This window comes from Streptomyces sp. NPDC051555, assembly GCF_044454405.1.
In the GTDB taxonomy this organism is placed as follows: Bacteria; Actinomycetota; Actinomycetes; order Streptomycetales; family Streptomycetaceae; genus Streptomyces.
The window spans coordinates 365663-421521 of sequence record NZ_JBITDP010000002.1 but is presented as its reverse complement, the minus strand read 5'-3'; the positions used below and the strand labels follow the sequence as shown (position 1 = coordinate 421521).

Genomic DNA, 55859 nt, shown 5'->3' with positions numbered 1-55859 from the left:
GCTACGACCCGCACGGCCACTACGTCCACCGCTGGGTGCCGGAACTGGCGGGCCTGCCCGCACCCGAGGTCTTCGAGCCCTGGCGGCTGACCGGGCTGGAGCGCGCCCGGTACGACTATCCGGACCCGGTGGTGGACCTCGCCGACGCGCTGGGCCGCTTCAAGCAGGCCCGCGCCGCATCGTGACGGACCGCGGGGCGATGAAGCACAGCGTGACGGACCGCGGGGCGGATGGTCGTATCGTGACGGGAGTGGACCGTGCGCACCCCACCCCGGAGCCGCCGCCCGTGCCGTGGCCGCTGAGCACCGGCGCCGTCGCCCGGCGCCTGGGCGTCTCGCCCACCACCCTGCGCTCCTGGGAACGGCGATACTCCATCGGCCCCGCCCGCCGGGAGGACGGCAGGCACCGCCGCTGGACCCCGGACGACATCGCCCGCCTGGAACTGATGTGCCACCTGACCTCCCAGGGGGTGCCGCCCGCCGAAGCCGCCCGCGCCGCCCTCGCCGGTCCCGCCGGAGCGGCTCCGGAGGTCGCCCCGGCCGCCGCCCCGCCGCCACCCGCGCCTTCCGCGCCGCCCGCGCGGCCCGGTGCCAAGGCGCCGGGCGGTCGCAACGCGCTGCCGCTGGGGGAGGTCCGCCCCGAGTGCCGGGGGCTCGCAAGGGCCGCCGTACGACTGGACGCGCCCGCGGTGGCGGAGCTGCTGGAGGCGGCCCTGGCCGTGCACGGGCCCGTCACCGCCTGGGAGGAGATCATCGCCCCCACCCTGCACGCGGTCGGCCGCAAGTGGGCCTCCTCGGGGGAGCGTTACGTGGAGGTGGAGCACCTGCTGTCCTGGCACGTCTCCGGTGCGCTGGGCCGGGTGCGGCCCGCCGCCGAGGGCCCGGGTCGGGCTCCGGTGCTCCTCGCCTGCGCGCCGGGGGAGTTGCACAGCCTGCCGATGGAGGCGCTCTGCGCGGCGCTCGGCGAACGGGGCCTGCCGGTGCGGATGTTCGGCCCCGCCCTGCCCGCCGACGCGCTGCTCGAAGCGGTTCGCCGGATCGGGCCCTGCGCCGTCGTGCTCTGGTCCCAGGTCCGCACGACGGCGGACCGCTCGCTGGTGCGGTCGGTCTCGGCCGTCGAATGGGGTCTGCGCGGCGCGCGCGCCCACCCGTGGCTGCTGCTCGCGGGCCCGGGCTGGGGCGCGGGCGGCCCGCCGCTACCGGGCGCGGACCGGCTCCACGCGCTGCGCTCGGCCGTCGATGTCATCGAGGCGCTGGCAGCGGCTGCGCCTGCAGGGCGCTCCGCAGGCACCGCAGCGCGCGCCGCATGTGACTCTTGACCGTCCCCAGCGGCATACCGGTGCGGGCCGCGATCTGGGTCTGGGTCAGGTCCCCGTAGTACGCCATCCGCAGGATCCGCTGCTGGGCGGACGGCAGCCGGGCCAGCTCGCCCAGGACGAACACCCGGTCCAGGGCCTGCTCCGGCCCCGCCGCGCCCGCGGACGTCGGTGCGCCCGCGCACAGGGTCCCGGCGGCGGCCACCGCCCGGGCCCGCCGGGTGCGCGCGGCCAGTGCGTCCGCCACCTTGTGGCGGGTGATGCCGACCAGCCAGCCGCCCAGGTCGCCGCTGGCGGGCCGATAGCCGCCGCGGCCGCGCCAGGCGGCGAGGAACACCTGCTGGGTCACGTCCTCGGCCTCGCGGTCGTCCCCCAGCCAGCGGCGGGCGAGGGAGTGCACGAGCGGCCGCCAGCGGAGGTAGACGGCCGTCATGCCGTCCTCGTCGCCGGCGAGGAAGAGCGCCGCGAGCCGGGCGTCCTCGGCGTTGTCGCCCGTGCGGTCGGCGCCGGTGCGGTGGGCTCGTCCGAGGTCCGGGTGGTCCTTGAGGTCCATGGCCCCAGCCTCGTGAGCACCACCGGCCCCTTCAACTCGCATCGTTTCTGCATCGGATTCCTCCGGGGGCGCCGCCCCCTCCGTACGACCGTGCCCACCCCCGAACGGGCACGGCCGCACGGCGTCCCCGGGGGCAGGGTCCGCTGCGGGCGGGGCGCCCGCGGAACCGGTGCGGTCGTGGTCGACGTGTCGTTGCAGAGAACGTACGTGCGCCGAGGGGTCGTGCTCGCCCATCCGCGGGTTGAAATGCGCCTACCCCCCTGGGTGTAGACCCTGTACAACCATGAGTGGTCCTGAGGGGGGTGACGTGCGAGGTTCTTCGCGCTGGAGGTCGTCGGCGCCGGTGTCGGCACATCCGTCGGTCGTCCGGATCCGGGCGGCGCTGCCGATCGCGGGGGACGTCGCCTACGCGCTCGGGGGGCTCTGGATCTCCGCGACCATGCTCGGCAACTGGCCCGATCCCCACGGCTACTGGCGCGACAGCGACGTCCTCGCCTACCTGCTGCTGGGCGCGATCCTCCTGCCGCAGGTGCTGCGGCGCCGCTTCCCGGCGGCCGTGCTCGTCAGTACGGCGCTGTGGACGGCCTGCTACTTCACCCGCGGCTACTACCACGTACCCGCCGTCGGCTGCCTGTTGCTCCCCCTGTACACGGTGGCCGCGCGCCGGGAGCGGCGGGTTTCGGCCAGCTGCGCCGTCCTGGTGCTCCTCGTCGAGCTGTGGGGCTCGCGGCTGGCCGAACCGGGGATCGGCGCACTCAGCGCCGGCTTCGTCGCGGCCGCCACGATCGTCGGCTGGAAGGCGGGCGACGGGGCCCGGCGCCTGCGCGACCTGACCCTGCGGCTGCGCCGGGAGCAGGAGGAGAAGGCGCGCCGGGCCGTGATGGAGGAACGCGTCCAGATCGCCCGCGAACTGCACGACGTGATCGCGCACCACGTCTCGGTGATCGCCGTCCAGACCGGTGTGGCGGGGTACGTGGTCACCACCGACCCCTCGACGGCGCGCTCCGCCCTCGACGTCATCGCGGCCAGTGCCCGCGAGGCACTGGGCGAGATGCGCCGGATGCTCGTGGTCCTGCGCGCGGCCGACCGGGTTCCGGCCGCTCCGGGCGCGGCGGCCGAACCGGCGCCCGAGGTGCCGGGGCTGGGGCGGCTCGGTGAGCTCGCGGCGCGCGTCTCGGCGGCCGGGGTCCCGGTGCGGGTACGGGTCACCGGGAGCGCGTACGCGCTCCCGCCCGGGATCGACCTCTGCGCGTACCGCGTGGTCCAGGAGGCGCTGACCAACGTCATGAAGCACGCCCCGGCCGCCCGCACCACCGTCCACGTCCACTACGCGAGGGACTCCGTGTCGGTCCTGGTCAGGGACGAGGGCGCGGCCCAGCGGGTTTCGGCCACCCGGTCCCCGTCCTCCGGCCAGGGCTTGATCGGCATGCGCGAGCGGGCGACGATCTACCACGGCACGGTGGAGACCCGGTCCGTCCCGGAAGGCGGGTTCGAGGTCAGCCTGACCGTCCCGGTGCCCCGTCCGGTCGCCGCTGGGTGAGGAGCGCCGGGCGACGGAACGGGCTCGTCCGGACCCATCGATCAGCACGGGAAGCACGGGAAGCACGGGAAGCGGGGGGAGCGCGGATGCCGTCTGTACTCGTCGTCGACGATCAGTTCTTGATCCGGTCGGGGCTGACCGCGCTGCTCCGGGCCGCACCCGGCTTCGAGCCCGTCGGCGAGGCGGCGGACGGCGAGGAGGCGGTGCGCCTCGCGGCCGAGACCCGCCCCGACGTCGTCCTCATGGACATCCGGATGCCGGGCGCCGACGGGATCGCCACCACCGAGCGCATCCTGGCGGCCGCCGCCGCGGACCCGGCCGCCGGTCCGGGCCCGCGGGTGCTCGTGCTGACCACCTTCGGCACCGACGAGTACGTCTACCGGGCGCTACGCGCCGGTGCGGGTGGGTTCCTGGTCAAGGACACCCCGCCGGAGCGGCTGCTCGCCGCCATCGAGACCGTCCACGCCGGCGAGATGCTCTTCAGCCCCGGCGCGCTGACCGGTCTGATCGAGAGCTGCGCCCCGGTGCTCCGCACCCCGTGGGCCGGGCTGGACGTGCTCACGCCGCGGGAGCGGGAAGTGCTCGGCCTGGTCGGGGCCGGACTGTCCAACGCCGACATCGCGCGCCGGCTGGTCCTGAGCCCGGCCACCGTCAAGACCCACGTGCACCACTGCATGAGCAAGCTCGCGCTGTCCAGCCGCGCGCAGGCGGTCGTCCTCGCCCACGAGCACGGCCTCGTCGCCCGGAGCACCTGAACCGCGCTCCGGCACCCGCCGCGTCACGGGCCGGGGGATCACCAGCAGGGCGATGCCGAGCAGCGCGGTCGCCACGGCGGCGTCCAGCCAGTAGTGGTTGGCCGTGCCGACTATCACGGTCAGGGTCAACAGCGGGTGCAGCAGCCACAGGTACCGCCACCGCCCGCGGGTGACCGCGATCATGCCGATCGCCAGCATCAGCGCCCAGCCGAAGTGCAGCGAGGGCATCGCCGCGAACTGGTTGGCCATGGTGTCCTGGGCGGGCGCAGCGCCGTAGACCGTCGGCCCGTAGACCTGGCCGGTGTCGATCAGGTGCGCCGAGTCGAGCAGCCGCGGCGGGGCCAGCGGGAAGCCGAGGTGCACGACCAGCCCGACGGCGGTGAGCGCCGCGAGCACGCGGCGGGCCCACAGGTAGTGGCCGGGCCGGCGCAGGTAAAGCCAGATCAAGAAGGCCGCGGTGGCCGGGAAGTGGACGGCCGCGTAGTAGGTGTTCGCGAGGTGGACGACGCCGTCGCTGTGCAGGAGCAGGTCCTGGACCCGGCCCTCGCCCGGCAGTCCCAGGGCGCGCTCGGCGTCCCAGACGCGGCCCGCGTTGCGGAAGGCGTCGTCGGTGTGGCCCGACGTCAGCATCCGGCCGCCCTTGTACACGGCGAAGAGGACCGCGACGAGCAACAGCTCGGGTATCGCGCGGGGCCGCCCGACGGCCGTGGTGCGCTGGGTCATGCCCCGGTCTCTTTCCTCTGCGACTATCGATACGACAATGTATCGATACGAGAGTGTACCGATACGCCTGCGTTCCGGTACGCTGCCGTATCGAAGGGCACCGCACCCGCCACCCGCACCCGCCGTCCGCCGAAGGAGAGCCGCTGATGACGTCGTCGTCGCCGTTGCCGACGGCCGCCGTGCGCCGCTCCAAGATCACCCCGGAGCGGGAGCAGGAGTTCTTCGACGCGGTCCTCGAACAGCTCCGCGAGCACGGCTACGAGGCCCTGACCATGGAGGGCGTCGCGGCCCGCGCCAATTGTGGCAAGTCCACGCTCTACCGACAGTGGAGGACCAAGCCACGCCTGGTCGCCGCGGCCCTGCGCTCGGCCCGGAGCGACCGCAGCCTCGCCGCGGTGGACACCGGAACCCTCGCCGGGGATCTCCGCGCGGTCGCCCGCATCGCGGCCGGCACCTCGGGCAGTGACACCCGCCTCACCCAGGCCCTCGGCCATGCCGTCATGAATGACGAGGAGCTCCAGGGGGCCCTGCGCGAGGCGCTGGTCGAACCCGAACTCGCCGCCTTCGACGTGATGGTGGCCCGCGGCGTCGCCCGCGGCGAGATCGCCGCGGGGCACCCCGCCGTGGAGTTCCTCCCGGCACAGTTGATGGGCGTCCTGCGGATCCGCCCCGTCCTGGAGGGCCGCTACGCCGACGCCGACTACCTGGTCCGCTTCGTCGACGCCGCACTGCTCCCCGCACTGGGCCTGGCTCCGGGCCCCTGAAGACCGGCGGGCGGCCGTCTCCGATGACCGGACGGCCCGCCTGCCCGCGCTGCCTCGTGGGGACGGTGGCAGCGCACCCCCGCGGGGGCGGGGGGGGGGGGGCGCCCCCGGGCGGCCCCCCCCCCCCGGCGCGGGGGGGGCGGGCCCCCCCCCCCGGGGGGGGCGGCGGGCGCCCCCCCCCCCCCGGCCGGCCCGCCCCCCGGGCGGGGGGGGGCCGGGGCCCCCCCACCCCCGCGGACCGGGTGGCGGACGCTCCCACAGGAGCGGCCGCCACCCGGTCCGCGTTCGTTTCAGCCGCCGGCCCCGGGGGTGTCGCCCATGGTCCGGAGGTACTCGTCCGGACCGGCCGTCGAGCCGTGCACGGCCGCGTCCAGGGACCACGCGCCCCCGGCGTCCCGCGTGAACACCGCGACCGTGGCCGCCGTGGCGCCGGTCACGCCCGCGACCGGACCCTCGGTGACGAGGTCGACGTACCCCTCGCGGATCCGCAGGGCCAGGCCGCCGATGTCGCCGAAGGTCTTCGAGCCGTCGTCGCCCTGGATGACCACGCCCACGACCACGCGGCGCAGCCGCTCCGACATCCGGTCGAGTTCGAGGGTCATCACCTCGTCGAAGCCGAACCCCTGGCCCGTGCGGCTGTCCCGGTTCAGGGTGACGGTGCCGTCGGGGGCCCGATGGTCGAAATGGACGACGTACTCGGGCGTGCCCCGCAGGTCACCCTCCGCGTACACCGCCGCGATGATGTCGAGGTCGTTCGCGGGCTCACCGGACGCGCTGGGGTCCCATTTCAGCGCCACCTCCACCCGGGCCAGACTCTTGCGTACTCCACTCACCGAACTCCCCCTCCAGGTCATGTGCGTTGCCCCCGTACCCCGTCATGCTGTCACGGGGATCTTCGCGCCCGACCGGATCGTTATCCTCAAGTTTCGCTCAGATGTAGTGACGCTGCGCTCATGGGCTTTCTAGCTTCTCCAAGCAAGCCGTTACCATCGGAGAGAGTCCAGCATGAAGGTTTCCCAGGCCGGTGCGGTCGCCGCAACGATCGCCCTAGCCCTGACCACCTCCGGGTGCGGCGGGAACGACGACGCCAAACACACGATCCCGATCGGGATCAAGTTCGATCAACCCGGCCTCGGGTACCGGGCGGCGGACGGCACGTTCTCCGGGTTCGATGTGGACGTCGCCCGCTACGTGGCGAAGGAACTGGGCTACAAGCCCAGCGAGATCGAGTTCAAGCAGGTCTTCAGCGCCGACCGGGAACTGCTGATCCAGTTCAACGAGGTCAAGTTCGTCGCGGCGAGCTATTCGATCAACGACAAGCGCAAGGCCAAGGTCGACTTCGCCGGACCGTACTTCCTGGCCCACCAGGACCTGCTGGTCCGCTCCTCCCAGGCCGACATCACCAAGGCCGAGGACCTCAACCACAAGAAGCTCTGCTCGGTGACCGGCTCCACCTCCGCCGAGAACATCAAGAGCAACCTCGCCCCCAAGGCGGAGCTGCTGGAGCTGCCCGGCTACTCCGAGTGCCTCATCGCCCTTCAGGACAGCCAGCTCGACGCGCTGACCACGGACAACACCATCCTCGCCGGCTACGCCGCGCAGGAGGGGAACCAGGGCAAGTTCAAGCTGGCCGGATTGAACCTGAGCAAGGAGAACTACGGCATCGGGATCAAGAAGGGCGACAAGGAGCTCCAGAAGAAGATCAATGCCGCGCTGCGCAAGATGGAGCAGGACGGGTCCTGGGAGAAGTTCGTCAAGAGCAACTTCGGGGCGGCCAACTACAAGAACGAGCCCGCCCCGGCGATCACCGAAGGCAGCTGACCCGACAGCCTCGTCCCGGCCGCCCCGGTGACGGGACGAGACCCCTCCGAGTCAATACGCCTAGGCGGTCGGGACCGGTCCCCGCATGTGCTGGCTGATCCACTGGATCAGGCCGCCGTCGTACATGCCGGGGACGTAGCTGTAGGCGTCGTGCCCGCCGCCCTCGTCGACCCGGAACTTCGTCTTGATCGGGCCGACCCCGTACTGCTCGATGAACTTCTCGATGGGCGGCCGGTTGCGGATGTCGCTGCCCTTGGTGCCGACCTGGAAGCCCAGGTAGACCTCCGGGCCCTGGCGGTCCAGCAGCTTCTGTGCGAGCTCCGGAGGGCTGTTCTCCGCCTTCTCCCGCGGGTGCCCGTTCCACAGTCGGGAGTCGGGAACGATGTCGGGCCCTCCGGCGATCACGGCCTTGAACCGGTCCGGCTTCTGCAGCACCGCCTTGAGCCCCGCGAAACCGCCCGAGGAACTGCCCATGAAGGCCCACCCGTCGCGCGAAGCGATGGTGCGGAAGGTGGCGCGGACCAGGTCCGGCACGTCCTCGGTCAGCCAGGTGCCCATCTTGGGCTGGCCGGGGATGTCGCTCCCGTCCCAGTAGAGGCCGTCCCTGTCGGTCTGCGGGTTCAGGACGGGCATGGCCAGGATGAAGGGCAGGCTGCTGCCCTCCTGTGACCACTTGGAGATGCTGGACTCCAGCTTGAGGTGCGGGTCCATCCAGTAGTTGTTCGGGTACCCGGGGCCGCCCGGCAGGGCGATCATCACGGGGAACCCGCTGTGTGCGTAACGGGGTTCCTTGTACTGCGGGGGCACCCACAACCAGACCTTTCCGGTGAACCCGGACTTCTTCCCCTCCAAGGTCGTGACCATGACCTTGGTGCCGTCCTCGGGGACGGTGGCGGCGATCCGCAGCTCCGGCCGGGGTCCGGTCGGCATCAGGGTCAGCGGATCGGCGGGGGCGACCGCCGGATTGCCGGCCCGGACCGGTGTCCGGCCCTGGCCCCGGCCTTGGTCCTGGCCTTGGTCCTGTTCCTGGTCCTGGTCGAAGCGGACGATGTCGCCGGTGTCCGAGAACACGTCGTCGTACGCCAGCGCGCATCCGACCGCGCCGCCCGCCAGCAGGACCGCGGCCACGGCGCCGATCCAGCGGCGCCGGAGCGTCCTGCGCGGCGGCGGTTCCGCAGCCGGGGCCGGTTCCGGGGCGGGTGGTGTGCGGTGTTCCATGGGGCCACTCCTGTTGCCTCGTCGCCGTCTTGGCCGTCTTGTTCGTCTTGTTCGTGTCGCTCGTCCGTGTGCCGACCGGTCCGGTCGTCACGGTCTGGCGTCACGGTAGGAGAGGCCGGGTCGAATACCGCGGTTCGCCACCAACGGGTATGAACCGCGCGAACGGTGAGCCGTGTTCGGCCAGCAGTGCGTGCTCGAAGCTGCGCGATAATGCGTCACTTCGAGCATCTTCCTTCACGTGAACCTGTGGGCGCGCTATGTTGCCCGGTGCATGCCAAAGAGCTGTGTCCGTTTCCCGGACCGCACGAGGAGCTGCCCCATGAGACTCACCCCCCACCTCCTGCCACCGCTCCCACCCCTGTTCCGGCGCTCCCGGCGCCCCCGCGGGACCCCGCCCCGGCGCCGCGCCCACCTCGCCGCGCTGCTGGCCGGCGCCCTCGCCGTGGTGGGTCTGGCCGCCGCGGGACCGGCGGCCTCCTCGGCCGAAGCCGCGCCCGCCGACTCCGCCGCGGCCGCGTCCACGGCCGGCAACGCCACCGGAGTGAGCCAGTCCGCGAACACCTTCACCGTGACCTCCACCAGCGGCGCCAAGGTCCGCGTGGTGGTCGCGCGGGCCGACGTGTTCCGGCTCTGGCTCTCCCCGGACGGCGCCTTCACCAACGATCCCGCGGGCTCCGACCTGGCCCCCACCACCGACTTCGGCCCGGTGAACGCCGGATACACCGACGCCGGCAGCTATTACAGGATCACCACGGGCTCCACCGCCGGCTCCGTCTCGATCCGGGTGAACAAGTCGCCGCTGCAGTTCTCCGTCTACCGGGCCGACAACACGACCCTCGTCTGGCAGGAGTCCCAGCCGACCAGCTGGACCGCCGGTCAGACCACCCAGTACCTGGCCCGCGGCGCCGACGAGCAGTTCTACGGAACCGGACTGCGACTGGGGGAGTGGGCGCTGCGCGGCAAGACCGTGCCGGTGGCCGTGGACAACAAGTGGCGGGAGAACGACAACGCCAGCCCCGCGCCCTTCTACATGTCGACCAACAACTACGGCGTCATGCGCAACACCTGGGCCCCGGGCTCGTACGCCTTCAACGCCCCCAGCGCGCTGACCCACAACGAGAAGCGCTTCGACGCCTGGTACTTCACCGGCGATTCCCTCAAGTCCGTGCTCGACGCCTACACCGATGTCAGCGGCAAACCCTTCATGGCCCCCCTGTGGGGCTTCGAGCTCGGCAACGCCGACTGTTTCAACGCCTCCAACCCCGCATACCAAGGTGACCACGACCGGCTGCGCCACCAGACCACCCCGGACGTCGTCGGCTACGCCAGCGACGCCCGCGCCGCCGACATGCCCTCCGGCTGGTTCCTGCCCAACGACGGCTACGGCTGCGGCTACACCGCGCCCCTCAAGTCCACCGTCGACGCCCTGAAGGCCAAGGGCTTCCAGACCGGACTGTGGACCTCCACCGGCCTCGGCTCCATCAAGGACGAGGTGTCCGTGGCGGGCAGCCGGGGGGTCAAGACGGACGTCGCCTGGATCGGCGGCGGCTACAAGACCGCCTTCACCGGGGTCCAGCAGGCCGTCGACGGCATCGAGAAGAACTCCGACGCCCGCCGCTACGTGTGGACCGTCGACGGCTGGGCGGGCACCCAGCGCAACGCCGTCGTCTGGACCGGGGACACCAACGGCACCTGGGACGACATGCGCTGGCACGTCCCCGCCATCGCGGGCGCCGGCCTGTCCGGCCTGAACTACGCCTCGGGGGACATCGACGGCATCTTCGGCGGCAGCCCCAAGACCTACGCCCGCGACCTCCAGTGGAAGGCCTTCACCCCGGCCTTCATGACCATGTCCGGGTGGGGCGCGACCGGCCCGAGCGCCGGCTACCAGGACAAGCAGCCCTGGCGGTTCGCCGAGCCCTACCTGTCCATCAACCGCAAGTACCTCCAGCTCAAGATGCGACTGATGCCGTACCTCTACACGATGAGCTCCGTCGCCCACGACACCGGCGTGCCCAGCACCCGCGCCATGGTCCTGGACTACCCCGACGACCCGGTGGCCCGCGGCAACCTCACCAGCGGCCAGTTCATGGCCGGGGACTCCTTCCTCGTCGCCCCGGTCGTCTCCGACACCGCCGTCCGAGACGGGATCTACCTCCCCGCCGGGACCTGGACCGACTACTGGACGGGCAAGACCTACGCCGGACCGGGCTGGCTGAACGGCTATGCGGCCCCCCTCGACACCCTGCCCCTGTTCGTCAAGGGCGGAGCCATCGTGCCGATGTGGCCCCAGATGAACTACGCCGGCGAGAAGCCGGTCTCCACCCTCACCTACGACATCACCCCGCGCGGCAACTCCGCCTTCTCCCTCTACGAGGACGACGGCCTCACCCGCGCCCACCAGAACGGCGCCTTCGCCCACCAGCGGGTCGACGTCAGCGCGCCGACCACCGGCTCCGGCACCGTCACGGTCTCCGTCGGCGCCCCCACCGGCAGCTACGCGGGCAAGCCCGCCTCCCGCGGCTACGAGTTCACCCTCCACGTGGCCTCGGCCCCCGCCACCGTCACCGCGGACGGCGCCGCCCTCACCCGCCTCGACTCCAAGAGCGCCTACGACGCCGCCACGACCGGATGGTTCTTCGACCCGGCCGACCGGGCGGGCGTGCTGTGGGTCAGGACCGGGACGAAGTCCGCGGCCTTCACCGTCTCCGCCACCGGTACGACGGTCCCCGCGGCCCAGCCGATCCCGACCTCCGCCACCCCCGTCCCGCAGGCCGGCTGGTCCCTGATCTCCGCGGACAGCCAGGAGACGAGCGGCGAGAACGGCGCCGCCGCCAACGCCTTCGACGGCAACCCGGCCACCCTCTGGCACACCGCCTGGTCCGCCGGCACCCCGGCGGCGCTGCCGCACGAGATCCGCATCGACCTCGGCGCCCGCTACGCGGTGGACGGCCTCGGCTACCTGCCCCGCCAGGACGGCGGGAGCAACGGCCGGATCGGCGGCTACGAGGTGTACGTCTCCGACAGCACCACCGACTGGGGTTCCCCGGTGGCCACCGGGACGCTCGCCGACACCGCGGCGGCCAAGACCGTACCGCTGGCCGCGAAGACCGGCCGCTACCTGCGGCTGAAGGCGCTCACCGAAGCGGGCGGCCGCGGGCCCTGGACCAGCGCGGCCGAGATCACCCTCACCGGGCGGCCCGCGCCGCTGCCCACCGACGCCACCTTGGTCAACGGCGCCTCGGGCAGCTGCGCGGACCTGCCGCACAGCGCCACGACGCCGGGCACCGAACCCACGCTGTACACCTGCCACGGCGGGCCCAACCAGCACTGGAGCCTGACGGGCGACGGCCGGCTCACCGGGCTCGGCGGGGTCTGCCTCGACTCGACGGCCGGGGCCTCCGGCGCCGTGTCCGTACGGGCCTGCGCCCCCGCCCCGGTCCCGGCCGCGCAGAGTTGGCAGCAGGGGCCGGACGGCAGCCTGCGCACCGCCGGTCGGTGCCTGGTCCCGACCGGCTCCGGCACGGCCAACGGGACCACGCTCGGGCTGGCCGCCTGCACGGGCGCCGCGGCGCAGCGCTGGACCTTCACCCCCTGACGGACACCGGGGCCGCGGCGGCCGGGGCGGGATCCTCCGCCCCGGCCGCACCCCTGTCCGCGCCGGTAGCCGTCCGCGCACCCCTGTCCGCGCGGGCCTCGGCGACCAGCTCGGCGGTCAGCGCCTCGACGTAGGGCTGCGGCGCGCGCCGGCGCACCGCGATCACCCCGAGGTACCGGGCCGGCCGCGGCGGTTCGACCTCGACCGCCACCGCTCCCGGCCCCGGGGCCAGCGAGACCCGGGGCACGAGCGAGACGCCCACACCCGCCGTGACCAGCGACTGCGCGAAGAAGTAGTCGGTCGTGGAGGCGGCGACGCGCAGCTCGAAACCGGCCTGCGCCGCGTACCGCCGCAGGTACGCCTCCGTCTTCAGGCAGCCCAGCACCCACCGCTCGGCCGCCAGCTCGCCGAGCTCCAGCGAGGTCCGTGCCGCGAGCCGGTGACCGCGCGGCAGCACCACCGACAGCGGATCGTCCATCAGCGGCGTCCAGTCCAGCGCGGGCCGACTCCCGGGCCCCGAGGGCTGCGGACCGTCGAAGTGGTAGGTCAGGGCCAGATCGGCCGCGCCCCGGCGGACCATCGTCACCGCCTCCTCCGGCTCGGCCTCCAGGACGGTCAGCTCGACCTCGGGGAGCGCGGCCACGAAGCGCGCCAGCGCGCCGGGCAGCATGTGGCGGCCACCGCTGGTGAAGGTCGCCAGGGTCAGCCGGGGGCGCGCCGCGCCCAGCCGGTCGATCCGCCGCCGCACCCGATCGAGCTCGTCGGAGATCGACTCCGCCGCTTCGACCAGCAGCCGGCCGGGCTCGGTGAGGGTGACCCCGCGGGTGCTGCGCACCGCGACCGGGTGACCGAGCGTCCGCTCCAGCACCGCGATGTGCTGCGAGACCGCCGACGGGGTGAGCAGCAGCGCCCCGGCGGCCTTGTTGAAGCTGCCGTGCTCGGCGACGGCCCGCAGCACGCGCAGCCGCTGCACATCGATCATCAGTTTTCCTTCATACGGGTTGAGCAAGTGGTCGGTTCCACTGGGGACCGGCCGGCGGCAGAGTCGAGGGCATGCGAAACATATGCGTCATCGGCGGAAGCCGGTACTTCGGCAAGCACCTGGTCGCCCTGGAGCGGGACGCCGGCCACGCGGTCACCGTCATCAACCGCGGCTCCGCCGAGCCGCTGCCCGGCACCACCCGTCTCGTCGCCGACCGCGACGACGAGCGGCAGCTGCGCGAGGCCCTGGGCGAGCGCACCTTCGACGTGGTGATCGACCAGATCTGCTACACCCCGCGGCAGGCCGCCCTCGCCCGCCGGGTCTTCGCGGGGCGCACCGGGCGATACGTGATGACCTCCACCATGGAGGTGTACGACCCCGCCACCTTCGCCGTCCCGCCCGTCGCGAACGCCGGCACGGGCACGGGCGCAGCGCTCACCGAGGACCGCCTCGACCTCGCCGCCCTGCCCCCGGCGCGCGGCGGCGGCGCGCCGGACCCCGCGACCGCCTACGCCGAGGGCAAGCGCCGGGCCGAAGCGGTCCTCCTGACCGACCCGGAGTTCGACGCCGTGTCCGTCCGGACCGCCCACGTGCTCGGCGGCGGCGCCGCTGACTTCACCGGGCGGCTCGCCCACTACGTCGAGCGGATCGCCGCGGGTCGCCCCCTCGACGTCCACCCCGACCCCCGCCGGACCTCCTTCGTGCACCACGAGGAGATCGCCCGCTTCCTGCACTGGGCGGCTGCCGGCACCTTCACCGGACCCGTCAACGCCGCCTCCCACGGCGCGCTCGACGTGACCGGACTGGCCGAGCTGATCGCCGCCGGGGGCGGCCCGCGCCCCCGCTACCGCACGGTGCACGACGGCGCCGCCTCCCCGTTCTCCTTCGACCGTTCCTACGCGATGGACAACGGACGGGCCGCCCGCCTCGGCTTCGCCTTCTCCCGGGTCGCCGACTGGCTGCCGGGGGCCGCGGCACAGGCCCGTGCGCAGGCTGCCTGAAGAAGTGGTCCGACGGTCCGCTGTCGGCCGCCACGCAGCCCCCTGGACCGGGCCAATGGCCCAGTCATCGGAGGGCGAGTTGAGCCGTTGGGCCTCCGGGTGGTTATCTGTGCCGTATCCATGTACTTACGGCGCCGTGCAGCGCCGGACGGCGACGAGGCCGCTCCGGACCACGGTGCCTTCGCCGTGTCCGCCCACGCCCACCACCCCGGGCCGTCGCGCGACCGGCGAGCGCACCATCGCAAGGGGGGCGGCACACCGCCGTGAAGAGGATGTTCGTGGCTCCGGATCCGGGGCGTCTGAGACTGCGCAACTCGCTGCGCGCCGTGGTCGGGATCGGCCTCGCCGTCACCGCCGCCGAGCTGTGCGGCTTCTCGCTCACCGCCTCCATCACCGGAGGCCTGACCGCACTGCTCGCCCTGTTCACCGTGACCGACGCCAGCGTGCGCGCCCAGCGGGCGACCACGGCCCTGCTGCCGGTGGCCGGGTTCCCGGTGCTGGCCCTGGCCACGTGCCTGCACGGCGTCCCGCTCGCCCGCGACGCGGCGTTCCTCGCCGTCGTCTTCTGCGGGGTCTATGCCCGCCGCTGGGGCCCGCGCGGCCACGCCCTCGGCATCTTCGCCTTCATGAGCTTCTTCGTCACCCAGTTCCTGCACGCCGTCCCCGCCCAGCTGCCCGAGCTCTACGCCGCCGTGGCGCTCGCCCTGCTGGCCGCGGGCGCGGTGCGGTTCCTGCTGTGGCCCATCGAGCGGCGCAACCCGCCCGCCGCCGTACCCCCGGGACTGCCCGGGCGCGGCTTCGCCCGGCCCACCACCCGCCAGGCGCTCCAGGCAACGGCCGCCTGCGCGGTCGCCCTGTCCCTCGGCCAGTTCTTCTCCGAGGACCGCTGGTACTGGGCCGTCGGCACCACGTGGTGGATCTTCGTCAACACCGCCTCGCGGGGCGAGACGCTGGTCCGCGGCTTCCGCCGGGTGCTCGGTACGGTCATCGGCATCGTCGTCGGCCTGCTGATCGCGATCCCGCTGCACGGCGCCCCCGCGCCGACCGCCGCGCTGGTCGCCGTGTGCGTCTTCGGCATCTTCTACACCGCCCCCGTGTCCTACAGCTGGATGATGCTCGCCGTCACCGTGATGGCCGGGCTGCTCTACGGCCTCCTCGGCGTGCTGAACCCGGCCCTGCTGGTGCTGCGCCTGGTGGAGACCGGGGTCGGGGCGGTGTGCGCCGCGCTCGCCGTGGTCCTCGTCCTGCCCGTCACCACCCACGCCACCAACGACGCCTGGATCCAGCGCGCCCTGCGCTGCGTGCACGCCGCCACCGCGGCCGCCGCGGCCCGCCTCGCCGGCTCGCCGACCGCCGACCCGGCCCCGCACGCCGCGGAGCTGGAGCTGCTGCTGGCGCGCGTACGGATGGCGCTCGCGCCCCTCGTCCATCCGCTGAGCCCCTTCCGGGAACGCCGGGCCCGCGCCCGCCGGGTCATCGCCCTGCTGGACGACTGCGCCCGCGAGGTGCGCGGCCTCGCCGCCGTCGCGGCCGACCCCTCCGCCTCCCACGACGCCCGGCTCGCCGCCGCCTGCTGGCGGGTGGAGGCCGCCGTGGAGGCGCTGACCGCGCCCATCACCGACCTCGGCCAGGACCGGGAGCCCGCCGCCGCGACGCCCCCGCCGCTGGCCGAGCCCGCGCTCGCCCACCTGCACGGGCTGGAGCGGGCGCTCGCCGAACTGGCCCACCCGCTGCGCTCGGACCGGCCCTCCCCGCTGGTCAGCGCCGGCTGAAGGCCATCGCCCGGCGGGCGACGTCCCGGGCGCCGCTGCGGAAGTCGACGTCGTTCACGCGCGGTCTCCCGTCGTGCCCGCGGCGAGCGAGTCGGCGAGGTAGCCGTCGAGGTCGGGGCGGTCGGGGGCGAGCAGGTGGCGCACCCAGGCGTCGCGCTCGTGCAGCAGGGGCGCCAGTTCCCAGACGCAGCCGATCAGCCCGGGCCCGATGCGGACGAAGCGCGTCGGATCGGTGTCCGGGCAACCGAGCACCGGCTGGCCCGCCGCCGCGCCGACGAAGTGCAGCGCGTTGTCCCAGGCCCAGCTGTAGACGTTGAGGTAGGCGCCGGTGTCCCCGCCCCGGTGGAGCACGACGAAGGACGCGGGCGGCGTCCCGTCCGGCGCCGGCAGCAGCTCGGGCAGGAGCGCGTAGGCCGCCCGCTCCACCCCGGGCTCGATCCCGGCGGGGTCGGAGGTGACGTGGTAGCGCTTGATCCGGCGGCCGCCCACTTCGATCGGCGCGGGCGCGGTCAACAGCTTCTCGGTGAAGGTCATGGCTGGACCGTAGGTCGACTCCACTGACATCTTGTGTCAGTGAAGACGCCGTGAAATCGAGCCGCCTGCTGTCGATCCTGCTGCTGCTCCAGACCCGCGGACGGTTGACCGCCGCCCGCCTCGCCGAGGAGCTGGAGGTCTCCGTCCGGACCGTCTACCGCGACATCGACGCCCTGCTGGCCGCCGGGGTCCCGCTGCGCGCCGATGCGGGACACGACGGCGGCTACCAGCTGCTGGAGGGTTATCGCACCCGGCTCACGGGGCTGAACGCGGACGAGGCGGAGGCCCTCTTCCTCACCGGCGTCCCGGGGCCCGCCGCCGAACTGGGTCTGGGCTCCTCGCTCGCCGCCGCCCAGCTGAAGCTGCGCGCGGCGCTCCCGCCCGAGCTGCGCGCCCAGGCCGATCGGATGCGCTCCCGGTTCCACCTCGACGCCCCCGGCTGGTACGCCCGGGACACCGGGGTGCCGTTCCTCCCGCAGGTCGCCGACGCGGTGTGGCGCAGCCGGTTGATCGAGGTCCGCTACCGCCGGTGGAAGGCCCCGACCGACGTGGACCGGAGGCTGGAGCCCTACGGTCTGGTCCTCAAGGCCGGGCGCTGGTACCTCGTCGCCGGTCCGGGACCCGGGGCGCGGACCTATCGGGTGGACCAGATCCTGGAGCTCTCGGTGACGTCGGAGGGGTTCGCGCCCCCGGCGGACTTCGACCTGGCCGCGCACTGGGCCGAGGCGCAGGCCGGGTTCCACGCGCGGCTGCACCGCGGGGAGGCGGTCGTACGGATCTCGGCGCGCGGCGCGGCGGCCCTGGAAGGAGCCGCGGCCGCGGCCCTGGCCGAAACCGGAACGCCCGAGGAGGGCGGCTGGACGCGCGCGGTGCTGCCCATCGAGTCCGTCGACCACGCGCACGGCACGTTCCTGGCCCTGGGCGCGGAGGTCGAAGTGCTCGCCCCGCCGGAGCTGCGGGCGAGGATCGCGACCACCCTCGCGGAGCTGGCCCGGCGCTACGGTGCGTGGCCGAATACCGCTGGTTGAGCCTTCGTCGTGCCGCGGATCCTATGCCGACGCCCCGACTGTCGCAGCCATTCGAGCACATTTCACTCGAACGGGTGTTCCGGGGTCAGCTGTCTTACGCGGCTGACCTGCGGCCCGTACAAAGAGTGATGGCGCATCGCACATTCATCTGACATGTACAGGGTGGATCTGCCCGGACAGGGGGTAACCGCACGAAATGGAAATTCTGCATCAGACGCCGACGGCCCATCAGGTGTGGGAAGAGGCGCAGGAGTTCATCGGGCTGTTCCACCGGGAGAATCCGGAGGCGGGCGATCCGGCCATTCGGCTCGAAGCCGTACGGGCGGAGTTGGCGGAGACCGGAACCTACCGGCACACCCACGACGAGGTCGTCCACGGGGCCCGGGTCGCCTGGCGCAACAGTAACCGGTGCATAGGTCGGCTGTACTGGAACTCGCTGCGCGTGCGCGACCGCAGGGAGCTCACCGGGGCGGACGAGATAGCCGAGGAGTGCTTCGAGCACCTGCGGGACGCGACCAACGGCGGGCGGGTGCGCCCCACCATCACCGTCTTCGCCCCGGACGCCCCGCACCGCCCCGGGCCGCTGATCTGGAGCGAGCAGCTGATCCGCTACGCCGGATACGGCGACGAGGACTCGATCCCGGTGGGTGACCCGCGCAACGCGTCCCTGACCCGGACCCTGTGCCGGCTGGGCTGGACCGGCGCCCGCGGCGGCGCGTTCGACCTACTGCCCCTCGTCGTGCAGGGCTGTGACGACAAGCCCCGCTGGTTCGAACTCCCCGAGGACGCGGTGCTGGAGGTGCCCATCGAGCACCCTGAGGGCGACCACTGGGCGGACTGGGGGCTGCGCTGGCACGCGGTTCCGGCGATCTCCAACATGTGCCTGGAGATCGGCGGCATCCACTACCCGGCCGCCCCCTTCAACGGCTGGTACATGGGGACCGAGATCGGCTCCCGCAACCTCGGGGACGAGGACCGCTACAACCTGCTGCCCGAGGTGGCGCGCAGGATGCGCCTGGACACCTCCAGCGACCGCTCGCTGTGGAAGGACCGGGCGATGGTCGAGCTGAACCGGGCCGTGCTCGACTCCTTCGACCGCGCCGGCGTCACCATCGCCGACCACCACACCGAGTCCCGCCGCTTCCTCTCCCACATCGACCGGGAGGAGCGCAAGGGGCGCGAGGTGGGAGCGGACTGGTCCTGGATCGTGCCCCCGATGTCCGGCTCGGCGACCCCGGTCTTCCACCGCACCTACGAGGACCGCAAGCAGAGCCCGGCGTACGTCCAGCACGCCGGCGCGAGGGAACGCGCCCAAGGGCGAGATTTGGTCTAGACCCCTCTGTTACCGTCGGCCCCGGACGAACCGACGGAGAGGGGAAGACCGTGGGAAGTGCGGACCGGGGCGGCGAGCGGGCGGATGCGGGCGGGCACGGCGGCGCGGGCGGGACGGCGGCCGGGCCCGCGGAGCCCGGGCCCGCGCGCGGGCGGCGCGCGTACGTCGGCTCGTTCACCTCGACGGGCGGTCGCGGCATCACCACGGCGACCGTCGATCCGGTGAGCGGCGCCCTGACCCCGATCGCCACCACCGACGCCCTCGACGACCCCTCGTACCTCGTGCTCGGCGCGGGCGCCGCGACGCTCTACGCGGTCAGCGAGACCAAGCGCGGCGCCGTCGGAGCCTTCCGGCCGACCGCCGCCGGGCTCGTGCCCCTGGGCTCCCCGGTCGTCGTGGACGCCTCCGGCCCCACGCACCTCAGCCTCGCCGGGGACCACCTGGTCACCGCGAACTACACCTCGGGCAGCGTGAGTACGCTCGCCCGCGCCGCCGACGGGCGCCCGTCCGGCCCGGCTTCGGTGTTGCGCCACCACGGCTCCGGTCCCGACGTCGACCGGCAGCGGGAGCCGCACGCCCACCAGGTGCTGCCGGATCCGAGCGGGCGCTGGGTGCTCAGCGTGGACCTCGGCACCGACTCGGTCCGCGTGTGCGCCCTCGACCCGGCCACGGGCGCCCTGCGGGTGCACTCCGAAGCCGCGCTGACGCCGGGTCACGGTCCCCGGCACCTCGCCTTCCACCCCGGCGGAGCGCTGCTCTACGTACTGAACGAGTTGCGGCCGCTGCTGACCGTCTGCCGGTGGGACGCGACCGCCGGGACAGTGGAACCGGTCGCGGAGGTTCCGGTCGCCCCAGAGGGCGGCTCAGGGGCCGCACGGGCCTATCCCTCGGCCGTCGTCGTCTCGCCCGACGGCCGGTTCCTCTGGGCGGCCGTCCGCGGCATCGACGTGATCGCCGCCGTCGCCCTCCCCGGCGACGGCGCGCACCCGCAGCTCACGGGCAGCGTGTCCTGCGGTGGTCGGTGGCCGCGCGACCTGGCCCTCGACCCGGCCGCTCGGCGGCTGTACGCCGCCAACGAGCACTCCGGGGACGTCACCTGGTTCGACGTGGACCCGCTGACCGGCCTGCCGCGGCGCGCCGGGTCCGTCCCGGTACCGGCCGCCACCTGCGTCGTCTTCGACTGAGGGCCCGACCGGAGCGGCCGTGCGGGTGTCGTGCCCGTTTCAGCCGCCCGGCGTTTGAGGGCCCGCCGGAGGCGAGTCCGACCGGAGCGGCAGTGTGGGCCCGTTTCAGCCGCCCGGCGTTTGAGGGCCCGCCGGAGGCACATTTGGCCCGCACGGCCGTGTGGCCGCCTGCGGCGGGGCGGGCCATCCGGGGCGCCTCGAAGGCGGCGGGTTCCCGCAACCGCGAGAGGGCCCGCCCCCGGACCTGGTGGTCCGGGGGCGGGCCCTCGTACGTGCGGGAACGGTCAGTGCACCGGGGCGTCCAGGGCGATGCCCGCCGCGCGGCTGTACTGGGCGACGGCGAGCTTGCCGAGCGCCGGGTAGGCGCCGAGGGCGTCGGCCGCGGCGCAGCCGGCCTCCTTGCACGCGGTGTCGACCAGACCGTCGGCCGCCTCCGGCCCGATCAGGTAGGGGGCCAGCGCCAGCTGCACGGCGCCGGAGGACTGGCGCAGCTCGTCGGCGACGGCGGCCACGGAACCCTCCTGGTCCAAGGCGGCGGCCATCACCGGCACCGCGAGGCGCGCGGCCAGCAGCATGCCGGTGATCCCGGCGGCCTGGACGGCCTCCGGACCACCGGTGGTGGCCAGGATGATGCCGTCGGCGGCGGTGGTCACGGTGAACAGTCGGGCGCGGTCGGCGCGGGCCAGGCCCGCCTCGGAGAGCCGTACGTGCACGGCCTCCGCCAGCAGCGGGTGCGGACCGAGCACGTCGGCCAGCTCGACGGCGGCGGCGCAGTCCATCATCGCCTGGCGGATCCGGCGCAGCAGGTCGCCGTCGGGGCCGACCAGCAGCGGGACCACCACGGCGTCCGGGCCGCTGGGCGGGGGCACCTCCTGGCCGCTCGCGCGGGCGAACTCGGCGCGCGCCGCGCGATGGTGTCCGATCGCGGTCAGGACGCCCGACAGGGCGGGGAACTCGGCGCCCGGGGTGTCATCGCCGTCGAGGAAACCGATGTGCGCGTCCAGGCCGGGCAGCTCGGAGCGCCCGATGCTCAGGATCTCCTCCGCGTACCCCCGCGAGGCGGCCGAGGGCGCACCGGGCACGGCGAGCACCAGCGCGGGCGCGCCCTCGGGCGCCACCGCGGGCTCGGGCCGGCGGTGCCGTCCGGTCTGGCGGGGTCGCGGCATTCGTACGGGCAGGCCATTCGCGGGCCCAGTGGGGGAGCTCATGGCGCCGCATGCTACTGGCTTTCCCGGACCGGGGGTTCGGGCAGGGCCCGGTCGAGCGGCATCTGTCCGTATTTATCCGGTGAAGTTCAGATACGATCAACTGACGGACGGCAAGCGCCAGTCCACGGGCTGTGACCCCTGGTGGACCAGCAGGTCGTTTGCCCTGCTGAAGGGCTTGGACCCGAAAAACCCGCGGTCCGCCGACATGGGGGAGGGATGCGCCGCCTCCAGGGCCGGCAGCTCCCCCAGCAGGGGGCGCAGATTCCGGGCATCCCGGCCCCAGAGCACCGAAACCAGCGGCTTGCCGCGGGCCACCAGGGCCCGGATCGCCTGCTCCGTCACCGCTTCCCAGCCCTTGCCCCGATGGGCGGCGGGCTTGCGCGGAGCCGTCGTCAGGGCGCGGTTGAGCAGTAGGACGCCCTGACGGGTCCAGGGGGTCAGGTCGCCGTTGGCGGGCCGGGGCACGCCGAGGTCGCTGTGCAGTTCCCGGAAGATGTTGTCGAGGCTGCCGGGCACCGGGCGCACGTCGGGGGCCACCGAGAAGGACAGCCCGACCGCGTGCCCCGGGGTGGGGTACGGGTCCTGCCCGACGATGAGCACCTTCACCTCGTCGAAGGGCTGTTGGAAGGCGCGCAGGACGTTCGCACCGCTCGGTAGGTACGTCCTGCCCGCCGCTATCTCGGCGCGCAGGAAGTCGCCCATCGCGGCGATCTGCTCCGCCACCGGTTCCAGAGCGCGGGCCCAGCCCGGCTCGACGATCTCGTTCAAAGGTCGTGCTGCCACGCTGCGCAACTCTAGTTGATGCGCGGCAGCGGTCGGTGCGTGCGATCAGTCGATCACGGCGGCCCGGACGCAGAGCACGTCGGGCAGGTGTCCGGCCAGCAGCTGCCAGCTGTCGCCGTCGTCGGCGCTGGCGTACAACTCACCGTTGCGGTTGCCGAAGTAGATGCCCGCCGGGTCCGCGTCGTCCGTGCAGAGGGCGTCGCGCAGCACCGTTCCGTAGTGGTCGCCGGACGGCAACCCGGCGCTGAGCGGCTCCCAGGTGGCCCCCGCGTCGCGGGTGCGGAAGACCCGGCAGCGGTGGTCGGCCGGGACCCGGTCGGAGTCGGCGTTGAGGGGGAAGACGTAGGCGGTGTCCGGCCGGTGGGGATGGGCGGCCACCGCGAAGCCGAAGTCGGACGGCAGACCGGCGCCGATGTCCGTCCAGCGCGCCCCCGCGTCGTCGCTGCGGTAGACGCCCCAGTGGTTCTGCAGGTAGAGGCGGTCCCCGTCACCCGCGTCCTGGGCGATCTTGTGGACGCATTGGCCGAACTCGGGCTGCGGATCGGGCAGGAAGACCGCGGAGACGCCCTGGTTGGACGGGGCCCAGCTCGCTCCGCCGTCCTCCGTGCGGAAGACCCCGGCCGTGGAGACGGCGACGGTCACCGCCTCGGCGCGGGCCGGGTCGGTGATCACGGTGTGCACGGCCTCCCCGCCGCCACCGGGCACCCAGGCCGAGCGGGTGGGGTGCTCCCACAGGGGTCGCACCAGCTCGAAGGTCTCGCCCCGGTCGGCGGAGCGGAACAGGGCCGCCGGTTCGGTCCCGGCGTACACCACGCCCGGGGCCTCGGGGCCGGCCGGATGCAGCTGCCAGACCCGCTCGAGGGAGGCGCCGGTGTCCTGGGGGAACTTGACCGCGGGTGCGGCCGGTTCGTGCCAGGTCGCGCCGAGGTCGTCGGACCGGAAGACGGAGGGCCCCCAGTGCAGGCTGTCCGCGCCGACCAGCAGCCGGGGCACGGGGCCGCGCCGGTCGATGGCCACGGCGTAGACGGCCTGGGCGTTGAAGTGCGGTTCCGCGAACGCCCAGCGGCCGTCGGCCCCCCGGCGGCCGATGAAGAGCCCCTTGCGGGTTCCTGCGAGCAGTAGCACGTCGGACATGGCCGACACCTCCCGGACGTCGTTGTCCCTGGGACGATCCCTTCCGGCCAGTCTGCACCCGGGCACTGACAGTGACCCGGCAAGCACGCGGGGGCGCGCGGTGACGCTGACCTGCTGATCGATCGTGATCGACAGGTGGATCGAGCCAGTTGGTTACTTGATCGTACGGAGCCGGAAAGGGTTCACTTCTGCCTTCTGCTGACGTGTGAGAGGCGATCCGTGGCCACCGAGCACCTTCCTCCGCTCGACCTCGCCTTCTGGCGGATCGAATCCGCCTCCCATCCCATGCACCTCGGCGCCCTCGGCGTGTTCGAGGCGGCCGGTCCGGACGCGGCCGCCCGCGCCGCCGAGCTGATCGCCGAGCGCTGCGCCGACGTGCCCCGGCTGCGCCGCCGGATCCACGACGTCCTGCTGCCGGTGGGGGCGGCCGCCTGGTCGCCCGCCCGGGACTTCGACCCGGCCCGGCACGTGTCCCTCCTGCGGCACGCGCACGCGGACCCGCACGCCGCCGCCGGGCCGCTGATGGCCAGGCCGCTGGAGCGGGGGCTGCCGCCCTGGGAGGCCCACGTGCTGGCCGGGCCGGACCCGGGCACCTTCGCGGTGCTCTTCAAGTTCCACCACGCCCTCTCCGACGGGCTGGGCGTCCTCGCGCTGGCCGCCGGGCTGTTCGACGAGGGGCAGTCGGTACGGGGCTCCGCGCGTCCCCCGGGCCGCGCGGAGCGGCGGCGCGGTGACGGCCCGCCGGCCGGCTCCGGCTCCGCCCTGCGGCGACTGCCCGGGACGCTGGCGGCGCGGGCCCAGGACGTCGGACAGGCGCTGGAGATCGGCGCCGCGGTGGCCCGGTCGGGGTTGCCCTTCGGCGTGCCCGACGGGCTGAGCGCGGGCGGCGGCGCGGCGGCCGGGACCCGGGCGCTCGCCGGGGTCGCGCTCGACCTGGACGACGTGAACCGGATCCGCAAGGTCGTCGGGGGCACCGTCAACGACGTGCTCATCGCGCTGGTCGCGGGCGCCCTGCGGCGCTGGCTGGTCGGGCGCGGCGAACCCGTGGACGGAGGCAGCGGACCACGCGCCCTGATACCCGTCTCGCGCCGGCGCACCCGCGGCGGCTCCGACGGCGGGAACCGGCTCTCCGGGTACCTGCTGCGGCTCCCGGTCACCGAGGCGGAGCCGCTGCGCCGCCTGGACGCCGTGCGGGCCGACATGGACCGGAACAAGGAGGCCGGGCCGGCCCGGGGCGCGGGGGCGGTGGCGCTCCTCGCCGACCACGTGCACCCGCTCGGCCACCGGCTCGGCGGACCGCTGCTGGCGCAGGCCGCGCGACTGCTGTTCGACATCCTCGTCACCAGCGTGCCGCTGCCCGGGTTGGGCTTCTCGCTCGGCGGCAGCGCGGTCCGCGAGATCTACCCGCTGGCCCCGCTGGCCCAGGGACACGCGTTGGCCGTCGCGGTCTCCAGCTACCGGGGGACGGTGCACTACGGGCTGGTGGCCGACGGGGCCGCGGTCCCGGACCTGGACGAGCTGGCGCTGGCGCTGCGGACCGAACTCGAAGAACTCGTACGAGAGGTCTCGTAGTACGAGGGATTCCGTAGTACGGTGTATCTCGTACTTAGTCGCCGTGCCCGGCTCCCCGCCGGCCGCATCCCGTGGAGAGTCCAGATGGGTACCACCCTGTTCGAGCCCTACACCCTCCGTTCTGTGACCGCGCCGAACCGCGTGTGGATGGCCCCGATGTGCCAGTACAGCGCGGAGCCCACGGGCCCGCAGGCGGGTGTGGCCCACGACTGGCACTTCGCGCACTACGCGGCCCGCGCGGTCGGCGGCACGGGGCTGATCCTCCAGGAGGCCACCGCCGTCTCCCCGGAGGGTCGGATCTCGCCCTACGACCTCGGCATCTGGAACGACACCCAGGTCGAGGCGCTGCGCCGGATCACCGATTTCCTCAAGGCCCAGGGCACCGTCCCCGGGATCCAGATCGCCCACGCGGGGCGCAAGGCGTCGACCGACGCCCCCTGGAAGGGCGGCGGTCCGGTCGGCCCCGAGGGGCGCGGTTGGCGGCCGAGCGCCCCGAGCCCGGTGCCCTTCGCCGAGGGCCACCCCGTGCCGCACGAGCTGACGGTGGAGGGGATCCAGGAGGTGGTCGAGCAGTTCGCGGCCGCCACCCGGCGCGCGCTGGCGGCCGGTTACCAGGTCGTCGAGATCCATGGCGCGCACGGCTATCTGATCGGGGAGTTCCTCTCCCCGCACAGCAACCGGCGCACCGACGAGTACGGCGGCTCCTTCGAGAACCGGATTCGCTTCCCCCTCGCCGTGGTGGACGCGGTACGCGCCGAGTGGCCCGAGGAACTCCCGCTCTTCTTCCGGATCTCCGCCACCGACTGGCTCGAAGAGGGCGGGTGGACCGCCGATGAGACGGTCCGGCTGGCCGAGGTGCTCCAGCGGCACGGGGTGGACCTGCTCGACGTCTCCACCGGTGGGCTCGCCCCGGACGTCCGCATACCCGTCGGCCCGGGCTACCAGGTGCCGTTCGCCGCGCGGGTCAAGGCGGAGGCCGGATTCCCGGCCGCCGCGGTGGGGCTGATCACCGAGCCGGCGCAGGCGGCGAAGATCGTGGCCAATGGCGAGGCGGACGCGGTGCTGCTCGGGCGCGAACTCCTGCGCGACCCGCACTGGGCGCGGCGCGCGGCGGGTGAGCTGGGGGCCGAGGTCCGTCGTCCGAACCAGTACCACCGCTCCTGACGGGGGTGGCGGGTCGCGGGTGGCGCCTCCCATCGGTTCTCCGGTGGGCGATGTACTACGATGGTTCTCGTACCTTCGTGGTGTCCATCGAGTGGAGGAGTACACATGACGGAGCCCAGCGCCACCGCCCGTTCCCTCGACCACCCGTCTCCCGCCGAGATCCGGTTGGAGAGCGTGCTGCACGCCCTCTCCGATCCGGTGCGGCTGTCCATCGTCCGCGAGTTGGCGGGTGGCGGCGGTGAGCTGGCCTGCTCGTACTTCGAGTTGCCGGTGACCAAGTCGACGAGCACGCATCACTTCCGGGTGTTGCGCGAGAGCGGGGTCGTGCGCCAGACCTACCGCGGCACCACCAAGCTCAACGACCTGCGCCGGGACGACTTGGAAGCCCTCTTCCCGGGCCTCCTCACCGGCATCCTGACAGCCGCCTCCGCCGAGGCGGAGCGCACGGCAGACTGATTCGGCCGGCTGATTGAAGAATCCGCCCGAGGGGCGCCGCCCGCGCCCCCGTGGAGCCCCTGGGCGGGCCCTCGGGCGGCCTCGCACCCGGGGGCCGGTCGGGGGGCGTCGGCCCTCGTGGCGTAGCTCGCGAGAGGGGCGGCCCTGGCTTCGGCGCACCCCGTCTGACCTGGTCTTTCATCAAGATCCGGCCTACGGTTTCCCCACGGGAGAAGGGGGGACCGGATGGACCGGAACATCCGCACCATCGATGACGTACTTCAGCTCATGGACGGGCTGTTCGCGCCCGAATCCGACCGCTGGACGGCCGGGGCGGCCGGCTGGTGGGACGGCTTCTACGCGGACCGGAGCAGAGCCGTGCCGTTCTTCGTGGCGAAACCGGACGAGCACCTGGCCGAGGCGCTCGACCGGGGCGTGATCGCACCGGGCCGCGCGCTCGAACTCGGCTGCGGGCCCGGCCGCAACGCCCTCCACCTCGCCTCGCTCGGCTTCGAGGTGGACGCGGTCGACCTGTCCCCGGCGGCCCTCGCCTGGGCGGGGGAGCGTGCGGCGGAAGCGGGCCTCGACGTCCGCTTCCACCACGGCGACATCTTCGACCCGGCCGCGGCGACGGCCTGGAGCGGCCCGTACGACCTGATCCTCGACTCCGGCTGCTTCCACCATCTGCCGCCGCACCGCCGGATCAGCTACCTGGCCCTGCTGGAACGGTCGTTGGCCCCCGGCGGCCACTTCTCGCTCACCTGCTTCGCCGCGGGGGAGGCGGGCATGGGCTCCGAGCTCCCCGACGCCGAGTTCTACGGCGAGGCGCGCCTCCACGGCGGCCTCGCCTACACGGCGCAGTCGCTCCGCGCGATCTTCGCCGACCTCACGGAGGTCGAACTCCGCCGCATGCGCGACGAACCGCCCGCTTCCCCGCGCTTCGGCGAACCCTTCCTCTGGGCGGGCCTGTTCCGCAGGTCGTAGGAGACAGGGGCTACTCCCCGGCCGCCGCCGCGAGGAGGCCCGGCCAGTCCGGGATCTTCACCGAGCGGCGGCCCAGGGAGCTGCCCAACGACGACTCCGCGGCCTCGATCGCCAGCCAGCCCGGCCACGGCACCGGGGCCAGGCCCGCCGCGCGCAGGGCGTCCAGGGGGTCGCCGGGCAGCTCGCGCCGGGCCAGCGCGCCCGCGTCCTGGAGCAGCGAGGAGGCGGTCTCCTTCGCGCAGGGACGGTTGGTGCCGATGACTCCGGTCGGGCCGCGTTTGATCCAACCGGCCACGTACTCGCCGACCGAGGCCCGGCCTTCCCGCAGGACCCGGCCCGCCGCGTGGGGGACCGTACCGCGCGCCGCGTCGAAGGGCAGCCCGGGCAGCGGGACGCCCTGGTAGCCGACCGACCGCAGCACCAACTGGGCGTCGACGTCCTCGAACGACCCGGTTCCCGCCACGCCTCCGCGCCCGTCCGGGACGGTGTGCTCGAAGCGCACCCCGCTCACCCGTCCGTCCGCCCCGCCCAGCACCTCGACGGGCCGTAGGAAGAACCGCAGGGTGATCCGCCGCGCCTGCGCGTGGGGCCGGTGCGCGGTCCAGTCCCGCAGCACCTCCACATTGCGCCGGTTCACGGCGGGCAGCGCGGCCGCGGCCGCCGGGTCGGCGTAGGCGGGGTCCCGTGCCAGCTCGTCGGCCAGCACCGTGGTGTCCACCCCGGACAGGGTGGCGAGTTCGCGCAGTTCCTTGGTGGTGAACTTGCCCTGCGAGGGCCCGCGCCGGGCCACCATGGCCACCTCGCGGATCCCGCTGGCGGCCAGTGCTCCCAGGGCCGGCTCCGGCATGTCGGTGAGCCGGAGCTCCGGGGCGCCGCGGGCCAGGATCCGGGTCACGTCCACGGCGACGTTCCCCGCCCCGATCACCACCGCCGACCGCACGTCCGTCAGGCCGAAGCCCGCCGCCGCGTCAGGGTGCGCGCTGTACCAGGAGACGAAGGCGGTCGCCGAGTGCACCCCGGCCAGCTCCTCGCCCGGGATCCCCAGCATCCGGTCCCGGGCGGCGCCCACGCAGTACACCACCGCGTGGTACAGCTCCAGCAGCCGCCCGGTGGTCAGCGCCTCCCCGCCCACCTCGACATTGCCGAGGAAGCGGATCCGCTCGTCCTCCAGGACGCTGCGCAGGCTGCCCTGGAGCGATTTGATCTTCTCGTGGTCGGGGGCCACGCCGTAGCGCACGAGCCCGTAGGGGCAGGGCAGCCGGTCCAGTACGTCGACCCGCACGCCCGGCACCTCGCGCTGCTGGACCAGGGTCTGTGCGGCGTAGACCCCGCTCGGGCCCGAACCGACCACGGCGACACGAAGCACGGAGGGTCTCCTTCCGCAGAGGGATCCAGCATGGCACCGTCGTCCCGGACCGTCAGCCCATCGCGCGCATCCGGCGTACCTCGGCGCTCTGCTGGGCCACCACTTCGTTCGCCATCTCCTCCACCGCCCCGTTGTTCCCACCCGCGAGGGCCTCGCCCGCCATCGTCACGGCCCCTTCGTGGTGCGCGATCATCAGACGAAGGAAGAGCCGGTCGAAGTCCGGGCCCGTGGCGGCCGCCAGCTCCGCCAGCTGCTGCGCGGTGGCCATCCCGGGCATGGCCGCCCCACCGTGGTCGTGGGTCTGGTCGTGGGTCCGGTCGTGGGCCGTGGGGTCGTCCGTGGCCCGGCCGCTGCCGCCCGTCGGTGCGGCGCCCGGGTCCGGGTGGTTGGTCAGCCAGCTCTCCATCACCGCGATCTCCGGCCGCTGGGCCGCCGCGATCCGCTCGGCCAGCCGCTCGACCGGCTCCGCCGAGGCGCGCTGCGGCGCCAGCGCGCTCATCGTCAGGGCCTGTCGGTGGTGCTCGATCATCCGGCGCACGTAGCTCAGGTCGGCGGCGTTCGCGCTGTCGTCGGGCCGTTCCCGTGCGGCCTGGCCGGGGGAGAGGGTGCGGGACCCCTCGCCCGGCCTGCCCGGGGCGATGACCACGGGCCCGGCGGCGGCCCCGTCGTCGTCACCGCCGACGCGGCAGGAGGTCAGCCCCAGCACACCGATGACGCCCGTGGCACCGATGACGCCGAGGACGAAGACGGGGCGCAGGGCCGCCGCAGTGCGCCGGTGGACCAGCCGTGCCGTCATGCGCGCTGTTGTCATGGCCATGCAAAGGAAGATACTGCGGGAGTCGGGGGTACTGGTTCCGTTCCCGCCGATAGGGCTCGGAACGCCCCCAAGGGAGGACACAATGACCTCGTCAGTCCCATCAGCCCCACAGCGCATCCCCAGAGCACGCACCAGGACCCGGACGCTGGCCGCGGCCGCGGCCGGCGCCGGACTCCTCGTGACGCTCCTCGCCGTCGCCGGACCCGCTTCCGCCACACCCGACCCGGGGGACCTGACTCCGTTAGGCACCGGCCGGAGCGCAGCCGGCCCACCGGCCACCGGCACCGTTTCCTCCGAGATCCCCGGCCAGGACGAGATCGTCCACAGCCGCAACATCACCCCCTTGGCCAACGTCCCGAGCGCCAACCCGGCCGTGATCAACTCCGACATCGCCTTCCAGGGCCGGTACGCCTACGCGGGCAGCTACGACGGCTTCACCATCTACGACATCGGCAACCCGAGCGCCCCCAGGACCGTCACCACCGTGCTCTGCCCCGGAGGCCAGAACGACGTCTCCGTCTCCGGCGACCTCCTCTTCCTCTCCACCGACTCCTCGCGCAGCGACGACTCCTGCAACAGCGTCTCGCAGCCCGCGACCGAGAAGTCGTCGTGGGAAGGGATCAAGATCTTCGACATCCGTGACAAGAAGAACCCCAAATACATCAAGTCGGTGGAGACGGCCTGCGGTTCGCACACCCACACCCTGGTGCCGGGCAAGCGGGGCGACGTCTACCTCTACGTCTCCTCGTACTCGCCGAGCGCGGCCTTCCCGGACTGCCAGCCGCCGCACGACGGGATCTCCGTCGTCAAGGTCCCGAAGAAGGACCCCCGGCAGGCGTCGGTCGTCGGCTTCCCGGTGCTCTTCCCCGACGGCGGCAACCCGGGCGCACCCACCAACCCCGGGGTCTCCCAGACCACCGGCTGCCACGACATCACCGTGCTGCCCTCGAAGGACCTCGCCGCGGGCGCCTGCATGGGCGACGGCATCCTCTTCGACATCAGCGAGCCCGAGCGGCCGCGGGTCATCGACCGCGTCCAGGACAACGTCAACTTCGCCTTCTGGCACTCGGCGACCTTCAACGAGCGTGCGGACAAGGTGGTGTTCACCGACGAGCTGGGCGGCGGTGGCGGAGCCACCTGCAACGAGGCCACCGGCCCCAGCCGCGGCGCCGACGGCATCTACGACATCACCGGCCGCGGCGACCAGCGCAAGCTCGTCTTCCGCGGCTACTACAAGATCCCGCGCCACCAGGCGGACACCGAGAACTGCGTCGCCCACAACGGCTCGCTGGTGCCGGTGGGCGGCGGTCGCGACATCATGGTGCAGGCCTGGTACCAAGGCGGCGTGTCCGTCTGGGACTTCACCGACTCCACCCGGCCGAAGGAGATCGCCTACTTCGAGCGCGGCCCGCTCAGCACCGACAAGCTGACCCTGGGCGGGGCCTGGTCGGCGTACTACTACAACGGCCACATCTACGCGAACGACATCACCAAGGGCCTCGACGTGCTGCGCCTCGACGACTGGCGCACCGAGAGCGCCAAGTGGGTCTGGACGGACCGGCTGAACGTCCAGTCGCAGCCCGACTACCACTGAGCACGCCGGGTCCCTGCGCCCCGCGACCTAGAGGAACGTTCCGTCGGGCGGCCCGCCGTCCGGCGGGACCCCCAGCTCCCAGCCGAGCCCGTAGCGCTGGAAGAGCTCCGCCCGCAGTCGGGCCGCCTCCATCGGCGCCCCCGGCAACAGGACGGCGAACACCGCGCCCATCAGCAGGGCCCGCAGCAACGGGTAGTCCCGATCGGGGTCCACGTCCGGATCGTCCGCGCCGTGCCGGGCCACCGTCTCCCGCAGCAGCTCCGCCAGCTGCTGCTGCTCCGGGCCCTGGACGAAGCCCTCGTTCGAGAGGATGCCCGCCATGTGCGTGCGCATCAGCAGCGGATGCTCCCGCGCCAGCCCGAGGACCGCGTCGATCGCCCGGGCCAGCAGCTCCCGCCCGGCGTCCGCCCCGGTGGGCCGGGGCTCGCGCTCCAGCGCTGCGCGCAGGGTGCGGAACATGAGGCGGTGCACCGCCGACTGCAACAGCTGGCGCTTGCCGGGGAAGTAGTAGGAGATCAGGCCGCGTGCCGCGCCCGCCCGGTCCGCGATGTCGCCGAGGGTCGTGGCCTCGTAACCGCGTTCGCCGACGAGTTCGACGGTGGCCTGGAGCAGCCGCTCCCGGGAACGTCTGCGCAATTCTTCATTGACCGACGGGCTGCGCGGGACCATGCTTGCTCCTGCGTTGACTGGCTCCGGGCCAATATACTCAGCGCGCGGGCCGACTGGTGGTGGGCGACGCGGGGGATCGCCCACCACCGGCCGTTCCCGTCCGGATTTCGCCGCTCCTCGGCGCTCCCGCCCCACCGATCGCGACGGCGGCCAGGGCCGCGCCCAGCAGCCAGCCGCCGACCACGTCCGACGCCCAGTGCACACCCAGGTAGAGCCGGCTGAAGCCGACTCCGAGGACGCAGACGAGGACGCAGACGAGGGCGGCGGTCCGCGCCCTGCGGGAGCGGGGGAACAGCCACAGCAGCAGCCCGCACACCACCGTCGCCGTCAGCGCGTGCCCCGACGGGTACGCCGCGAAGTGCGCCGAGTCCACCGGATCCGGCCACACCGGCCGCTCGCGCCCCACCGCCGCCTTGAGCCCCTGCGACACCACGGCCGCGGCGAGGACGGCCGCGCCGAACCGCCGCGCGAGTGCCCGCTCCCCGCGCCGCCACAGCCACAGGCAGGCGAGCACCGCCGACGCCCGCATGGTCCAGGGGTCCCACGGCCAGTCGCTGAGCACCCGCAGCAGCCGGGTGGGCGCCGGATGCGCCAGCGCGTAGGCGTGCAGGGACCGCGCGACCCGGGCATCGAAAGCGACCAGCGGCGGCCATCGGGCCACGACCAAGGCCGTGAGCACGGCGGCGAGCAGCACGCACCCGGTCGCGGTCCGTCGTACGAGAGCCCCGGTCATGCGTCGATCCTCGCATCCGACCCGCGCGTCCGGCCCCCGCGTCCGTCCCGACCCTCTTGGGCGAGGTCCTGCTACGTCAGGGTGCTGAGCCCCGGTACGAACGCCACCAGCACCGGGACCGCCGGCACCAGGGCCGCCACCGCGGTCAGCCGCAGCCGGCGCACGGGGGAGAGCCGCGGCGCGGCCGAGAGCAGCCGGCGGACCCGCGCGGGGACGTGGGCGTGCGGGGTCGGGCAGGGCCCGAACACGCCACGGTCCTCGTTCAGCCCGACCAGTGCCAGCGCCACGGTGAGGCGCCCGTACCGCCGCGAGGCCACGTCGTCGGCGGCGAGCTCGACCAGCCGATGCATCTCCGCCTCGAACGCGGCGAACACCGGGACCTGCCCGAACACCCCCGACAGCGCGCGCGAGCAGTGCAGCAGCCAATCGTGCCGGGCCGCCGCGTGCCCCTGCTCGTGCGCGAGCACGGCGTCCAGCTGCTGGCCCTTGAGCCGCCCGAGCGCACCCGTCGTGACCACCAGCTGCGGCGCGGTGCCCGGCAGCCACCACGCGTCGGGCCGGCGGCCCTCCAGGACGACCAGCCGGCCGCCGTCGGGCTCCTCGCCCGGCAGCAACGGGGCCCGCACCAGGAGTTCGGCCCGCTCGGCGCGCCGGCGCGAGCGCGCCCGCAACACCTCCGCGGCCAGCATCGCCCCCGTCCACAGCCCGCCGCCCGCGAGCACCAGCGCGGTCCCGGCGGCCCAGGGACCGGAGCCGGAGCCCAGCGCGTACGCGTCGACCACCCCGCGCGGCGCCGAAGCGAAGAGCGGACCGCGCACCGCCAGCCAGGCGGCGGCCGCGCTGAGCAGCATCGACAGGGCGAAGCACAGGAGCACCGCGGCCACCACGCACTGCCACACCCACAGGGCCACCACGGGCTCGCGCTCGGGCCACTCGGCCCGGGCCAGCAGTCGGGGGGCGAGGAGGGAGGTCAGGGCGCCGAGCAGCAGGAGAACGGCGGGGACCATCATGGCCGCATTTTAGGAGGGCGGAGCTGCCCACGGGTATGGACACCGTCCATTGGTGACGCACGACACGTCGCCCCCGCCGCCGCCCGCGCGCGGCCCCTCACATGGTGAGCAGCATGGCCAACATCCCCATTCCCATGGCCAGTCGGCACGCCCGCGTCACCTCGGCGGCTCCGCGCCCGCGCCCCAACGGGCCGCCCGTTACCAGGGCGACCGCGGGCCCGCCGGCCGTCGTCACCAGCCGCGCCCCGCCGAGCAGCACGTACCCCGCGAAGTAGAGGAGCAGCGCCCCGGTCACCAACGGGAGCCCTTGGGCCAGCCCCGCGCCGTGGCCCGCGCCGTGGCTCCCCGCGTGCGCGCCGCCCGCCCCCGAGGCCGTCGCCGCTCCCATCGTCACCGTCATGTAGACCATGGCCAGCGACCCCACCAGGTGATGGACGTGGTGGACGCCGCTCCGCAGCAACCACACCGCGTGCAGCGACGCCGCGCAGAAGACCGCCAGCAGCACCCCGGACCCCCACGCCCCGGTCCCCGTCGGCGCGGCCATCGCCGCCATCCCGAAGCCCATCAGGGCCTCGCCGCCCGCCGCCCCCCGAGCGGCCCGCTCCGCTCTGTGCGCCCGCAGCAGGCAGTACGCACCGCTCAGGGCGCACAGCGCCACCAGCAGCCAGCCGGACACGGTGGCGGCGGTGGAGGTGGGCAGGGACATCGCGGGACCGTGCACGGCGGAACCCCCCGGTTCGTCGGCGTCACCGGAAGAGATGCCCGCCCCAGGGGGGTCGCACGCCGACCGGGTTAGGCTCTCCTGGGCCGCACCAGGCTTGTCATATGCCAGTTTTTCCGAACGGAGCCGCACCGATGTCGACCGCCGAGCCCACCCGCCCCACGGCCCTCAGCTTCCGCAGCGCCGACGACTCGGACGTACCGGCTCTGGTCGCGCTCGTGGAGTCGGCGTACCGCGGCGACGTCAGCCGGGGCGGCTGGACGACCGAGGCGGACTACCTCGACGGACAGCGGACCGACGAGCGGGGCGTGCGCGAGGTGATCGCGACCCCCGACAGCATCCTCCTGCTGGTCGAGCGCGACGGCGAGCTCGTCGCCTGCTGCCACCTCGAACACCGCGGTGACCACGCCTACTTCGGGATGTTCGCGGTCCGCCCCGCACTCCAGGGCGCCGGCCTCGGCAAGGAGATCATGGCCGAGGCCGAACGCCAGGTGCGCGAGCAGTGGGACGCCAAGGAGATGCGCATGACCGTGGTGAGCCTGCGCGAGGAACTCATCGCCTACTACGTGCGCCGCGGCTACCGGCGCACCGGCGAGCTGACCCCGTTCCCGTACGGCGACGAGCGCTTCGGCATCCCGCGCCGCGCCGACCTGGTCTTCGAGCTGCTCGTCAAGCAGCTCTGAGCCGGGCGCGCGACAAGGGACCGGCCCGGCGCCGCGCGGGCGCCGGGGATCGGCCCGGGGGCGGGGCGGATCAGGCGGTGAAGCGGCCCGTGCGCCGGATCTCCGGCAGGTCCGTCACCGCGGCGTCCAACTCCAACGCCCTCGCCAGCTTCAGCCGTTCCTGCGTGTTGACCGTCCAGCCCGTCACCCGCAGCCCGGCCGCGTGCGCCGATTCGACGGTCTCCAGGGTGAGCCGCCGGATGTCCAGCGCGAGCGCCTGCGCGCCGACGGCCAGCGCCCGCTCCACGACGTCCGTGCCGTAGCTGCTCGCGCTCAGCACGGTCCGCACCCCCGGCACCAGGTCGGCGATCGCGGCGAGCACCGCGTCCTCCTCCGAGCAGACCTCGACCCGGCCGGTCAGGTCCCGCCGCAGCAGCACCTCCGCCAGCACCCGGGCGCAGCCGAGGTCCCGCACCGTGGCCAGCAGGGGCGCGGCGACCGCGTCCAGCACCTCCTCGAAGACCGGCACCCGCTCGCCGTGGCCGGCGTCGAGTCCGCGCAGTTCCGCGAGGGTCAGATCGGCGACGGCTCCCGAGCCGTCCGTGGTCCGGTCGACCTCGGGATCGTGCAGGGCGACGAGTGCGCCGTCCTTGCTGAGCCGCAGGTCCAGCATGATCGCGTCCATGCCGCTGCGCTGCGCGCGGACGAACGACCGGAGGGTGTTCTCCGGTTCCACACCCATGACCCCGCGGTGACCGATGGTGAGGAAAGTCAAGGTTCTCTCGCTTCCGTCGACGGCGGCTCCCCACGCGGCCGCGGTGTCCCGACCGCCCGCGTGGTGAGGACGCATGCTAGTGCGCCGACGGTGCGATGGGACCGCCCGTGCAGCGCTCCGGCAGGACCCTCCGGCCGGTTCCCGCCAAGGGTTGTGCACGGCGGCCGTCGTCGTCCGGCGTCACCCTGCCGTGGGCGCGTCCCCATCGCCTTGACCCCGGCCCTCGACCTCAGGTCCAGGGTGAGTCCCGGTGCCGGTCGCGGACGGTCCGACGGGCCCGGTCGCCGCCCCGGCCGCGAGCGTCGCCGGGAGCTCCGCGAGGTCCGCGAGCAGGGCCCCGGTCAGCTCCAGTTCGGCCAGGTGCTGCCGCTCGCTCCAGCGCAGCGCCAGTCGGGGGAAGGCCCAGTCCGGTTCGTCCGCGGCCGCGAGGGCCGCCCGTACGGAGTCCAGCTCGCCCCGGGTGCGCTCCAGGTGCTCCGTGACCAGGGCCCGCAGCCGCTCCGGCTCGGCCAGGTGCCCCAGCCAGACCCGGAGCAGCAGCCCGTGCTTGAGCACCGGGGGCCCGGCCTCGGCGGTGTCCGAGGCCCAACCCGCCAGGGCCGCGCGCCCGGCGGCGGTGATCGCGTACCGCCGTTTGGCGCGGACCTCCTCGGGTCCCGAGCGGGTGGAGGCGGCGTAGCCGAGGTCCTCCAGGCGCCGCAGCTCGGCGTAGATCTGACTGATGGCGGGCGACCAGTAGAAGAAGCGGAGCGAGGAGTCCGCCCACTTCTTCAGCTCGTACCCGGTCCGCTCGCCGGGGAAGGACAGCAGGCCGAGCACCGCCCACGCGGTCGGCGGCAGGTCGTCCCGCGCCTCTTGCTTCTTCGAGGTCTGACTACTAGTCATATTCCGAATTGAAGTGAGACCGGGCACAGGACGCAACCCTGGAGGCATCGTGAAGTTCTCCGTCATCTTCGAGGCGCAGCTCGCCGACCCGACCGTGGAGCGGGAGCACCAGGTCATCCGGGACTGCGTCGAGCAGGCCGTCCTGGCCGAACGAATGGGTTTCGACCGGATCTGGGCCGTCGAGCACCACTCCTTGAAGTGGTACGCCCACATGAGCGCTCCCGAGGTCTTCCTCACGTGGGTCGCGGCCAAGACGCACACCATACGCATCGGGCACGGCGTGGTGTGCATGCCCTTCAACTTCAACCACCCCGTCCGGGTCGCGGAGCGCGCCGCGATGCTCGACCTGCTCTCCGGCGGGCGGCTCGACCTGGGTGCGGGCCGCGGCGGCACCGCACAGGAGACCTCGCTGTGCGGGGTGGACCGGGACCGCACGACCCAGGAGGTCGAGGAGGCGCTGCGGATCATCGGCAAGGCATGGCAGGAGGACGAGCTGGAGTACCACGGCGAGCTGATCGACATCGATCCGCACCCGATCCTGCCCCGGCCCCGGCAGACCCCGCACCCGCCCCTGTTCCTCGCGTGCAGCCGCGCCGACACCCTGCGCCAGGCCGCCGAACTGGGTGTCGGCGCCCTGGTGATGGGCTTCGCCGGGCCGGAGTCGATCGCCGCGATGCGCGCCGCGTACGACGCGGCGATCGCCGGACGCGACGGTTCCCGGTTCGTGTCGAGCGTGGTCAACGACCACTTCTCGGTGCTCTGCCCGACCATCGTGCTCGACGATCCGGCGCGGGCCCGCCGGATCGGGGTCCGGGGTCAGCGCTTCTTCGCCCAGTCCATCGGCCACTGGTACGGCGGCGCGGGCGTCCCGGACGAGGCGGTGGTCGCGGGCGTGGACGAGGGGGAGGAGCTGCGCCGGGCCGCCGAGCAGGTGGTGGCACGGCTGCACGAGCTGGACATCCCGGTCCGGCCCGCCGCGACCGCCACCTTCCACGCGGACCACGCCTACGGCGGCGCCGACGACGCGATCGCCTACGTCGAACGGCTGCGGGCGGCCGGGGCGGACGAGGTGATGTGCCTGATCCAGATGGGGACCGTGCCTCAGGAGGCCTGCCTGGAGACGCTGCGGCAGTGGGGGGAGAAGGTCATCCCGCACTTCCGGGAGGTGTGAGAGGGCATCCCAGCGGTAGTGACCGATGCGCGACACGCGATCCGAGACCCCTGCCGGAGGTACCTCTGATGCCGTCCACCCCCGCTACGCCCTTCGCCCCCGACCCCGACCGGCTCGATCCCGGCGTGCGGCCCTTCGCCGACGCCCTCGCCGACGCCTTCCCCGACGTCGGCGGCCGGGTCACCGACGCCGCCACGGCCCGCCGGATCCTCGCGGCGATCCCGGCGCCGCCGCTCCCGCCGCCCGCCGTCGCCGGCGTCGAGGACCGGGCGGTGCCCGGGCCCGCCGGGGCGCCGCCGCTGCCCGTGCGCGTGTACCGGCCCGACCCGGAGCAGTGGCCCGGGCCCCGGCCGACCGTGGTGTTCTGCCACGGCGGCGGGTGGGTGCTGTGCGACCTGGACACGCACGACTCCACCGCGCGGCACCTGTGCCGGTCCGCCGGTGCGGTGGTGGTGTCCGTGGACTACCGGCTGGCTCCGGAGGCCCCCTTCCCGGCCGCCGTCCACGATGCCCACGCCGCCCTGTGCTGGGCGGGCGGGCAGATGGCCGAGCTCGGGGGCGCCCCCGGGGCGCTGGTGATCGCCGGGGACAGCGCGGGCGGCAACCTGGCGGCCGCCGCGCTGCTGCTCGCCCGCGAGCGGGGCGGGCCGGCGGTCGCCCTCCAGGTCCTCGTCTACCCGGCCCTGGACGCCGCCCAGGACACCGCTTCGGTGCGGCGCAATGCCGAGGGGTACTTCCTGACCGCCGCGCACCTGCGCTGGTTCTGGGCGCAGTACCTCGGACCCGGCGGCAACGGCGCGGACCCACTGGCCTCGCCCCTGCGCGCGGACCTCACCGGGCTGCCGCCCGCCCACGTGGTCACCGCCGGGTGCGATCCGCTGTGCGACGAGGGGGCGGCGTACGTTCGCGCGCTCCGCGAGGCGGGCACGAGCGCCCACGAGGACCATCATCCGGGGATGTTCCACGGATTCCTGGGGCTGGTCGACTTCCTGCCCGCGGCCCGCCGTGCCCTGGACGGAGTAGCCGAAGCGATCGCGCGGACGGTGTCGAGCAGGAAGAATTGCGGCGCTGACGGGGGTGACGCAGGATAATTTTCGGCTTCACCTCTTGAGCGAGAGAGCCTCACATGCATACGCTGTCTTAACGTGAGGTTCTCCTGTGGAGGAAGTGACATGACGGAAACTCTTGTGCCGGGACCGGTCGGTGCCGTGATAACCGCCGGAGCGCGGGTGGTGGACCACCCGGCGTGGCCCCAGCTCAAGGCCGCCGTGGAGGAGATCCGTCCTTGGCAGGCCAAGGACGGATCGATCGACTTCGAGCTCGCGGGCGCACCCACGCGCCTGGAGGCCGAGGCCGTCGTCGAGCGGATGATCGACGCCGTGGAGCAGCTGTCGCCGCTGCTGCCGCACTCCCTGGAGTACCACCGCGCCCTCGTCGCCGACCTGCGCAAGTGGGTCGCGGACGGCTTCGCCGTGCCGGACTTCCTCGACTCGCTGCTCGCCTTCCACCCGGCCGCCGAGCGCGCCGACGGACTGCAGCACCTCGTCGTGTTCCCCATGTACACGCAGAACGGGAACCCGGACCGCAACTTCGAGGCCGTCGCGCTCAAGATGGTGTGGCCCGAGTGGCTCGCCGAGCTGGAGCGCACCCGGTACGACAACCCGCTCTTCCTCGGCATCACCTTCGAGGACTTCACCGCGGGCTACGACACCCACTCGGCCGTGCTCTTCCCGGAGACCATCGCGGTCCGCGAGGCCCCCGAGCGCTTCACCTGGGGCGGCATCTTCTGCGACCGCGAGGCCGCGCGATTCCGTAAGGTCACCGAGGCGGCCGTGGACATCCTCGGCGTCACCCTGCCCGCCGACATCGCCGCCATGGTCACCGACCAGGAGCGCTGCGAGAAGGCCTTCGTCCTGTGGGACATGGTCCACGACCGCACCCACAGCCACGGCGACCTGCCGTTCGACCCCTTCATGATCAAGCAGCGCCAGCCGTTCTGGATGTACGGCCTGGAGGAGCTGCGCTGCGACCTCACCGCCTTCAAGGAGGCCGTGAAGCTGGAGTCCGAGGGCAACGAGCACGGTCGTGACGTGCAGTACGCCGTCCTCTTCGACCGGATGTTCCGCTTCCCCGTCTCCGGTGACCGCACCCGCAACTACGACGGCCTCGGCGGCCAGCTGCTCTTCGCGTACCTCCACAAGCACGACGTCGTGCGCTGGACGGACAACACGCTGAAGATCGACTGGATGCGCGCCCCGCAGGTCACCAACCAGCTGTGCGCCGAGATCGAGGACCTCTACCGGGCGGGCATCGACCGCCCCAAGCTGGTTCACTGGTTCAAGGCCTACGAGCTGGTCGCGACCTACCTCGCCCCGCACCCGGGCTCCCGCTGGGCCAAGGGCCCGGACGCCCTGGACCTGACGCAGCCGCCGCGCAAGCTCGTGGACGACGTGCTTCCGGACGAGTTCCCCCTCAGCATGTTCTTTGAGGCCCTCGCCAAGAAGCTCAAGGGCGTCATCGCCTCGACCAAGGGGATCACGGCGCTGAACGCCGAGGACCGTCGCCAGGAAGAGCGGGTCGCCGCGTGAGCGCTCGCGCGGAGGAGGCAGTGCCGATGAACGGCTCCGGGAACGGAAACGGGAAGCTCAGCGGAGCGGTCGTGGCGGTGGCGGGGGCCGGCGGGCCCGCCGGCCGCGCCACGCTGATCCGCCTCGCCGAGGCGGGTGCCACGGTGATAGCGGCCGACGCGGACGCGGCGCGCCTCGCGGAAGCGGTGGACGCGGCCCGCTACGCCCACGGCGGGGCCACCGTCACCGGTGACACCGTCGACCTGCTCGACCTGGACGCCACCAAGGAGTGGGCCGCCCGGACCGAGAAGGAGTTCGGCTCGGTCGACGGCGTCGTCCACCTCGTCGGCGGCTGGCGCGGCAGCACGTCCTTCACCGAGACGGACCTGGCGGACTGGGACTTCCTGGAGAAGCTCCTCATCCGCACCGTCCAGCACACCTCGCTCGCGTTCCACGACGGCCTGCTGCGCAGCGGCCGCGGTCGCTACGTCCTGGTGAGCCAGTCCGGCGCGCACAAGCCGGTCGCCAACAACGCCGCGTACAACGCGGGCAAGGCGGCGGCCGAGGCGTGGACCCTGGCGCTCGCCGACTCCTTCCGCAAGGCGGGAGGTGAGGACGGCCCGGGCGCCGCAGCTGCGATCCTGGTCATCAAGGCACTGGTGCACGACGCGATGCGCGCCGAGCGACCCACTGCGAAGTTCGCGGGCTTCACCGACGTCAAGGAGCTGGCCGAGGCCATCACCGGCGTCTGGGAGCGGCCCGCCACCGAAGTGAACGGACAGCGTCTGTGGCTGACCCCGCAACCCTGAGGACCGACGCCCGCCGGCACCACGACCCGGCGGTGCGCGGCTTCGCGAGCGACAACTACGCGGGAGCGCATCCCGAGGTCCTGGCCGCGATAGCCCTCGCCAACGGCGGCCACCAGGTCGCCTACGGCGACGACGAGTACACCGCGCACCTCCAGAAGGTCATCCGCAGCCACTTCGGCCCGTACGCCGAGGCCTACCCGGTCTTCAACGGCACCGGTGCCAACGTGACGGCTCTGCAGGCCCTGACCGACCGCTGGGGCGCGGTGGTGTGCGCCGAGTCGGCCCACATCAACGTCGACGAGGGCGGTGCGCCCGAGCGCATGGCGGGCCTCAAGCTGCTCACCGTGGCGACGCCGGACGGCAAGCTCACGCCCGAGCTGATCGACCGGCAGGCCTGGGGCTGGGAGGACGAGCACCGGGCGATGCCGCAGGTCGTGTCCATCACGCAGAACACCGAACTGGGCACGGTCTACACCCCGGACGAGATCCGGGCCATCTGCGAGCACGCGCACGGGCTGGGCATGAAGGTCCACCTCGACGGGGCCCGGATATCCAATGCGGCGGCGTCGCTGGACGTGCCGATGCGCGCGTTCACCAACGCGGTCGGGGTCGACGTGCTCTCGTACGGCGGCACGAAGAACGGCATGCTCTTCGGCGAGGCCGTCGTGGTGCTCAACCCGGACGCCGTCCGGCAGATGAAGCACGTCCGCAAGATGTCGATGCAGCTGGCCTCCAAGATGCGGTTCGTCTCGGTGCAGCTCGAAGCGCTGCTCGCGAAGGACCTGTGGCTGCGCAACGCCCGGCACGCGAACGCGATGGCGCAGCGGCTGGCGGCGGGAGTGCGGGAGCTGGACGGGGTGGAGATCCTCTATCCGGTGCAGGCCAACGCGGTGTTCGCGCGGCTGCCGCACGAGGTGTCGCGCCGCCTGCAGAAGCGTTTCCGCTTCTACTTCTGGGACGAGGTGGCGGGCGACGTGCGCTGGATGTGCGGCTTCGACACCGAGGAGGAGGACGTCGACGGCTTTCTCCAGGCGTTGAAGGAAGAGCTGGCGCGCTGACGGCCCCACCGTCCGACGGCCCGGTCGCCTGACACGCGGGCCGTGACAACCGCATGCATGAACATACCCCGCACCGTAAATCTATAGACTTGCGGTGCGGGGTATACCTATGCTCTCGATCATGGAACCAACCCCGGAGCATCCCGACCTCACCTCCTATCTCGTGGCTGACGAGGTCATAGATCACGGTCACCCACTCGTACAGGAGACCGCCGCAGCCCTCTGGGCCGAGACCGGCGATGCATATTCATACGCCGAGGCCGCCTTCGTCTTCGTCCGCGACACCGTCCCGCACTCGAACGACGTCGACGATCCGCGCGTCACCTGGCGGGCCTCCGACGTCCTGCGCCTGCGCACCGGCATCTGCTACGCCAAGGCCCACGCCCTGACCGCGCTGCTGCGCGCCCGGGACGTCCCGACCGGGCTCTGCTACCAGCTCCTGGCGGACGACGACGGCTCGGGCGCGGTCGTCCACGGCCTGGTGGCCCTGCGGCTGCCCGGCCGCACCACGTGGTCCCGGATCGACCCGCGCGGCAACAAGCCGGGGGTGGACGCCCGGTTCTCGCTGGAGGTCGAGCGGCTGGCCTTCCCGGTCCGTCCGGAACTGGGCGAGATCGACTACCCGACCCTGTACGCCGCCCCGCCCGCGCCGGTGCTCGACGCCCTGCGTGCGGCCCCCGACCGCAAGGCCCTGTGGGACCTGCTGCCGACGGGGTTGTAGGCGGGTCTGTAGGCCGGTCTGTAGGCGGGGCGCCCCTACGGCCCGGCGGGGGCGTCCTGCGGGGCGTCCCGCGGCGCGACGGGGGCGGGCGGCACGGCGGCGGGCGCGGGGAGCGGCGCGGCGGCCGGCCGGGCGGGGCCCGCGGCCGCCCGGTGCACGACCACGGCGGCGAGCTGGAGCGCCGCGATGCCCAGGACCAGCATCCCGGGCGGCCGCCCCGCCGCGAGGCCCACCAGGGCCGCCCCGGCGGCCGCCGCCGTGACCTTGAGTCCGGCGCCCAGGGTGAAGACCTGGGCCCGCACCGCGTCCGGCGCGTGCTCGGCCCGGATCCGCAGCGTCGCCGTCAGCAGGGGGCCGTCGCACACCCCCGCCAGCGCGAAGCCGGCCGCGGCCAGCGGTACCGTCGGCGCGAACGCGACCGCGACCAGCGCGACCCCGGTGCCGCCCAGCGCCCAGCGCGCCAGCAGTCCGGGATCGTCCGCGCGCCCGGAGGCCCGCCGCCGGGCCAGCAGCACGGATCCCGACAGCGCGCCCACGGCGAAGGCCGTCATCAGGGCGCCCCCGGCGCCGGGGGCGCCGAGGCTGCGGGCGAGCAGGACCGCCGTGGTGCTCAGCGCGCCGATGCCGACGAAGGCCAAGGTGGTCGCCGCGGAGATCGCCCGCAGCTCGCGGACCCGCCACAGGGCGGCGAACCCGCCGCCCGCGGTGGGCCGGGGCGCCGCGTCCCGGCGGCCGGCGCGGGGGTCCTCGTACGGGAGCAGGGCGGCCAGGACGGCGGCCAGCGCGCCCGAGCAGGCCAGTACGGCCATCGCCGGGCCCGCCGAACCGAGCGAGGCGACCAGGCCCACCACGGCCGGGGCGGTGACGCCCGCCGCGTTGTAGGTCGCCGCGTCCCAGGCGTAGGCCTGGTCGCGCCCGGCGCCCGCCGGGACCAGCGAGGCCACCAGGCTGGACAGCCCGCCCGTGACCATCGGTCCGCAGCTGCCACCGGCCACCGCCACCGCGATCACCACGGGGACCGGGGCCCGGCCCACCAGCACCGACAGGGTCGCCACGGCCAGCGTGAAGCAGACGAGGGCGCCCACGTGGAAGAGCCGGGGGCGCGGGGTCCGCGCGGCGGCGGCTCCCGCGAGCGGGGCCGCCAGGACGTGCGGTGCCAACCAGGCCGTCAGGACGAAGGCGCCGTTCGCGGCGCTCCCGGTCCGTTCCAGTGCCAGCAGCACCAGCGCGATGCCCATCCCCTCGGACGCGAACCGGCCGGCCAGCGCCGCCGCCAGGTACCGCTTGAACCCGCGCACAGGACCACCACCCCCCGGGTCGAGACGGTACTCCGCGGGGGTGGAGGGGGGATGGAGAGGGCCGTCCGGCCCGGGCCCGTCAGCCCGCTTCGCGGACCTGGGCGGGGGTGGGCGCCGTACCGCCGAGGTGCGCCGGCAGCCACCACGAGTCGTCCGTGCCCTTCGGCTTCGCCGGGTACGCCCGCTGCGCGGCGTCCAGGAGCTCCTGCACCCGCTCGCGCAGCCGCCGCGTGATCGCGCCGGCGAACTGGTCGGTCGGCGCCTCCATGGGCTCGCCCACGCGCATCGTCACGGGGATGTGGCTGCGCCGCAGGTCCTTCGGGTGGCCCTTGGTCCACATCCGCTGGGTGCCCCACAGCGCCACCGGGATCAGCGGGACCCCGGCCTCCTGCGCCATCCGCGCCGCACCGGACTTGAAGCTCTTCAGCGTGAAGGACTGCGAGATCGTCGCCTCGGGGAACACCCCGATGATCTCGCCGCCGCGCAGCGAGTCGAGGGCGAGCTGGTAGGCGGACTCGCCCTGCGTGCGGTCGACCGGGATGTGCTTCATCGCGCGCATCAGCGGGCCGGACACCTTGTGCCGGAACACCGACTCCTTGGCCATGAAGCGGACGAGCCGCTTGGACGGCCGCGCGGTCAGCCCGGCGAAGATGAAGTCCAGGTAACCGACGTGGTTGGAGACGAGCACCGCACCGCCCTTGCGGGGGATGTTCTCGGTGCCCTTCATGTCGATGCGGACGTCCAGCGCCTTGAAGAGCGTGTGCGCCGCGCCGATCACCGGGGGGTAGACGAACTCAGCCATGTGGGGAGACCCCGCTTTCTGCCTGGGGAGGTACTCCCGGCCGTAAGTTACGCCATCGTAGGTACGTAGCCATGGGGATCGTGCCCCATACCTGCCCCGGTGGCCAGTCCAGATGCCCCGACCAGGAGAGATTCTTGTCACGCCGGGAATGCGGCGCGCCGGGCGGGCGCTCGGATGACCGTACGGACGAACGGGCCGCGACGACGGGAGAGCACGTGCGGGACCAGGGCGGGGAGCCGGCGGGGGAGCACCGCGGCGAGCGGCGGCTGGGGCGGGCGGAACTGGGCGCCGAACCGGGGGAGCGGGCCACCCTGGTCCAGTTCTCCAGCGCGTTCTGCCAGCCCTGCCGGGCCACCCGCCGGATCCTGGCCGAGGTGGCGGCCATGGTCGAGGGCGTCGCGCACATCGAGATCGACGCCGAGGACCACCTCGTGCTGGTCCGCGAGCTGGGGGTGCGCAAGACCCCGACGGTGCTGGTCCTGGACGCGGCGGGCCGGATCGTGCGCCGGGCGGTCGGGATGCCCCGCAAGGCGGACGTGATCGCAGCCCTCGGCGCGGCCGTCTGAACCGGTGCCCGCCCCACGGAGCGTGACGCACCTGACAATGTGCAGGCTGCCGCTTGACTGTGCGCGCCGGTGATCGCCAGTCTTTCGGCATGCGGTACGAACTCCTGCTTTACGGACGGGTCCACCTCGACCTGGTCCGGTACGCGAGCGCGCGCTGTCGGGGTCACTGATCGCCCCCACCTCCTCCGGCGACCCGGCCGGGACAGACGACGCTGCAGAAGGAAGAGACATTTCGATGACGGCGCTGACCGCCACCACCGCCCCGGCCACCATCGCCCCGGCCGCCACCCGCGCGGACGCCGGCTCCCCGGAGGCCCGCTCCACGGGCGCCGCCCCCGCCGATGCCCGCCCCGCCGACGCCGGCTCTGCGGACGCCCGCCCCACGGACCCCGAGTCCGTCCTCCCCGGTTCGCCCGACCTGCTGCGCTCCGTCTTCCGGCAGCACGCCGCCGGGGTCGCGGTGATCACCTCCGCGAGCGGCGGCCGACCGGTGGGCTTCACGGCCACCTCGCTCAACTCCGTCTCCGCCGACCCTCCGTTGCTCTCCTTCACCATCGGCACCGGGTCCTCCAGCTGGCCCGCGATACGTGACTCCGAACACCTCGGGGTCCATATACTCGGCGAGCACCAGCGGGAGCTGGCCGGGCTGTTCGCCCGGAGCGGGGCCGACCGCTTCGGTCCGGCCACCGACTGGACCGCCGGCCCGCACGGGGTCCCGCTGCTGGACGGCGTGCTGGCCTGGCTGGTCTGCCGGATCGTGGCCCGCGTTCCGGCGGGTGCGCACCGGGTGGTCATCGCGGAGGCGGTTGCCGGGGACCCCGTCGGGGAAGGTCGTCCCCTGCTGTACCACCAGGGGCGCTTCAACGCGTTGCGCGACTGAATCGTCCCTGCTGGGGCGGGTCCGTCCGGCGTTGGCAAGGTCACAGTTCGCCGGCCTTGCAACCGGAGGGGAGCCAGGGTGTACTGGCGAGTAACATTCCCGTAGGAGCGCGGGCCGCCCCGACCGGGATCGGCCCCACAAGGCGCCTATGCTGCCTGCATCAAGGCAGCACCAGTAAAGACGATGCAGTAGGAGAGCCGGCGTGAGCTTGAGGATCGTTGTCTGTGTGAAGTACGTGCCCGACGCCACCGGCGACCGGCACTTCGCCGATGACCTGACCGTCGACCGCGACGACGTCGACGGCCTGCTGTCGGAGCTCGACGAATACGCCGTCGAGCAGGCGCTGCAGATCGCCGACGAGGCCGACGACGCGGAGATCACCGTCCTGACGGTGGGCCCCGAGGACGCCAAGGACGCGCTGCGCAAGGCGCTGTCCATGGGTGCCCACAAGGCGATCCACGTCGAGGACGACGACCTGCACGGCACCGACGTCATGGGCACCTCGCTGGTGCTAGCCAAGGCCATCGAGAAGGCCGGTTACGACCTGGTCATCACCGGCATGGCCTCGACCGACGGCACCATGGCCGTCCTCCCGGCGATCCTGGCCGAGCGCCTGGGCGTCCCGCAGGTCACCCTGCTCTCGGAGGTCAAGGTCGAGGGCGGCACCGTCAAGGGCCGCCGTGACGGCGACACCGCCAGCGAGCAGCTGGAGGCCTCCCTGCCGGCCCTCGTGTCCGTGACGGACCAGTCGGGCGAAGCCCGCTACCCGTCCTTCAAGGGCATCATGGCCGCGAAGAAGAAGCCGGTCGAGGCCTGGGACCTGTCCGACCTGGAGATCGACGCGGACGAGGTCGGCCTCGAGGGCTCCTGGACCGCGGTCGACTCCGCGGCGCAGCGCCCGGCCCGCACCGCCGGCACGATCGTCAAGGACGAGGGCGAGGGCGGCAAGCAGCTGGCCGAGTTCCTGGCCGGCCAGAAGTTCATCTAAGAGCTTCGGCCGCACACACGGTCACGCCCCACCTCCCCTGACTACTTCGCTTTCGCAGGAGCATTCCCATGGCTGAAGTCCTCGTCTACGTCGACCACGTGGACGGCGCCGTCCGCAAGCCCACCCTTGAGCTGCTGACCCTCGCCCGCCGCATCGGCGAGCCCGTCGCCGTCGCCCTGGGCGCCGGCGCGGCCGACACCGCCGCCGTGCTCGCCGAGCACGGCGCGGTCAAGGTGCTCACCGCCGACGCCCCCGAGTTCACCGAGTACCTCGTCGTGCCGAAGGTGGACGCCCTCCAGGCCGCCTACGACGCCGTGTCCGCCGCGGGTTCCCTGGCGGCGGTCCTCGTCCCCTCCTCCGCCGAGGGCAAGGAGATCGCGGCCCGCCTGGCCGTCCGCATCGGCTCCGGCATCATCACGGACGCCGTCGACCTGGAGGCGGGTGACGAGGGCCCGGTCGCGACGCAGGCCGCCTTCGCCGCGTCCTTCACCACCAAGTCCCGCGTCTCCAAGGGCACTCCGGTCATCACCGTCAAGCCGAACTCGGCTCCGGTCGAGGCCGCCCCGGCCGCGGGCGCCGTCGAGGCGCTCGCCGTCACCTTCGGCGCGCTGGCCACCGGCACCAAGGTCGTCTCCCGCACCCCGCGCGAGTCGACCGGTCGCCCGGAGCTGACCGAGGCCGCGATCGTGGTCTCCGGCGGCCGCGGCGTCAACGGCGCCGAGAACTTCCACATCATCGAGTCGCTCGCCGACTCGCTCGGTGCGGCCGTCGGCGCTTCCCGCGCCGCCGTGGACGCCGGCTGGTACCCGCACTCCAACCAGGTCGGCCAGACCGGCAAGTCGGTCTCCCCGCAGCTCTACATCGCCTCGGGCATCTCCGGCGCGATCCAGCACCGCGCGGGCATGCAGACCTCGAAGACCATCGTGGCCATCAACAAGGACTCCGAGGCCCCGATCTTCGACCTGGTCGACTACGGCGTGGTCGGCGACCTCTTCGCGGTCGTCCCGCAGCTGACCGAAGAGATCCAGGCCCGCAAGGGCTGAGCTCGGGTTCCGGTCGTCGACCGGACCTGACCTGCGTAGACGCTGTGCCCCGGGGCCGCGTGGTGACTCTCGCCACGCGGCCCCGTGCTGTTTCCGGCAACCATTGACGGAGCGGAATGTGCTGACTAAATTCTGCTATGCGGATCAATGCTTCCGTGTAGCGGAAAAGAGGAGAGTGCACGATGGGTCAGCAGGAGAAGGTGGCGACCAGCCTCGCAGGCGCGGTCAGCGAGGGCATCAGCGCCTCCCTCGCACCGGTGGACGCGGAACTCGCGCGCCACTACCCCGGCGACCCCGGCACCCGCCAGCCCATCCACACCGTCTACGTCCCCGGCGACGTCTTCGCCGCGGACACCATCCGCTCCTGGGGCGACCAGGCGCTGGCCGCCCTCGACGAGCACGCCCCGGACGCGGCCACCTTCGCCAAGGTACTCGGCATCAGCGACGAACTGGCGGTACCGGTCTACGACCGCGTGCGCGCCAAGCTCCTCAGCGAGCCCGTCGAGGACCTCCGCGTCGATTTCGAGGACGGCTTCGGCGTCCGCTCCGACGAGGAGGAGGACCAGGCCGCGGCCCGCGCCGCCCGCCTCGTCTCGGAGGCCTTCTCCAACGGCACCAACGCCCCGTACATGGGCATCCGGATGAAGTGCATGGAGTCCAACGTCCGCGACCGCGGCATCCGCACCACGGACGTCTTCCTCTCCGGCCTGTTGGAGCACGGCGGCCTGCCCGAGGGCCTCGTCCTGACCCTGCCCAAGGTGACCTACGCCGAGCAGGTCAGCGCCTTCGTCGCGCTGCTGGAGGCCTTCGAGACCCGCCGCGGGCTGCGTTTGGGCCGGATCGGCTTCGAGATCCAGATCGAGACCAGCCAGTCCATCGTGGCCTCCGACGGCACCGCCACCGTGGCCCGGATGATCGAGGCCGCCAAGGGCCGCGCCACCGGTCTGCACTACGGCACCTTCGACTACAGCGCCTGCGTCGGCGTCTCGGCCGCCTACCAGTCCAGCGACCACCCGGCCGCCGACCACGCCAAGGCGATCATGCAGGTCGCGGCCGCGGGCACCGGCGTACGCGTCTCCGACGGCTCGACCAACGTCAAGCCCGTCGGCACCACCGAGCAGGTCCACGAGGCGTGGAAGCTGCACTACGGCCTCACCCGCCGCGCCCTGGCCCGCGCCTACTACCAGGGCTGGGACATGCACCCGGCGCACCTGCCGACCCGTTACGCGGCCGTCTTCGTCTTCTACCGCGAGGGCCTGGAAGCCGCCGCCGCGCGCCTGAAGGCCTACGTCGCCAAGATCGAGGGCGACGTGATGGACGAGCCCGCCACCGCCAAGGCCCTGGCCGGCTACCTGGTCCGCGGCCTGGACTGCGGCGCGGTCGGCGCCGACGAGGTCGCCGCGCTCACCGGGCTGACCCGCGCCGAGCTGGACTCCTTCGCGATCCCGCGCCGTTCGGCCACCCTGCACGCCTGAGCCGGCCCGGCGGGGCCCGGCCGGAGAGGACTCCGGCCGGGCCCCGCCGCTTTCACCCGGATCCGACGATCCAGCGGCGCAGGGTGCCGTCCCGGCCCGCCGTGGCCAGCAGGGTGCCGTCGGGGGAGAAGGCGAGGCCGTTGACGGCGCCGGTGTGCCCAGTCAGGGGGTGGCCGACCCGCTCGCCCGACGTGACGTCCCAGAGCAGCACCCTGCCGTCCTCGCCGGCGCTGGCCAGCAGCTCCCCGTCCGGCGAGAAGGCCAGGTCGTAGACGGCGCCGGTGTGCCCGACCCCGAAGCCGGCGGAGCCGACCGGTAGGCCGGTCAGCGGCTCCCAGAACCGCACGCCGCCGTCCGCCAGGGCCGCGGCGAGCCGGCCGCCGTCGGGGGAGAAGCCGACCGCCCAGGCCGTGCCCCCGCCGAGCCGGCCGAACCTGCCCACGAGGGCCCGTAGGTGTTTGTCCCACAGCAGGACCTGCCCGTCCGCGCCCGAGCTGGCCAGATGCAGGCCGTAGGGCGAGTAGGCCAGCCCGACCACCTCGTTGGTGTGCTCGGTCAAGGACGCGGTGAGCTGCCCGGTGGCCCGGTCCCAGAGCCGGACGGTGGCGTCCGCACCGCCCGTCGCCATCTGCCGTCCGTCCGGCGAGAAGGCGATCTTCTTCACGGCGCCGGTGTGCCCGGTCTCGACGGAGCGCCCCGACCACGGCTCGACCGGATCGCGCAGGCACACGGACCGTCCCACGGAAGCGGTCGCCAACAGGCCGCCGTCCGGGGTGAAGGCGAGGGCCCAGGGCAGGGTCGGCGGGTCGACGAGCGCTTCGCCGAGGGCCCGCCCGGTGACGGGATCGTGCAGCAGCACCGACCGCCCGCCGGTGGTCGCGGCCAGTACCTGACCGGAGGGCGCGAAGGCGACCCGGACGAGGGCGCCGGCGACCTTCAACGGCGGCAGCTGGACGGGCTGGCGGGCCCGCACCGCCGTGGCCAGCGCGCGGGTGGCGACCGTGGGCTCCGGGGCGGGGGCCGCCCGTTCGTACAGGACCACCGTCCCGTCGGCGCCGGCGGCGGCCAGCAGCCGCCCGTCGGGGGAGAAGGCCACTCCGTTAACGGCTCCGACGGCTCCGACGGCGCCGTCGTGCGGGGTGAGGGGCGGGGCCGCCGGGAGCCCGGTGCGGGGGTCCCAGAGCCGGACCGTCCCGTCGGCGGAGGTGCTGGCGAGCAGCCGGCCGTCGGCGCGGAAGGCCAGGGCGTGGATCGCGTCCCGATGGCCGGTGAGCGGGACGAGCGGGAGTCCGGGCCGGGTGCCGAGCACGCCCGCGGTGCCGTCGGCACGGCCGAAGGCGACCGACCGGCCGTCGGGGGAGAGAGCCAGCACCCCCGGGGCGTCCACCCGCGGGCCGATCGGCTCCCCCGTCCCGGGGTGCGGGTGCAGCAGGTTCCACACCCGGGCGCCGTGCCCGGCGCCGAGCAGGCGCCCGTCGGGGACCTGGACGAGCGTGCGCAGGTCCTGCGGGTCCTGCACCTCGGAGTCGATCAGGGCCGCACCGTCGCCGGAGGCCGGGTTCCACAGCCGTACGTCCCCCTCGAAGTCGAGCACGGCCAGGAGAGCCGGTTCGGGGGCGTAGGCCATCATGCGGATCGGCGCGCCGGCGGCGACCAGTGGGGGTCCCGCGGGGGAGAGGGTCCTGGTCGCGAACTGGTGCACGGTGGTGCGGTTCCCGGCGTCCGTCACCAGGATCCGTCCCTCCGGGGTGAACAGCACCGGAAAGGTGCCGGGGAGCGAAGCGGCGAACTGCTTCCCCGTCCCGGTGTGCCAGATCCGTACCCGATCGTCCTCGCAGGTGGTGGCGAGCAGCCGGCCGTCCGTGGAGAAGGCCACGCTCCAGACCGCACCGGCATGGCGCGACAGGCGGTGGCGGGGGGTGAACAGGGCCGGGGGCGGGGGAGGCGCCGCGGAGGCTCCCGATTCCTCGGCGTTCCCACGGCCCGCCGGGGCGCGGGCCGGATGGGGCTCGGGGGCGGGCCGGGGCTCGGACGCGGGCACCGGCGGGGGTGCGGGTGCGGCTCCGTGCGAGGGCGCGCGCCCGCCCGCCGGTACGGGCGCGGGTACGGGCTCGGGCGACGCCGTCCGTCGGCCCGTCGGCGTGGGTCGCAGCGCGGCGAGGGCGCGCCAGTCGCGGCGCCACCGCTCCAACTCGGGTGCGGAGTGCGGGGGCACCGCGATCTCCTGGCCGAAGGCGTCGTAGGCGTAGAGGATCCGTACGAGCCCCATCAGCGTGTCGAAGCCGAGCAGCCGCTTACCGCTGAAGGCGTCGCTCTGGGTCGCGACCGGCAACCGGATGCCGCTGTCGGACCGGCCCGCGCGACCCGCGAGCTCCCGGTACGAGCGGTGCCCGCGCTCGTCCCGTAGCGTGCGCAACTCGGCTGCGAAGGCCCGTAGTTCCTCGTCGAAGCTGTTCGGTGGATCCATCGCCCACCAGGTTAGAACGGCTGCGGCCGATCGGTCCGGGACTTCGCCGAACAGAACGGAACACCCCCGCCGTTCAGGGGGGTTCGGGGTCGATCGGAAAGCGTCCGGCTTCGTTCGGTACCGGTGCTCGAGGGCCGTCCGGGCTGGTGACATCGGGGCATGACGAACCAGCCGCTCCCCGAGCCCTTCCTGACCCTGCACACCGCCTTCGTCCTCGTGACGGCCGTGCTCATCGGCTGCGCGGTGGGCGTGCTCACGCATCTGGGAGGCGCCCATCCCGCCCTGTCCGTCCTCGCCGGGCTGACCGCGGGGGGCGGCGCGGTGCCCGTCCTGCGCGGCCTCATCCGGTGACGGCCTACGGGCGGACCTCGCCCGAGCCGCGGGCGATCAGGCGGGTCGGCAGCTCGATCCGCGAAGGCGGCAGGTCCGCCCCGGCCAGCCGCTGGAAGAGACGTTCGGTCGCGACGCGGCCCAGGGCCGCCGCGTCCTGGGCGACCACGGAGACGGCGGGACGGATCAGGTCCGCCAGCTCGAAGTCGTCGAAGCCCACCAGCGCCACGGGCCGCGCTCCGGAGGCGGCCGCCGCGGCCAGGACGCGCACCGCCGTCACCGTCACCCGGTTGTTGCCCGCGAAGACGGCGGTGACCGGGTCAGGGCCCGCGAGCATGGCCGTGACCGCCGCGGTGACCCGCTCCGGGGAGGTCGGGCCGAGGGCCTCCCACGCCCCGTCCACCGCGAGCCCGGCGGTGGCCATGGCCGTGCGGTAGCCGCGCAGCCGCTCCGTGGCCGTGTGGATGTGGGGATGGTCGCCGACGAATCCGATCCGGCGGTGGCCGTGGGCGATCAGGTGGGCCACCCCGTCGCGGGCGCCGCCGAAGCTGTCCGAGAGCACCACGTCCGCGTCGATCAGGCCGGCCGGGCGGTCCACGAACACCGTGGCCACCCCGGCCCGGATCTCCGGCTCCAGGTAGCGGTGGTCGTCACCGGCCGGGATGACGATCAGGCCGTCCACCCGGCGCGCGCACAGCGCGAGCGCCAACTCCTTCTCCCGGTCCGGGTCCTCCGCGCTGGAACCGTTGATCAGCAGGGCGCCGTTGGCCCGCGCGACCTCCTCCACGGCCCGGTTGAGCGGCCCGTAGAACGGGTCGGCGAGGTCCTCCAGGACCAGTCCGATCGTCGCGGTGCGGCCCTTGCGCAGCACCCGGGCGCTGTCGTTGCGCCGGAAGCCCAGCTCGTCGATGGCGTCGTGGACCCGCTTCTCGGTGTCGGGGGTGACGCCGGGCTCGTCGTTGACGACCCGGGACACGGTCTTCAGGCCGACCCCCGCCCGGGCCGCCACGTCCTTCATCGTCGGCCGCCGGCCGTAGCGGGGCTCGGGCGAACGGCGGGAGTGCGGCACGGTGGGGAACCTCCGGTGAGGGCGGGCACGGCGGTCGCGCGTCCGGTCGCAACGCGCTGACCTTGAGGATAAGCACCTCGGCCGATTACCGGGTTTCCGCGACGGGCTGGTGCGGGCAAGCCACTGGGGGTTCGGACGGGCCCTGGGAGTTTCGGGAAGAGGGGTAATCGTGATTGTCTGGATCAACGGTGCTTTCGGGGCCGGAAAGACCAGCACGGCCCGTGAACTGACCGGGCTCCTGCCGGACGCCACTCTGTACGACCCCGAAACCGTCGGTGACGCCCTCCGGCTCCTGCTGCCGCGCGAACGGCTCGACGGGGTGGCCGACTACCAGGACCTGCCGAGCTGGCGGCGCCTGGTCGTGGACACCGCCGCCGCGCTGCTCGCCGAGGTGGGCGGGGTGCTCGTGGTGCCGATGACCCTGCTGCGCCAGGAGTACCGGGACGAGATCTTCGGGGCCCTCGCAGCGCGCCGGATCCCGGTGCGGCACGTACTGCTCGCGCCTGAGGAAACGATCCTGCGGGCCCGGGCCGCGACCGTCGGGGGTGACGACGGTGAGGGGGCTGACGCGAGCGACGGGGCTGACGGGAGCGACGCGGGCACCAAGGGCGACGGGTCCGGCAGAGCCGACGGGGGCCGGTCGTGGTCGCAGGCGTACATCGCTTCCTACCGGGAGGCGCTCGGCTGGCTCACCTCGGACGCGCACGTCATCGACAACGGCGCCCTGACGGCCCGGGAGACCGCGCGGTGCATCGCCGAAGCGCTGCGCTCCGACAAGGTCGCCCTCTGCGACATCGTGCAGACCCCGGAACCCACCGCGGAGACCGTCGCCGCCGGGGTGCTGCTCTTCGACGACCACGACCGGGTGCTCCTGGTGGATCCGACGTACAAGCCCGGCTGGGAGTTCCCCGGTGGCGTGGTCGAGGCGGGAGAGGCGCCCGCCCGTGCGGGGGTGCGCGAGGTCGCCGAGGAGCTGGGCGTCGTACTCGACCAGCCGCCCGGGCTGCTGGTCATCGACTGGGAACCGCCCTGCTCCCCGGCCTACGGCGGGCTGCGGTTGATCTTCGACGGAGGGCGGCTCTCCCCGGAGGCGGCGGCCCGGGTACGGCTGCCGGGGCCCGAGCTGCGGGCCTGGCGGTTCGTCACCGAGGCCGAGGCCGCCGGGCTGCTCCCGCGGCACCGGTACGAACGGCTGCGCTGGGCCCTGCGCGCGCGGGAGCGGGCGACCGTGCTCAACCTGGAGGCCGGCGTTCCGGTCGGCGCGGCCTGAGGCCGCGCCGGCCGGTGCCGCGATCCGGCCGCCCGCCGCCCGCCGCCCGCCGCCCGCCTCCCGTCACTCGATCGGGGACCGGTCGTACGCCGCTCAGCCGGAGGTCTCGCCCGCGGCCGCCTTCAGGGTGGCCGCGGCGTCCTCGGTGACCGGATCGCCGTGCCCGAAACAGGCCACCGACGGGGCGAGGGAGGCCAACCGGCGCATGGACTCCAGGGCGCGACCGCGGTCCACGTTGAACACCCCGAGCATCACCTGCCCCACCGCGGCCACCGCGTCACCGGTGAACAGCACGCCGTGGTGCGGCAGATGGACTCCGATGCTGCCGTCGGTGTGCCCGGGCGCGTGCACGACGTACGCCCCGTCCCCGAAGCCCAGCGCGTCGCCGTCCTCGACCTCGCGGTCCACCGGGGTCGGCGGCGCGTCGGGCAGGGTGAGCCCGCGCTCGTAGTACGGGACCTCCCAGTCGAGGAGCACCGGCTCCGGGACCGGCAGCTCGCCGCGGATCACCGGGGCGTCGAGGCGGTGCGCCACCACCGTCGCGCCCCAGCGGGCCGCGAGTTCGCCCGCGGAGCCGATGTGGTCCCGGTGGCAGTGGGTCAGGACGATCCGCTCCAGGTCCTCGGGGCTCAGCCCGAGCGAGCGGATCGCCTCCTCGATCCCGGCGGCGGAGCCGACCGGGCCGGAGTCGATCAGGGTCAGCGCCTCGGCG

General features: G+C 73.6%; 52 protein-coding genes and 1 pseudogene (2 of these 53 running past the window's edge). 31 read left to right on the top strand and 22 right to left on the bottom strand.

The window, feature by feature from the left end; genetic code table 11:
- A protein-coding gene (locus ACIBEA_RS06330; protein WP_399258553.1) for a cryptochrome/photolyase family protein crosses the window boundary here: on the top strand, window positions 1–185 show its end. It extends 1189 nt beyond the left edge of the window; only the last 185 of its 1374 coding nucleotides appear in the window; the start codon falls outside the window, past its left edge; its stop codon occupies window positions 183–185.
- Between the two features lie 14 nt (window positions 186–199).
- Complete coding sequence (locus ACIBEA_RS06325; RefSeq protein WP_399258551.1) at window positions 200–1318, top strand: MerR family transcriptional regulator; 1119 nt, start codon at window positions 200–202, stop codon at window positions 1316–1318.
- Here ACIBEA_RS06325 and ACIBEA_RS06320 read toward each other — a convergent pair.
- Window positions 1242–1868, bottom strand: a complete 627-nt coding sequence (locus ACIBEA_RS06320) for an RNA polymerase sigma factor (RefSeq protein ID WP_399258549.1) — start codon at window positions 1866–1868, stop codon at window positions 1242–1244. The two genes, ACIBEA_RS06325 and ACIBEA_RS06320, sit on opposite strands and share 77 nt — an antisense overlap.
- Before the next feature lie 343 nt (window positions 1869–2211).
- On the opposite strand from ACIBEA_RS06320, the gene ACIBEA_RS06315 reads away from it, so the two are divergent.
- On the top strand, window positions 2212–3408 hold the full coding sequence (locus ACIBEA_RS06315) for a sensor histidine kinase (RefSeq protein WP_399258547.1): 1197 nt from the start codon (window positions 2212–2214) through the stop codon (window positions 3406–3408).
- 86 nt (window positions 3409–3494) lie between these two features.
- Window positions 3495–4163, top strand: coding sequence for a response regulator (locus ACIBEA_RS06310; RefSeq protein ID WP_399258545.1), 669 nt, complete (start codon window positions 3495–3497; stop codon window positions 4161–4163).
- Here the strand turns inward: ACIBEA_RS06310 and ACIBEA_RS06305 are convergent.
- A pseudogene (locus tag ACIBEA_RS06305) lies at window positions 4128–4886 on the bottom strand (phosphatase PAP2 family protein); the annotation flags it as partial. The gene ACIBEA_RS06310 and the pseudogene ACIBEA_RS06305 sit on opposite strands and share 36 nt — an antisense overlap.
- A 146-nt stretch (window positions 4887–5032) precedes the next feature.
- Here ACIBEA_RS06305 and ACIBEA_RS06300 point away from each other — a divergent pair.
- Window positions 5033–5650 carry a TetR/AcrR family transcriptional regulator gene (locus tag ACIBEA_RS06300; protein WP_399258543.1) on the top strand — a complete coding sequence of 206 codons (618 nt, stop codon included), beginning with the start codon at window positions 5033–5035 and terminating at the stop codon, window positions 5648–5650.
- 290 nt (window positions 5651–5940) lie between these two features.
- On the opposite strand, the gene ACIBEA_RS06295 is transcribed toward ACIBEA_RS06300, so the two are convergent.
- Window positions 5941–6483 (bottom strand): TerD family protein, encoded by a 543-nt coding sequence (locus ACIBEA_RS06295; RefSeq protein WP_399258541.1) that lies wholly within the window; start codon window positions 6481–6483, stop codon window positions 5941–5943.
- A gap of 172 nt (window positions 6484–6655) precedes the next feature.
- On the opposite strand from ACIBEA_RS06295, the gene ACIBEA_RS06290 reads away from it, so the two are divergent.
- Window positions 6656–7471, top strand: a complete 816-nt coding sequence (locus ACIBEA_RS06290) for a glutamate ABC transporter substrate-binding protein (protein WP_399258539.1) — start codon at window positions 6656–6658, stop codon at window positions 7469–7471.
- A 60-nt stretch (window positions 7472–7531) separates the two neighbouring features.
- Here ACIBEA_RS06290 and ACIBEA_RS06285 read toward each other — a convergent pair whose 3' ends face one another.
- Window positions 7532–8689, bottom strand: coding sequence for an alpha/beta hydrolase (locus ACIBEA_RS06285; RefSeq protein ID WP_399258537.1), 1158 nt, complete (start codon window positions 8687–8689; stop codon window positions 7532–7534).
- Between the two features lie 319 nt (window positions 8690–9008).
- Here ACIBEA_RS06285 and ACIBEA_RS06280 point away from each other — a divergent pair, with 319 nt between their 5' ends.
- A complete protein-coding gene (locus ACIBEA_RS06280) occupies window positions 9009–12287 on the top strand; it encodes a TIM-barrel domain-containing protein (protein WP_399258535.1) in 3279 nt (1092 codons plus the stop codon).
- Here ACIBEA_RS06280 and ACIBEA_RS06275 read toward each other — a convergent pair.
- The gene (locus ACIBEA_RS06275; protein ID WP_399258533.1) at window positions 12277–13269 is read right to left on the bottom strand and encodes a LysR family transcriptional regulator; all 993 of its coding nucleotides are present in this window, start codon (window positions 13267–13269) and stop codon (window positions 12277–12279) included. The genes ACIBEA_RS06280 and ACIBEA_RS06275 overlap by 11 nt on opposite strands.
- Window positions 13270–13340: 71 nt before the next feature.
- On the opposite strand from ACIBEA_RS06275, the gene ACIBEA_RS06270 reads away from it, so the two are divergent.
- Together ACIBEA_RS06270 and ACIBEA_RS06265 are read left to right on the top strand one after the other, a co-directional pair.
- Window positions 13341–14270, top strand: a complete 930-nt coding sequence (locus ACIBEA_RS06270; RefSeq protein WP_399258531.1) for an NAD-dependent epimerase/dehydratase family protein — start codon at window positions 13341–13343, stop codon at window positions 14268–14270.
- Between the two features lie 272 nt (window positions 14271–14542).
- Complete coding sequence (locus ACIBEA_RS06265) at window positions 14543–16042, top strand: FUSC family protein (RefSeq protein ID WP_399259048.1); 1500 nt, start codon at window positions 14543–14545, stop codon at window positions 16040–16042.
- A gap of 54 nt (window positions 16043–16096) precedes the next feature.
- Here the strand turns inward: ACIBEA_RS06265 and ACIBEA_RS06260 are convergent, their stop codons facing one another.
- A complete protein-coding gene (locus ACIBEA_RS06260) occupies window positions 16097–16576 on the bottom strand; it encodes a hypothetical protein (protein WP_399258529.1) in 480 nt (159 codons plus the stop codon).
- Window positions 16577–16626: 50 nt separating this feature from the next.
- Here ACIBEA_RS06260 and ACIBEA_RS06255 point away from each other — a divergent pair, with 50 nt between their 5' ends.
- The 3 genes from ACIBEA_RS06255 to ACIBEA_RS06245 all read left to right on the top strand — a co-directional run bounded on the left by ACIBEA_RS06255 (window position 16627) and on the right by ACIBEA_RS06245 (window position 20121).
- Entirely contained in the window at window positions 16627–17604 is a 978-nt protein-coding gene (locus ACIBEA_RS06255; protein ID WP_399258527.1) for a helix-turn-helix transcriptional regulator, read from the top strand.
- Window positions 17605–17800: 196 nt separating this feature from the next.
- On the top strand, window positions 17801–18937 hold the full coding sequence (locus ACIBEA_RS06250) for a nitric oxide synthase oxygenase (protein WP_399258525.1): 1137 nt from the start codon (window positions 17801–17803) through the stop codon (window positions 18935–18937).
- 50 nt (window positions 18938–18987) lie between these two features.
- Complete coding sequence (locus ACIBEA_RS06245; protein ID WP_399258523.1) at window positions 18988–20121, top strand: lactonase family protein; 1134 nt, start codon at window positions 18988–18990, stop codon at window positions 20119–20121.
- 284 nt (window positions 20122–20405) lie between these two features.
- Here the strand turns inward: ACIBEA_RS06245 and ACIBEA_RS06240 are convergent, their stop codons facing one another.
- The 3 genes from ACIBEA_RS06240 to ACIBEA_RS06230 form a co-directional block, all read right to left on the bottom strand.
- Window positions 20406–21329 carry a sirohydrochlorin chelatase gene (locus tag ACIBEA_RS06240; RefSeq protein ID WP_399258520.1) on the bottom strand — a complete coding sequence of 308 codons (924 nt, stop codon included), beginning with the start codon at window positions 21327–21329 and terminating at the stop codon, window positions 20406–20408.
- 96 nt (window positions 21330–21425) lie between these two features.
- Window positions 21426–22112, bottom strand: coding sequence for a uracil-DNA glycosylase (locus ACIBEA_RS06235; RefSeq protein ID WP_399258518.1), 687 nt, complete (start codon window positions 22110–22112; stop codon window positions 21426–21428).
- Window positions 22113–22157: 45 nt separating this feature from the next.
- Window positions 22158–23246, bottom strand: coding sequence for a WD40/YVTN/BNR-like repeat-containing protein (locus ACIBEA_RS06230; RefSeq protein WP_399258515.1), 1089 nt, complete (start codon window positions 23244–23246; stop codon window positions 22158–22160).
- 219 nt (window positions 23247–23465) lie between these two features.
- On the opposite strand from ACIBEA_RS06230, the gene ACIBEA_RS06225 reads away from it, so the two are divergent.
- From ACIBEA_RS06225 to ACIBEA_RS06210, 4 genes are all read left to right on the top strand, one after another.
- Window positions 23466–24818: a wax ester/triacylglycerol synthase family O-acyltransferase gene (locus ACIBEA_RS06225; protein ID WP_399258513.1), complete on the top strand. Its 1353-nt coding sequence runs from the start codon at window positions 23466–23468 to the stop codon at window positions 24816–24818.
- Window positions 24819–24902: 84 nt separating this feature from the next.
- Entirely contained in the window at window positions 24903–25982 is a 1080-nt protein-coding gene (locus tag ACIBEA_RS06220) for an NADH:flavin oxidoreductase/NADH oxidase (RefSeq protein ID WP_399258511.1), read from the top strand.
- Between the two features lie 105 nt (window positions 25983–26087).
- Window positions 26088–26438, top strand: coding sequence for an ArsR/SmtB family transcription factor (locus tag ACIBEA_RS06215; protein WP_399258509.1), 351 nt, complete (start codon window positions 26088–26090; stop codon window positions 26436–26438).
- Window positions 26439–26663: 225 nt separating this feature from the next.
- Complete coding sequence (locus ACIBEA_RS06210; RefSeq protein ID WP_399258508.1) at window positions 26664–27401, top strand: class I SAM-dependent methyltransferase; 738 nt, start codon at window positions 26664–26666, stop codon at window positions 27399–27401.
- Between the two features lie 10 nt (window positions 27402–27411).
- Here ACIBEA_RS06210 and ACIBEA_RS06205 read toward each other — a convergent pair whose 3' ends face one another.
- Together ACIBEA_RS06205 and ACIBEA_RS06200 are read right to left on the bottom strand one after the other, a co-directional pair.
- Window positions 27412–28767 (bottom strand): FAD-dependent oxidoreductase, encoded by a 1356-nt coding sequence (locus ACIBEA_RS06205; RefSeq protein WP_399258506.1) that lies wholly within the window; start codon window positions 28765–28767, stop codon window positions 27412–27414.
- Window positions 28768–28819: 52 nt separating this feature from the next.
- Entirely contained in the window at window positions 28820–29578 is a 759-nt protein-coding gene (locus ACIBEA_RS06200; RefSeq protein WP_399259047.1) for a DUF305 domain-containing protein, read from the bottom strand.
- An 88-nt stretch (window positions 29579–29666) separates the two neighbouring features.
- Here ACIBEA_RS06200 and ACIBEA_RS06195 point away from each other — a divergent pair, with 88 nt between their 5' ends.
- Window positions 29667–31178 carry an LVIVD repeat-containing protein gene (locus ACIBEA_RS06195; protein ID WP_399258504.1) on the top strand — a complete coding sequence of 504 codons (1512 nt, stop codon included), beginning with the start codon at window positions 29667–29669 and terminating at the stop codon, window positions 31176–31178.
- Between the two features lie 27 nt (window positions 31179–31205).
- On the opposite strand, the gene ACIBEA_RS06190 is transcribed toward ACIBEA_RS06195, so the two are convergent.
- From ACIBEA_RS06190 to ACIBEA_RS06175, 4 genes are all read right to left on the bottom strand, one after another.
- Window positions 31206–31847 carry a TetR/AcrR family transcriptional regulator gene (locus ACIBEA_RS06190; RefSeq protein WP_399258502.1) on the bottom strand — a complete coding sequence of 214 codons (642 nt, stop codon included), beginning with the start codon at window positions 31845–31847 and terminating at the stop codon, window positions 31206–31208.
- A gap of 37 nt (window positions 31848–31884) precedes the next feature.
- Entirely contained in the window at window positions 31885–32580 is a 696-nt protein-coding gene (locus ACIBEA_RS06185; RefSeq protein WP_399258501.1) for a phosphatase PAP2 family protein, read from the bottom strand.
- Between the two features lie 71 nt (window positions 32581–32651).
- Window positions 32652–33590, bottom strand: coding sequence for a M56 family metallopeptidase (locus ACIBEA_RS06180; RefSeq protein WP_399258499.1), 939 nt, complete (start codon window positions 33588–33590; stop codon window positions 32652–32654).
- A gap of 97 nt (window positions 33591–33687) precedes the next feature.
- Window positions 33688–34296: a DUF5134 domain-containing protein gene (locus ACIBEA_RS06175; RefSeq protein ID WP_399258498.1), complete on the bottom strand. Its 609-nt coding sequence runs from the start codon at window positions 34294–34296 to the stop codon at window positions 33688–33690.
- Window positions 34297–34445: 149 nt separating this feature from the next.
- On the opposite strand from ACIBEA_RS06175, the gene ACIBEA_RS06170 reads away from it, so the two are divergent.
- Window positions 34446–34994, top strand: a complete 549-nt coding sequence (locus ACIBEA_RS06170) for a GNAT family N-acetyltransferase (RefSeq protein ID WP_399258496.1) — start codon at window positions 34446–34448, stop codon at window positions 34992–34994.
- 70 nt (window positions 34995–35064) lie between these two features.
- Here the strand turns inward: ACIBEA_RS06170 and ACIBEA_RS06165 are convergent, their stop codons facing one another.
- Both ACIBEA_RS06165 and ACIBEA_RS06160 read right to left on the bottom strand, forming a co-directional pair.
- The gene (locus ACIBEA_RS06165) at window positions 35065–35748 is read right to left on the bottom strand and encodes a glycerophosphodiester phosphodiesterase (protein ID WP_399258494.1); all 684 of its coding nucleotides are present in this window, start codon (window positions 35746–35748) and stop codon (window positions 35065–35067) included.
- 180 nt (window positions 35749–35928) lie between these two features.
- A complete protein-coding gene (locus tag ACIBEA_RS06160; RefSeq protein WP_399258492.1) occupies window positions 35929–36633 on the bottom strand; it encodes a PadR family transcriptional regulator in 705 nt (234 codons plus the stop codon).
- A gap of 49 nt (window positions 36634–36682) precedes the next feature.
- On the opposite strand from ACIBEA_RS06160, the gene ACIBEA_RS06155 reads away from it, so the two are divergent.
- The 6 genes from ACIBEA_RS06155 (at window position 36683) to ACIBEA_RS06130 (ending at window position 42959) form a co-directional block, all read left to right on the top strand.
- Window positions 36683–37804 (top strand): LLM class flavin-dependent oxidoreductase, encoded by a 1122-nt coding sequence (locus ACIBEA_RS06155; RefSeq protein WP_399258490.1) that lies wholly within the window; start codon window positions 36683–36685, stop codon window positions 37802–37804.
- 68 nt (window positions 37805–37872) lie between these two features.
- On the top strand, window positions 37873–38895 hold the full coding sequence (locus tag ACIBEA_RS06150; protein ID WP_399258488.1) for an alpha/beta hydrolase: 1023 nt from the start codon (window positions 37873–37875) through the stop codon (window positions 38893–38895).
- An 81-nt stretch (window positions 38896–38976) separates the two neighbouring features.
- Entirely contained in the window at window positions 38977–40392 is a 1416-nt protein-coding gene (locus ACIBEA_RS06145) for a DUF6421 family protein (RefSeq protein ID WP_399258486.1), read from the top strand.
- 26 nt (window positions 40393–40418) lie between these two features.
- On the top strand, window positions 40419–41180 hold the full coding sequence (locus ACIBEA_RS06140; protein ID WP_354379406.1) for an SDR family NAD(P)-dependent oxidoreductase: 762 nt from the start codon (window positions 40419–40421) through the stop codon (window positions 41178–41180).
- Complete coding sequence (locus tag ACIBEA_RS06135; RefSeq protein ID WP_399259046.1) at window positions 41177–42238, top strand: threonine aldolase family protein; 1062 nt, start codon at window positions 41177–41179, stop codon at window positions 42236–42238. The genes ACIBEA_RS06140 and ACIBEA_RS06135 overlap by 4 nt, the downstream gene beginning before the upstream one ends.
- Before the next feature lie 121 nt (window positions 42239–42359).
- Window positions 42360–42959 (top strand): transglutaminase family protein, encoded by a 600-nt coding sequence (locus tag ACIBEA_RS06130; protein ID WP_399258484.1) that lies wholly within the window; start codon window positions 42360–42362, stop codon window positions 42957–42959.
- Between the two features lie 35 nt (window positions 42960–42994).
- Here the strand turns inward: ACIBEA_RS06130 and ACIBEA_RS06125 are convergent, their stop codons facing one another.
- Entirely contained in the window at window positions 42995–44257 is a 1263-nt protein-coding gene (locus ACIBEA_RS06125) for an MFS transporter (RefSeq protein WP_399258482.1), read from the bottom strand.
- A gap of 79 nt (window positions 44258–44336) precedes the next feature.
- Complete coding sequence (locus ACIBEA_RS06120; protein WP_399258480.1) at window positions 44337–45059, bottom strand: lysophospholipid acyltransferase family protein; 723 nt, start codon at window positions 45057–45059, stop codon at window positions 44337–44339.
- 215 nt (window positions 45060–45274) lie between these two features.
- On the opposite strand from ACIBEA_RS06120, the gene ACIBEA_RS06115 reads away from it, so the two are divergent.
- From ACIBEA_RS06115 to ACIBEA_RS06095, 5 genes are all read left to right on the top strand, one after another.
- Window positions 45275–45625 (top strand): TlpA family protein disulfide reductase, encoded by a 351-nt coding sequence (locus ACIBEA_RS06115; RefSeq protein ID WP_399259045.1) that lies wholly within the window; start codon window positions 45275–45277, stop codon window positions 45623–45625.
- Window positions 45626–45860: 235 nt separating this feature from the next.
- On the top strand, window positions 45861–46505 hold the full coding sequence (locus ACIBEA_RS06110; RefSeq protein ID WP_399258479.1) for a flavin reductase family protein: 645 nt from the start codon (window positions 45861–45863) through the stop codon (window positions 46503–46505).
- A gap of 202 nt (window positions 46506–46707) precedes the next feature.
- Complete coding sequence (locus tag ACIBEA_RS06105; protein ID WP_399258477.1) at window positions 46708–47493, top strand: electron transfer flavoprotein subunit beta/FixA family protein; 786 nt, start codon at window positions 46708–46710, stop codon at window positions 47491–47493.
- Window positions 47494–47561: 68 nt separating this feature from the next.
- The gene (locus tag ACIBEA_RS06100; protein WP_399258475.1) at window positions 47562–48536 is read left to right on the top strand and encodes an electron transfer flavoprotein subunit alpha/FixB family protein; all 975 of its coding nucleotides are present in this window, start codon (window positions 47562–47564) and stop codon (window positions 48534–48536) included.
- Between the two features lie 182 nt (window positions 48537–48718).
- Window positions 48719–50011, top strand: coding sequence for a DUF6986 family protein (locus tag ACIBEA_RS06095; RefSeq protein ID WP_399258474.1), 1293 nt, complete (start codon window positions 48719–48721; stop codon window positions 50009–50011).
- A 52-nt stretch (window positions 50012–50063) separates the two neighbouring features.
- Here the strand turns inward: ACIBEA_RS06095 and ACIBEA_RS06090 are convergent, their stop codons facing one another.
- Window positions 50064–52478 (bottom strand): WD40 repeat domain-containing protein, encoded by a 2415-nt coding sequence (locus tag ACIBEA_RS06090; protein ID WP_399258472.1) that lies wholly within the window; start codon window positions 52476–52478, stop codon window positions 50064–50066.
- Window positions 52479–52637: 159 nt separating this feature from the next.
- Between ACIBEA_RS06090 and ACIBEA_RS06085 the strand changes: the two genes are divergently transcribed.
- On the top strand, window positions 52638–52829 hold the full coding sequence (locus ACIBEA_RS06085; protein WP_399258470.1) for a hypothetical protein: 192 nt from the start codon (window positions 52638–52640) through the stop codon (window positions 52827–52829).
- Between the two features lie 4 nt (window positions 52830–52833).
- Here ACIBEA_RS06085 and ACIBEA_RS06080 read toward each other — a convergent pair whose 3' ends face one another.
- A complete protein-coding gene (locus tag ACIBEA_RS06080) occupies window positions 52834–53826 on the bottom strand; it encodes a LacI family DNA-binding transcriptional regulator (RefSeq protein WP_399259044.1) in 993 nt (330 codons plus the stop codon).
- A gap of 220 nt (window positions 53827–54046) precedes the next feature.
- On the opposite strand from ACIBEA_RS06080, the gene ACIBEA_RS06075 reads away from it, so the two are divergent.
- The gene (locus ACIBEA_RS06075) at window positions 54047–55147 is read left to right on the top strand and encodes an NUDIX domain-containing protein (RefSeq protein WP_399258468.1); all 1101 of its coding nucleotides are present in this window, start codon (window positions 54047–54049) and stop codon (window positions 55145–55147) included.
- Between the two features lie 93 nt (window positions 55148–55240).
- Here ACIBEA_RS06075 and ACIBEA_RS06070 read toward each other — a convergent pair whose 3' ends face one another.
- Window positions 55241–55859, bottom strand: the 3' portion of a protein-coding gene (locus tag ACIBEA_RS06070; RefSeq protein ID WP_399258466.1) for an MBL fold metallo-hydrolase. Its footprint extends 77 nt past the window's final position; the window shows 619 of its 696 coding nt (coding positions 78–696); the start codon falls outside the window, past its right edge — the gene reads right to left on this strand; it ends in the stop codon at window positions 55241–55243.

Coding starts and splice junctions, on each gene's coding strand:
- ACIBEA_RS06325 (WP_399258551.1), top strand. CDS start 200: ATGAAGCACAGCGTGACGGACCGCGGGGCGGATGGTCGTATCGTGACG.
- ACIBEA_RS06320 (WP_399258549.1), bottom strand. CDS start 1,868: ATGGACCTCAAGGACCACCCGGACCTCGGACGAGCCCACCGCACCGGC.
- ACIBEA_RS06310 (WP_399258545.1), top strand. CDS start 3,495: ATGCCGTCTGTACTCGTCGTCGACGATCAGTTCTTGATCCGGTCGGGG.
- ACIBEA_RS06300 (WP_399258543.1), top strand. CDS start 5,033: ATGACGTCGTCGTCGCCGTTGCCGACGGCCGCCGTGCGCCGCTCCAAG.
- ACIBEA_RS06290 (WP_399258539.1), top strand. CDS start 6,656: ATGAAGGTTTCCCAGGCCGGTGCGGTCGCCGCAACGATCGCCCTAGCC.
- ACIBEA_RS06285 (WP_399258537.1), bottom strand. CDS start 8,689: ATGGAACACCGCACACCACCCGCCCCGGAACCGGCCCCGGCTGCGGAA.
- ACIBEA_RS06280 (WP_399258535.1), top strand. CDS start 9,009: ATGAGACTCACCCCCCACCTCCTGCCACCGCTCCCACCCCTGTTCCGG.
- ACIBEA_RS06275 (WP_399258533.1), bottom strand. CDS start 13,269: ATGATCGATGTGCAGCGGCTGCGCGTGCTGCGGGCCGTCGCCGAGCAC.
- ACIBEA_RS06270 (WP_399258531.1), top strand. CDS start 13,341: ATGCGAAACATATGCGTCATCGGCGGAAGCCGGTACTTCGGCAAGCAC.
- ACIBEA_RS06265 (WP_399259048.1), top strand. CDS start 14,543: ATGTTCGTGGCTCCGGATCCGGGGCGTCTGAGACTGCGCAACTCGCTG.
- ACIBEA_RS06260 (WP_399258529.1), bottom strand. CDS start 16,576: ATGACCTTCACCGAGAAGCTGTTGACCGCGCCCGCGCCGATCGAAGTG.
- ACIBEA_RS06250 (WP_399258525.1), top strand. CDS start 17,801: ATGGAAATTCTGCATCAGACGCCGACGGCCCATCAGGTGTGGGAAGAG.
- ACIBEA_RS06240 (WP_399258520.1), bottom strand. CDS start 21,329: ATGAGCTCCCCCACTGGGCCCGCGAATGGCCTGCCCGTACGAATGCCG.
- ACIBEA_RS06230 (WP_399258515.1), bottom strand. CDS start 23,246: ATGTCCGACGTGCTACTGCTCGCAGGAACCCGCAAGGGGCTCTTCATC.
- ACIBEA_RS06220 (WP_399258511.1), top strand. CDS start 24,903: ATGGGTACCACCCTGTTCGAGCCCTACACCCTCCGTTCTGTGACCGCG.
- ACIBEA_RS06215 (WP_399258509.1), top strand. CDS start 26,088: ATGACGGAGCCCAGCGCCACCGCCCGTTCCCTCGACCACCCGTCTCCC.
- ACIBEA_RS06210 (WP_399258508.1), top strand. CDS start 26,664: ATGGACCGGAACATCCGCACCATCGATGACGTACTTCAGCTCATGGAC.
- ACIBEA_RS06200 (WP_399259047.1), bottom strand. CDS start 29,578: ATGACAACAGCGCGCATGACGGCACGGCTGGTCCACCGGCGCACTGCG.
- ACIBEA_RS06195 (WP_399258504.1), top strand. CDS start 29,667: ATGACCTCGTCAGTCCCATCAGCCCCACAGCGCATCCCCAGAGCACGC.
- ACIBEA_RS06190 (WP_399258502.1), bottom strand. CDS start 31,847: ATGGTCCCGCGCAGCCCGTCGGTCAATGAAGAATTGCGCAGACGTTCC.
- ACIBEA_RS06185 (WP_399258501.1), bottom strand. CDS start 32,580: ATGACCGGGGCTCTCGTACGACGGACCGCGACCGGGTGCGTGCTGCTC.
- ACIBEA_RS06180 (WP_399258499.1), bottom strand. CDS start 33,590: ATGATGGTCCCCGCCGTTCTCCTGCTGCTCGGCGCCCTGACCTCCCTC.
- ACIBEA_RS06175 (WP_399258498.1), bottom strand. CDS start 34,296: ATGTCCCTGCCCACCTCCACCGCCGCCACCGTGTCCGGCTGGCTGCTG.
- ACIBEA_RS06170 (WP_399258496.1), top strand. CDS start 34,446: ATGTCGACCGCCGAGCCCACCCGCCCCACGGCCCTCAGCTTCCGCAGC.
- ACIBEA_RS06160 (WP_399258492.1), bottom strand. CDS start 36,633: ATGACTAGTAGTCAGACCTCGAAGAAGCAAGAGGCGCGGGACGACCTG.
- ACIBEA_RS06150 (WP_399258488.1), top strand. CDS start 37,873: ATGCCGTCCACCCCCGCTACGCCCTTCGCCCCCGACCCCGACCGGCTC.
- ACIBEA_RS06145 (WP_399258486.1), top strand. CDS start 38,977: ATGACGGAAACTCTTGTGCCGGGACCGGTCGGTGCCGTGATAACCGCC.
- ACIBEA_RS06140 (WP_354379406.1), top strand. CDS start 40,419: ATGAACGGCTCCGGGAACGGAAACGGGAAGCTCAGCGGAGCGGTCGTG.
- ACIBEA_RS06130 (WP_399258484.1), top strand. CDS start 42,360: ATGGAACCAACCCCGGAGCATCCCGACCTCACCTCCTATCTCGTGGCT.
- ACIBEA_RS06120 (WP_399258480.1), bottom strand. CDS start 45,059: ATGGCTGAGTTCGTCTACCCCCCGGTGATCGGCGCGGCGCACACGCTC.
- ACIBEA_RS06110 (WP_399258479.1), top strand. CDS start 45,861: ATGACGGCGCTGACCGCCACCACCGCCCCGGCCACCATCGCCCCGGCC.
- ACIBEA_RS06100 (WP_399258475.1), top strand. CDS start 47,562: ATGGCTGAAGTCCTCGTCTACGTCGACCACGTGGACGGCGCCGTCCGC.
- ACIBEA_RS06095 (WP_399258474.1), top strand. CDS start 48,719: ATGGGTCAGCAGGAGAAGGTGGCGACCAGCCTCGCAGGCGCGGTCAGC.
- ACIBEA_RS06090 (WP_399258472.1), bottom strand. CDS start 52,478: ATGGATCCACCGAACAGCTTCGACGAGGAACTACGGGCCTTCGCAGCC.
- ACIBEA_RS06085 (WP_399258470.1), top strand. CDS start 52,638: ATGACGAACCAGCCGCTCCCCGAGCCCTTCCTGACCCTGCACACCGCC.
- ACIBEA_RS06080 (WP_399259044.1), bottom strand. CDS start 53,826: ATGAAGGACGTGGCGGCCCGGGCGGGGGTCGGCCTGAAGACCGTGTCC.